The sequence below is a fragment of the Curtobacterium sp. Csp2 genome (assembly GCF_013347165.1).
On sequence record NZ_CP054593.1, the window covers coordinates 3,528,797 to 3,584,765 of the forward strand.

At 72.8% G+C, this 55,969-nt stretch carries 54 protein-coding genes and 4 pseudogenes (1 of these 58 only partly in view); 30 read left to right on the plus strand and 28 right to left on the minus strand.

Annotation, left to right across the window (positions count from 1 at the left end; all coding sequences use genetic code 11):
* The first annotated feature begins 156 nt into the window (after positions 1–156).
* The gene (locus HUN59_RS17100; protein WP_174779046.1) at positions 157–609 is read left to right on the plus strand and encodes a PTS sugar transporter subunit IIA; all 453 of its coding nucleotides are present in this window, start codon (positions 157–159) and stop codon (positions 607–609) included.
* Positions 610–641: 32 nt separating this feature from the next.
* On the opposite strand, the gene HUN59_RS17105 is transcribed toward HUN59_RS17100, so the two are convergent.
* Complete coding sequence (locus HUN59_RS17105) at positions 642–1,376, minus strand: GntR family transcriptional regulator (RefSeq protein WP_174779047.1); 735 nt, start codon at positions 1,374–1,376, stop codon at positions 642–644.
* 115 nt (positions 1,377–1,491) lie between these two features.
* Between HUN59_RS17105 and HUN59_RS19825 the strand changes: the two are divergent.
* A pseudogene (locus HUN59_RS19825) lies at positions 1,492–1,833 on the plus strand (response regulator); the annotation flags it as partial.
* A 236-nt stretch (positions 1,834–2,069) separates the two neighbouring features.
* On the opposite strand, the pseudogene HUN59_RS20120 reads toward HUN59_RS19825, so the two are convergent.
* Positions 2,070–2,579: pseudogene (locus HUN59_RS20120) on the minus strand (response regulator); the annotation flags it as partial.
* On the opposite strand from HUN59_RS20120, the gene HUN59_RS17115 reads away from it, so the two are divergent.
* A complete protein-coding gene (locus tag HUN59_RS17115; RefSeq protein ID WP_174779047.1) occupies positions 2,479–3,213 on the plus strand; it encodes a GntR family transcriptional regulator in 735 nt (244 codons plus the stop codon). The pseudogene HUN59_RS20120 and the gene HUN59_RS17115 sit on opposite strands and share 101 nt — an antisense overlap.
* A gap of 32 nt (positions 3,214–3,245) precedes the next feature.
* Here HUN59_RS17115 and HUN59_RS17120 read toward each other — a convergent pair whose 3' ends face one another.
* On the minus strand, positions 3,246–3,698 hold the full coding sequence (locus tag HUN59_RS17120) for a PTS sugar transporter subunit IIA (RefSeq protein WP_174779046.1): 453 nt from the start codon (positions 3,696–3,698) through the stop codon (positions 3,246–3,248).
* Positions 3,695–3,931: a PTS transporter subunit EIIB gene (locus tag HUN59_RS17125; protein WP_058741885.1), complete on the minus strand. Its 237-nt coding sequence runs from the start codon at positions 3,929–3,931 to the stop codon at positions 3,695–3,697. Before HUN59_RS17125 ends, HUN59_RS17120 begins: the two co-directional genes overlap by 4 nt.
* Positions 3,932–4,103: 172 nt before the next feature.
* Here HUN59_RS17125 and HUN59_RS17130 point away from each other — a divergent pair, with 172 nt between their 5' ends.
* Complete coding sequence (locus HUN59_RS17130; RefSeq protein ID WP_058741886.1) at positions 4,104–5,372, plus strand: PTS transporter subunit EIIC; 1,269 nt, start codon at positions 4,104–4,106, stop codon at positions 5,370–5,372.
* 127 nt (positions 5,373–5,499) lie between these two features.
* Positions 5,500–6,159: pseudogene (locus tag HUN59_RS19835) on the plus strand (metal ABC transporter substrate-binding protein); the annotation flags it as partial.
* A 102-nt stretch (positions 6,160–6,261) separates the two neighbouring features.
* On the opposite strand, the pseudogene HUN59_RS19840 reads toward HUN59_RS19835, so the two are convergent.
* Together HUN59_RS19840 and HUN59_RS17140 are read right to left on the minus strand one after the other, a co-directional pair.
* A pseudogene (locus HUN59_RS19840) lies at positions 6,262–6,741 on the minus strand (metal ABC transporter substrate-binding protein); the annotation flags it as partial.
* A 127-nt stretch (positions 6,742–6,868) separates the two neighbouring features.
* Positions 6,869–8,137, minus strand: a complete 1,269-nt coding sequence (locus HUN59_RS17140) for a PTS transporter subunit EIIC (RefSeq protein WP_058741886.1) — start codon at positions 8,135–8,137, stop codon at positions 6,869–6,871.
* Between the two features lie 172 nt (positions 8,138–8,309).
* Here HUN59_RS17140 and HUN59_RS17145 point away from each other — a divergent pair, with 172 nt between their 5' ends.
* Positions 8,310–8,546 (plus strand): PTS transporter subunit EIIB, encoded by a 237-nt coding sequence (locus HUN59_RS17145; RefSeq protein ID WP_058741885.1) that lies wholly within the window; start codon positions 8,310–8,312, stop codon positions 8,544–8,546.
* The gene (locus tag HUN59_RS17150) at positions 8,543–8,995 is read left to right on the plus strand and encodes a PTS sugar transporter subunit IIA (RefSeq protein WP_174779046.1); all 453 of its coding nucleotides are present in this window, start codon (positions 8,543–8,545) and stop codon (positions 8,993–8,995) included. The genes HUN59_RS17145 and HUN59_RS17150 overlap by 4 nt, the downstream gene beginning before the upstream one ends.
* A gap of 32 nt (positions 8,996–9,027) precedes the next feature.
* Here HUN59_RS17150 and HUN59_RS17155 read toward each other — a convergent pair whose 3' ends face one another.
* A complete protein-coding gene (locus HUN59_RS17155; protein ID WP_174779047.1) occupies positions 9,028–9,762 on the minus strand; it encodes a GntR family transcriptional regulator in 735 nt (244 codons plus the stop codon).
* A gap of 124 nt (positions 9,763–9,886) precedes the next feature.
* Between HUN59_RS17155 and HUN59_RS17160 the strand changes: the two genes are divergently transcribed.
* The 7 genes from HUN59_RS17160 (at position 9,887) to HUN59_RS17190 (ending at position 18,378) form a co-directional block, all read left to right on the plus strand.
* On the plus strand, positions 9,887–10,513 hold the full coding sequence (locus HUN59_RS17160; RefSeq protein WP_206609173.1) for a response regulator: 627 nt from the start codon (positions 9,887–9,889) through the stop codon (positions 10,511–10,513).
* Positions 10,506–11,723: a sensor histidine kinase gene (locus HUN59_RS17165; RefSeq protein WP_174779048.1), complete on the plus strand. Its 1,218-nt coding sequence runs from the start codon at positions 10,506–10,508 to the stop codon at positions 11,721–11,723. The genes HUN59_RS17160 and HUN59_RS17165 overlap by 8 nt, the downstream gene beginning before the upstream one ends.
* A gap of 79 nt (positions 11,724–11,802) precedes the next feature.
* Entirely contained in the window at positions 11,803–13,851 is a 2,049-nt protein-coding gene (locus HUN59_RS17170) for a bifunctional lysylphosphatidylglycerol flippase/synthetase MprF (RefSeq protein ID WP_174779049.1), read from the plus strand.
* Positions 13,848–15,167 carry an alpha/beta hydrolase gene (locus HUN59_RS17175; RefSeq protein ID WP_174779050.1) on the plus strand — a complete coding sequence of 440 codons (1,320 nt, stop codon included), beginning with the start codon at positions 13,848–13,850 and terminating at the stop codon, positions 15,165–15,167. The genes HUN59_RS17170 and HUN59_RS17175 overlap by 4 nt, the downstream gene beginning before the upstream one ends.
* Positions 15,168–15,266: 99 nt before the next feature.
* A complete protein-coding gene (locus HUN59_RS17180) occupies positions 15,267–15,659 on the plus strand; it encodes a lactococcin 972 family bacteriocin (protein WP_174779051.1) in 393 nt (130 codons plus the stop codon).
* Positions 15,660–15,721: 62 nt separating this feature from the next.
* A complete protein-coding gene (locus HUN59_RS17185) occupies positions 15,722–17,746 on the plus strand; it encodes a hypothetical protein (RefSeq protein ID WP_174779052.1) in 2,025 nt (674 codons plus the stop codon).
* On the plus strand, positions 17,743–18,378 hold the full coding sequence (locus HUN59_RS17190) for an ABC transporter ATP-binding protein (RefSeq protein ID WP_174779053.1): 636 nt from the start codon (positions 17,743–17,745) through the stop codon (positions 18,376–18,378). The genes HUN59_RS17185 and HUN59_RS17190 overlap by 4 nt, the downstream gene beginning before the upstream one ends.
* 48 nt (positions 18,379–18,426) lie before the next feature.
* Here HUN59_RS17190 and HUN59_RS17195 read toward each other — a convergent pair whose 3' ends face one another.
* The 5 genes from HUN59_RS17195 to hisC form a co-directional block, all read right to left on the minus strand.
* Positions 18,427–18,999 (minus strand): GNAT family N-acetyltransferase, encoded by a 573-nt coding sequence (locus tag HUN59_RS17195; RefSeq protein ID WP_174779054.1) that lies wholly within the window; start codon positions 18,997–18,999, stop codon positions 18,427–18,429.
* 91 nt (positions 19,000–19,090) lie between these two features.
* A complete protein-coding gene (locus HUN59_RS17200) occupies positions 19,091–20,674 on the minus strand; it encodes a dihydrolipoamide acetyltransferase family protein (RefSeq protein ID WP_174779055.1) in 1,584 nt (527 codons plus the stop codon).
* A 32-nt stretch (positions 20,675–20,706) separates the two neighbouring features.
* Positions 20,707–21,666 (minus strand): alpha-ketoacid dehydrogenase subunit beta, encoded by a 960-nt coding sequence (locus HUN59_RS17205; protein ID WP_058741898.1) that lies wholly within the window; start codon positions 21,664–21,666, stop codon positions 20,707–20,709.
* A gap of 89 nt (positions 21,667–21,755) precedes the next feature.
* Positions 21,756–22,889 carry a thiamine pyrophosphate-dependent enzyme gene (locus HUN59_RS17210; protein ID WP_174779059.1) on the minus strand — a complete coding sequence of 378 codons (1,134 nt, stop codon included), beginning with the start codon at positions 22,887–22,889 and terminating at the stop codon, positions 21,756–21,758.
* 5 nt (positions 22,890–22,894) lie between these two features.
* Entirely contained in the window at positions 22,895–23,992 is a 1,098-nt protein-coding gene (gene hisC, locus HUN59_RS17215; RefSeq protein WP_174779060.1) for a histidinol-phosphate transaminase, read from the minus strand.
* Between the two features lie 87 nt (positions 23,993–24,079).
* On the opposite strand from hisC, the gene HUN59_RS17220 reads away from it, so the two are divergent.
* From HUN59_RS17220 to HUN59_RS17240, 5 genes are all read left to right on the plus strand, one after another.
* Positions 24,080–24,478 carry a phage holin family protein gene (locus HUN59_RS17220; RefSeq protein ID WP_114850392.1) on the plus strand — a complete coding sequence of 133 codons (399 nt, stop codon included), beginning with the start codon at positions 24,080–24,082 and terminating at the stop codon, positions 24,476–24,478.
* Positions 24,479–24,561: 83 nt separating this feature from the next.
* The gene (locus tag HUN59_RS17225) at positions 24,562–25,074 is read left to right on the plus strand and encodes a low molecular weight protein-tyrosine-phosphatase (RefSeq protein ID WP_058741870.1); all 513 of its coding nucleotides are present in this window, start codon (positions 24,562–24,564) and stop codon (positions 25,072–25,074) included.
* Entirely contained in the window at positions 25,071–26,456 is a 1,386-nt protein-coding gene (gene purB / locus HUN59_RS17230; RefSeq protein ID WP_174779061.1) for an adenylosuccinate lyase, read from the plus strand. Before HUN59_RS17225 ends, purB begins: the two co-directional genes overlap by 4 nt.
* Before the next feature lie 119 nt (positions 26,457–26,575).
* Entirely contained in the window at positions 26,576–27,802 is a 1,227-nt protein-coding gene (locus tag HUN59_RS17235) for a hypothetical protein (RefSeq protein WP_174779062.1), read from the plus strand.
* A gap of 8 nt (positions 27,803–27,810) precedes the next feature.
* A complete protein-coding gene (locus HUN59_RS17240; protein ID WP_254629925.1) occupies positions 27,811–28,629 on the plus strand; it encodes a L,D-transpeptidase family protein in 819 nt (272 codons plus the stop codon).
* 50 nt (positions 28,630–28,679) lie between these two features.
* On the opposite strand, the gene HUN59_RS17245 is transcribed toward HUN59_RS17240, so the two are convergent.
* A complete protein-coding gene (locus HUN59_RS17245) occupies positions 28,680–29,603 on the minus strand; it encodes a LysR family transcriptional regulator (protein ID WP_174779063.1) in 924 nt (307 codons plus the stop codon).
* A 72-nt stretch (positions 29,604–29,675) separates the two neighbouring features.
* Between HUN59_RS17245 and HUN59_RS17250 the strand changes: the two genes are divergently transcribed.
* Entirely contained in the window at positions 29,676–30,650 is a 975-nt protein-coding gene (locus tag HUN59_RS17250) for an EamA family transporter (protein WP_174779064.1), read from the plus strand.
* Here HUN59_RS17250 and HUN59_RS17255 read toward each other — a convergent pair.
* Both HUN59_RS17255 and HUN59_RS17260 read right to left on the minus strand, forming a co-directional pair.
* The gene (locus HUN59_RS17255) at positions 30,619–31,596 is read right to left on the minus strand and encodes an epimerase (protein WP_174779065.1); all 978 of its coding nucleotides are present in this window, start codon (positions 31,594–31,596) and stop codon (positions 30,619–30,621) included. The two genes, HUN59_RS17250 and HUN59_RS17255, sit on opposite strands and share 32 nt — an antisense overlap.
* On the minus strand, positions 31,596–32,273 hold the full coding sequence (locus HUN59_RS17260; protein WP_174779066.1) for a DUF4166 domain-containing protein: 678 nt from the start codon (positions 32,271–32,273) through the stop codon (positions 31,596–31,598). Before HUN59_RS17260 ends, HUN59_RS17255 begins: the two co-directional genes overlap by 1 nt.
* 47 nt (positions 32,274–32,320) lie before the next feature.
* On the opposite strand from HUN59_RS17260, the gene HUN59_RS17265 reads away from it, so the two are divergent.
* Positions 32,321–33,235, plus strand: a complete 915-nt coding sequence (locus HUN59_RS17265; protein ID WP_174779067.1) for a cation diffusion facilitator family transporter — start codon at positions 32,321–32,323, stop codon at positions 33,233–33,235.
* 12 nt (positions 33,236–33,247) lie between these two features.
* Here HUN59_RS17265 and HUN59_RS17270 read toward each other — a convergent pair whose 3' ends face one another.
* On the minus strand, positions 33,248–33,853 hold the full coding sequence (locus tag HUN59_RS17270; protein ID WP_174779068.1) for a hypothetical protein: 606 nt from the start codon (positions 33,851–33,853) through the stop codon (positions 33,248–33,250).
* 166 nt (positions 33,854–34,019) lie between these two features.
* Positions 34,020–35,282 carry an MFS transporter gene (locus tag HUN59_RS17275; protein ID WP_174779069.1) on the minus strand — a complete coding sequence of 421 codons (1,263 nt, stop codon included), beginning with the start codon at positions 35,280–35,282 and terminating at the stop codon, positions 34,020–34,022.
* 49 nt (positions 35,283–35,331) lie between these two features.
* Here HUN59_RS17275 and HUN59_RS17280 point away from each other — a divergent pair, with 49 nt between their 5' ends.
* Complete coding sequence (locus HUN59_RS17280) at positions 35,332–36,246, plus strand: LysR family transcriptional regulator (RefSeq protein WP_174779070.1); 915 nt, start codon at positions 35,332–35,334, stop codon at positions 36,244–36,246.
* A gap of 58 nt (positions 36,247–36,304) precedes the next feature.
* Here the strand turns inward: HUN59_RS17280 and HUN59_RS17285 are convergent, their stop codons facing one another.
* The 6 genes from HUN59_RS17285 to HUN59_RS17310 all read right to left on the minus strand — a co-directional run bounded on the left by HUN59_RS17285 (position 36,305) and on the right by HUN59_RS17310 (position 42,529).
* Positions 36,305–37,090 (minus strand): hypothetical protein, encoded by a 786-nt coding sequence (locus HUN59_RS17285; protein WP_174779071.1) that lies wholly within the window; start codon positions 37,088–37,090, stop codon positions 36,305–36,307.
* A complete protein-coding gene (locus HUN59_RS17290) occupies positions 37,080–37,613 on the minus strand; it encodes an RNA polymerase sigma factor (RefSeq protein WP_254629926.1) in 534 nt (177 codons plus the stop codon). Before HUN59_RS17290 ends, HUN59_RS17285 begins: the two co-directional genes overlap by 11 nt.
* 136 nt (positions 37,614–37,749) lie before the next feature.
* A complete protein-coding gene (locus tag HUN59_RS17295) occupies positions 37,750–38,016 on the minus strand; it encodes a hypothetical protein (protein WP_058741858.1) in 267 nt (88 codons plus the stop codon).
* The gene (locus HUN59_RS17300) at positions 38,013–38,654 is read right to left on the minus strand and encodes a DUF308 domain-containing protein (RefSeq protein WP_229666871.1); all 642 of its coding nucleotides are present in this window, start codon (positions 38,652–38,654) and stop codon (positions 38,013–38,015) included. The genes HUN59_RS17295 and HUN59_RS17300 overlap by 4 nt, the downstream gene beginning before the upstream one ends.
* A 132-nt stretch (positions 38,655–38,786) precedes the next feature.
* Positions 38,787–40,787 (minus strand): DUF7507 domain-containing protein, encoded by a 2,001-nt coding sequence (locus tag HUN59_RS17305; protein ID WP_174779073.1) that lies wholly within the window; start codon positions 40,785–40,787, stop codon positions 38,787–38,789.
* A 101-nt stretch (positions 40,788–40,888) separates the two neighbouring features.
* A complete protein-coding gene (locus HUN59_RS17310) occupies positions 40,889–42,529 on the minus strand; it encodes a glycoside hydrolase family 13 protein (protein WP_174779074.1) in 1,641 nt (546 codons plus the stop codon).
* A gap of 100 nt (positions 42,530–42,629) precedes the next feature.
* On the opposite strand from HUN59_RS17310, the gene HUN59_RS17315 reads away from it, so the two are divergent.
* From HUN59_RS17315 to HUN59_RS17335, 5 genes are all read left to right on the plus strand, one after another.
* Positions 42,630–43,187, plus strand: a complete 558-nt coding sequence (locus tag HUN59_RS17315; RefSeq protein ID WP_058741854.1) for an NADPH-dependent FMN reductase — start codon at positions 42,630–42,632, stop codon at positions 43,185–43,187.
* A gap of 147 nt (positions 43,188–43,334) precedes the next feature.
* Positions 43,335–43,847, plus strand: coding sequence for a MarR family winged helix-turn-helix transcriptional regulator (locus HUN59_RS17320; RefSeq protein ID WP_058741853.1), 513 nt, complete (start codon positions 43,335–43,337; stop codon positions 43,845–43,847).
* Positions 43,848–43,944: 97 nt separating this feature from the next.
* Entirely contained in the window at positions 43,945–44,451 is a 507-nt protein-coding gene (locus HUN59_RS17325) for a Dps family protein (RefSeq protein ID WP_058741852.1), read from the plus strand.
* Between the two features lie 2 nt (positions 44,452–44,453).
* Positions 44,454–45,254, plus strand: coding sequence for an SDR family NAD(P)-dependent oxidoreductase (locus tag HUN59_RS17330; protein WP_058741851.1), 801 nt, complete (start codon positions 44,454–44,456; stop codon positions 45,252–45,254).
* 25 nt (positions 45,255–45,279) lie between these two features.
* Positions 45,280–46,479 (plus strand): NAD(P)/FAD-dependent oxidoreductase, encoded by a 1,200-nt coding sequence (locus HUN59_RS17335; RefSeq protein ID WP_174779075.1) that lies wholly within the window; start codon positions 45,280–45,282, stop codon positions 46,477–46,479.
* Positions 46,480–46,590: 111 nt separating this feature from the next.
* Here HUN59_RS17335 and HUN59_RS17340 read toward each other — a convergent pair whose 3' ends face one another.
* The 4 genes from HUN59_RS17340 to HUN59_RS17355 all read right to left on the minus strand — a co-directional run bounded on the left by HUN59_RS17340 (position 46,591) and on the right by HUN59_RS17355 (position 50,849).
* Complete coding sequence (locus HUN59_RS17340; protein ID WP_174779076.1) at positions 46,591–47,745, minus strand: alpha/beta fold hydrolase; 1,155 nt, start codon at positions 47,743–47,745, stop codon at positions 46,591–46,593.
* Positions 47,746–47,789: 44 nt separating this feature from the next.
* Entirely contained in the window at positions 47,790–48,665 is an 876-nt protein-coding gene (locus HUN59_RS17345; RefSeq protein WP_174779077.1) for an SMP-30/gluconolactonase/LRE family protein, read from the minus strand.
* Positions 48,666–48,747: 82 nt separating this feature from the next.
* Positions 48,748–49,578: a DUF1206 domain-containing protein gene (locus tag HUN59_RS17350; RefSeq protein WP_174779078.1), complete on the minus strand. Its 831-nt coding sequence runs from the start codon at positions 49,576–49,578 to the stop codon at positions 48,748–48,750.
* Positions 49,579–49,682: 104 nt separating this feature from the next.
* Positions 49,683–50,849 carry an RtcB family protein gene (locus HUN59_RS17355; protein ID WP_058741846.1) on the minus strand — a complete coding sequence of 389 codons (1,167 nt, stop codon included), beginning with the start codon at positions 50,847–50,849 and terminating at the stop codon, positions 49,683–49,685.
* Positions 50,850–51,372: 523 nt separating this feature from the next.
* On the opposite strand from HUN59_RS17355, the gene HUN59_RS17360 reads away from it, so the two are divergent.
* Both HUN59_RS17360 and HUN59_RS17365 read left to right on the plus strand, forming a co-directional pair.
* Positions 51,373–53,187, plus strand: coding sequence for a glycoside hydrolase family 15 protein (locus tag HUN59_RS17360; protein WP_174779079.1), 1,815 nt, complete (start codon positions 51,373–51,375; stop codon positions 53,185–53,187).
* Positions 53,188–53,248: 61 nt separating this feature from the next.
* Entirely contained in the window at positions 53,249–53,845 is a 597-nt protein-coding gene (locus HUN59_RS17365) for a DnaJ family domain-containing protein (protein ID WP_058741844.1), read from the plus strand.
* Positions 53,846–53,970: 125 nt separating this feature from the next.
* On the opposite strand, the gene HUN59_RS17370 is transcribed toward HUN59_RS17365, so the two are convergent.
* A complete protein-coding gene (locus HUN59_RS17370; RefSeq protein ID WP_058741600.1) occupies positions 53,971–54,648 on the minus strand; it encodes a hypothetical protein in 678 nt (225 codons plus the stop codon).
* Between the two features lie 211 nt (positions 54,649–54,859).
* Between HUN59_RS17370 and HUN59_RS17375 the strand changes: the two genes are divergently transcribed.
* Positions 54,860–55,969, plus strand: partial view of a phosphoketolase family protein gene (locus HUN59_RS17375; RefSeq protein WP_174779080.1) — the beginning only. Its footprint extends 1,362 nt past the window's final position; 1,110 of the gene's 2,472 nt are visible here — the first part of the coding sequence; its start codon is at positions 54,860–54,862; its stop codon lies beyond the right edge, outside the window.

Here is a 55,969-nt window from a genome sequence, read left to right on the forward strand (position 1 = left end):
GGGAGATGTGTATAAGAGACAGGTGCACGAGGACGTCGGTCCCCGCCGCACCCTGCAGGCAGCGGGGGCGCAGGCCGTCGTCGGTGGCGGCACCGGCTGGCAGGTCATCGTCGGACCCATCGCGGACAACCTCGCGCAGGACATCCAGGACGAGCTGTGACGGCGGTCCGGACGCCCTTCGCGGGTCCGGTCGTCGCCCTGGCGGACGTGCCGGACCCGGTCTTCGCCGGGCAGCTCGTCGGAGCCGGGGTCGCGGTCGACCCCACCGGCGTCGAGGGCCCCGTCACCGCTGTGGCCCCGGTCGACGGCTCGATCGTCAAGCTGCACCCGCACGCGTTCGCCCTGCAGGGTGCGGCGGGGACCGACGTCCTCGTGCACGTCGGCATCGACACCGTGAAGCTCGGGGGCGAGGGCTTCGAGCTGCTCGCGGCCGAGGGCGACACCGTCCGCGCGGGCGACCCCGTCGTGCGGTTCACCCCGTCGGTGATCTCCGCCGCCGGCTACTCCCCCGTCTGCCCGGTGGTGGTGCTCGGCAGCGCGCCGGACTCCGTCGAGCAGTCCACCGTGGGCTCGGTGCTCACCGACGGCGCGACGCTCTTCACGGTCTGACACCGCGCGCAGCGCGGGATCGGCGGTGGAGGTCAGGCGGCCGGGCTGGTCGCCGTGACCTCCATCTGCACGCGGTAGCGGTCCGAGCGGTACCAGGAGCGACTGTGCTCCACGGGCCGGTCGCCGGAGTACGACACCCGGTCGAACTCCAGCACGGGCGCACCCGTCCTCGTCCCGAGCAGGGTCGCGACGTCGTCGGCGGCGGGCTTCGCCGCGACGGTCTGCTGCGCGCGGTCGATCGGGGTGTCGTACTCGGTCGCCGCGAGCGAGTACACGGATCCGGACAGGTCGTGCTCGAGCAGCCCGGGGAACGCGTCCGCCGAGAGCCACGCGTCGTCGATCGACACCGGTGCCCCGTCGGCCATCCGCAGGCGCTTGAGGTGGTACGCGGTCGCACCGTCCCCCAGGCGCAGCGCGGCCACGGTGTCGTCGGGGGGCACGGTCTCCTCGCGGACGAGCACGACGGTGGTCGGCACGTGCCCGAGCGCCCGCATCTCCTCGGTGAAGGACGCCAGGTGCAGCGTCGACTGCACGGGCCGGTGGGCGACGAAGGTCCCCTTGCCGCGCACGCGCTCCAGGTAGCCCTCGTTGACGAGCTGCCCGAGCGCCTCGCGCACCGTGATCCGCGAGACCCCGTACTCGGCGATGAGCTGCCGCTCCGACGGGATGGCCGCACCGGGGGCGAGCCGGGTCGTCGCGAGGTCGAGCAGGATCCGCCGCAGCTGCTGGTGCTTCGGTTCGGCACCCTCGGTGATGCGGCTCGTCATGCGGGTCCCTCTGCTCCGTCGCTCGGCGTGCTGGTCGTCCAGGTGGTCATGCGCGGACATGACCAGTGGGCCTCACAGTAGCGATTCGATCGGTGTTCGCCAACGTCGTGACAAGATGACGCCCGTGACCACGGTGGTGATCGTCGACGACGAGACGCTCGTCCGCTACGGCTTCGAGCTCATCCTCGGCGCCGCGGCGGACATCGAGGTGCTCGCCACGAGCGGGGACGTGGACGCGGTGGAGACCGTGCGGCGGCACCGACCCGACGTGGTCCTGCTCGACGTGCGGATGCCCCGGGTCAACGGGCTGCAGGTCCTCGCCCAGCTGCGCGAGCTGCCCGAACCGCCGGCCGTCGCGATGCTCACGACGTTCGACACCGACACGCAGGTCGTCGCCGAGGCGATGGACGCCGGTGCGGCCGGCTTCCTCCTCAAGGACACCGACCCCGAGTCGCTCGCCGAGTACGTCCGGGCGCTGGCCCGCGGGGGCATCGTGCTCGCCCCCGGCGTCGACCGCACCCGCCTGTTCGCGCTCCGCCGGAGCGCCGTCCCGCCGGAGCTGTCCGACCGTGAGCACGCCGTCGTGCGGTCGACGCCGGGGGCGAGCACGATGCCCCCGCGGGCCAGCGCCCGGACGTACTCGGCGAGCGACTCGGGGTCGGTGTCCTTGAGGAGGAAGCCGGCCGCACCGGCGTCCATCGCCTCGGCGACGACCTGCGTGTCGGTGTCGAACGTCGTGAGCATCGCGACGGCCGGCGGTTCGGGCAGCTCGCGCAGCTGGGCGAGGACCTGCAGCCCGTTGACCCGGGGCATCCGCACGTCGAGCAGGACCACGTCGGGTCGGTGCCGCCGCACGGTCTCCACCGCGTCCACGTCCCCGCTCGTGGCGAGCACCTCGATGTCCGCCGCGGCGCCGAGGATGAGCTCGAAGCCGTAGCGGACGAGCGTCTCGTCGTCGACGATCACCACCGTGGTCACGGGCGTCATCTTGTCACGACGTTGGCGAACACCGATCGAATCGCTACTGTGAGGCCCACTGGTCATGTCCGCGCATGACCACCTGGACGACCAGCACGCCGAGCGACGGAGCAGAGGGACCCGCATGACGAGCCGCATCACCGAGGGTGCCGAACCGAAGCACCAGCAGCTGCGGCGGATCCTGCTCGACCTCGCGACGACCCGGCTCGCCCCCGGTGCGGCCATCCCGTCGGAGCGGCAGCTCATCGCCGAGTACGGGGTCTCGCGGATCACGGTGCGCGAGGCGCTCGGGCAGCTCGTCAACGAGGGCTACCTGGAGCGCGTGCGCGGCAAGGGGACCTTCGTCGCCCACCGGCCCGTGCAGTCGACGCTGCACCTGGCGTCCTTCACCGAGGAGATGCGGGCGCTCGGGCACGTGCCGACCACCGTCGTGCTCGTCCGCGAGGAGACCGTGCCCCCCGACGACACCGTGGCCGCGCTGCGCCTGGGGGACGGTGCGACCGCGTACCACCTCAAGCGCCTGCGGATGGCCGACGGGGCACCGGTGTCGATCGACGACGCGTGGCTCTCGGCGGACGCGTTCCCCGGGCTGCTCGAGCACGACCTGTCCGGATCCGTGTACTCGCTCGCGGCGACCGAGTACGACACCCCGATCGACCGCGCGCAGCAGACCGTCGCGGCGAAGCCCGCCGCCGACGACGTCGCGACCCTGCTCGGGACGAGGACGGGTGCGCCCGTGCTGGAGTTCGACCGGGTGTCGTACTCCGGCGACCGGCCCGTGGAGCACAGTCGCTCCTGGTACCGCTCGGACCGCTACCGCGTGCAGATGGAGGTCACGGCGACCAGCCCGGCCGCCTGACCTCCACCGCCGATCCCGCGCTGCGCGCGGTGTCAGACCGTGAAGAGCGTCGCGCCGTCGGTGAGCACCGAGCCCACGGTGGACTGCTCGACGGAGTCCGGCGCGCTGCCGAGCACCACCACCGGGCAGACGGGGGAGTAGCCGGCGGCGGAGATCACCGACGGGGTGAACCGCACGACGGGGTCGCCCGCGCGGACGGTGTCGCCCTCGGCCGCGAGCAGCTCGAAGCCCTCGCCCCCGAGCTTCACGGTGTCGATGCCGACGTGCACGAGGACGTCGGTCCCCGCCGCACCCTGCAGGGCGAACGCGTGCGGGTGCAGCTTGACGATCGAGCCGTCGACCGGGGCCACAGCGGTGACGGGGCCCTCGACGCCGGTGGGGTCGACCGCGACCCCGGCTCCGACGAGCTGCCCGGCGAAGACCGGGTCCGGCACGTCCGCCAGGGCGACGACCGGACCCGCGAAGGGCGTCCGGACCGCCGTCACAGCTCGTCCTGGATGTCCTGCGCGAGGTTGTCCGCGATGGGTCCGACGATGACCTGCCAGCCGGTGCCGCCACCGACGACGGCCTGCGCCCCCGCTGCCTGCAGGGCGGCCTTGTCGACGAGGTCGCCGTCCTCCACCTCGACGCGGAGGCGCGTGATGCAGCCCTCGACCTCGTCGATGTTGTCGGCGCCGCCGAGCGCGGCGATGATGTCGGCTGCCTTGATGTCGGCCATCGTTTCCTCCTCGTTGGGGTTTCCGTACAGGTTGACATGCGTCCGGTCCGGGTTCAGACTCGGGAACTGGTCATGACCGGACAGGACCGGCACGGCGTCACGCCGAGCGTACCGGTGCGGTCCGACCGACTCAACTCCCCGACAGCTCCACCCAACGACGAGAGGACCGCCGATGAGCACCGCTGCTGCCACGGACGTGCCGGAGAAGAAGACCCCGAAGAAGCAGTCGAAGCTCTTCGCGAACGCCCAGCGCCTGGGTCGGAGCCTGCTCCTGCCGATCGCGGTCATGCCGGCCGCGGGCATCCTCAACCGCATCGGCCAGCCGGACCTCCTCGGCGCGATCCCCGGCTTCGAGACCGGCGCGGGGGTCATCTCCGCCGCCGGCCAGGCGATCTTCACGTGGTTGCCGCTGCTCTTCGCGGTCGGCATCGCAATCGGCTGGGCGAAGAAGTCCGACGGCACCACGGCGCTCGCCGCGGTCGTCGGCTACATGGTCATGTACGAGGTGTGGAAGGTCATGTCGCCGATCGTCCTCGCGGGCGTGAAGGACGCGAACGGCGACCAGGCCACGATCAACTTCGGCGTCCTCGGCGGCATCGTGATGGGGCTCGTCGCAGCGAACCTCTGGCAGCGGTTCCACCGCACGAAGATGCCCGACTTCCTCGGCTTCTTCTCGGGCCGCCGGCTCGTCCCGATCCTCACGGCGGCCGCCGGCCTCGTCATCGCGGTCCTCATGTCGTTCGTCTACCGCTACTTCGACATCGCGCTCACCGCCGCCGGCCAGGCCGTGGCGGACAACGCCGTGATCGGCGGCGGGATCTTCGGGTTCGCGAACCGCATGCTCATCCCGGTCGGCCTGCACCAGCTGCTCAACTTCTTCCCGTGGTTCCAGCTCGGCAGCTTCACGAACGCGGCCGGCGACATCGTGCACGGCGACATCCCCCGCTTCCTCGCCGGCGACCCCTCCGCCGGCATCTTCCAGACCGGGTTCTTCCCGATCATGATGTTCGCGCTGCCGGCCGGTGCGCTCGCGATCTGGCGGAACGCCAAGCCGCAGAACCGCAAGCTCGTCGGCGGCATCATGCTGTCCGCCGCGCTGACCTCGTTCGTGACGGGCATCACCGAGCCGCTCGAGTACTCGTTCATGTTCGTGGCGTTCCCGCTCTACGTCATCCACGCGGTGCTCACCGGGACGTCGCTCGCCCTCGTGAACGCCCTTGGCATCCACGACGGGTTCTCGTTCTCGGCGGGGGCGATCGACTACGTGCTGAACTTCGGCAAGGCGGACGGGGCGATCTGGCTCATCCCGATCGGCCTGGCGTACGCGGTCGTCTACTACGTCCTGTTCTCCTTCGTGATCAAGAAGTGGAACCTGCGGACCCCCGGCCGCGAGGACGACACCATCGCCGAGAACACCATCGACGCGGCCACCAAGGCCTGATCGCTCGCGCGCCACGTGACGGACGGGAGGCGCGGTGCCAGCTGGCACCGCGCCTCCCGTCCGTCTGTGGAGGCTCGCATGAGATCGGTTTTGACAATCGTTATCAACTAGGCCTACGGTCGTCAGCATGCAGAACCGCCGCCTCCTCGCCCTGCCGCTCGTCGCCGGCGCCGCCGCGCTCGTCCTGACCGGCTGCGCGACCTCCTCGTCCCCCGGCAGCGCGTCGAGCGACGGCACGGTCCGCGTGGTCGCCTCGACGAACGTCTACGGCTCGATCGTGCAGTCGATCGGTGGGAAGGACGTCGAGGTGACGAGCATCCTCGACGACCCGTCGCAGGACCCGCACTCGTTCGAGTCGAGCGCGAAGACGCAGCTCGCGGTCTCGAAGGCCGACCTGCTCATCGAGAACGGGGGCGGCTACGACGACTTCATGACCACGCTCGCGAAGTCCGCGAACACGAAGGCCCCCACCATCAACGTGGTCGACCTGTCCGGGGTCGAGAAGGACGGGGACAAGGAGTTCAACGAGCACGTGTTCTACAGCTACCCCACCATGGTGAAGCTCGTGGCCGAGGTCGAGCAGCGGCTGGCGAAGCTCGACGCCGGGCAGGCCGACACCTTCGCGGCGAACGCGAAGACGCTCACCACGAAGCTCGAGGACCTCGAGTCGCAGACCGCCGCCGAGAAGCAGAAGGTCGACGGGGACAAGGTCGCCTACACCGAGCCCGTCCCGGGGTACCTGTTCGAGGCGATGGGCCTCGACAACGTCACGCCCGAAGCCTTCTCGGAGGCGATCGAGGAGGGCGACGACGTCCCGCCGGCCGCCCTCAACGACACGCTCGAGCTTCGTGGTGAGCGTCTTCGCGTTCGCCGCGAAGGTGTCGGCCTGCCCGGCGTCGAGCTTCGCCAGCCGCTGCTCGACCTCGGCCACGAGCTTCACCATGGTGGGGTAGCTGTAGAACACGTGCTCGTTGAACTCCTTGTCCCCGTCCTTCTCGACCCCGGACAGGTCGACCACGTTGATGGTGGGGGCCTTCGTGTTCGCGGACTTCGCGAGCGTGGTCATGAAGTCGTCGTAGCCGCCCCCGTTCTCGATGAGCAGGTCGGCCTTCGAGACCGCGAGCTGCGTCTTCGCGCTCGACTCGAACGAGTGCGGGTCCTGCGACGGGTCGTCGAGGATGCTCGTCACCTCGACGTCCTTCCCACCGATCGACTGCACGATCGAGCCGTAGACGTTCGTCGAGGCGACCACGCGGACCGTGCCGTCGCTCGACGCGCTGCCGGGGGACGAGGAGGTCGCGCAGCCGGTCAGGACGAGCGCGGCGGCGCCGGCGACGAGCGGCAGGGCGAGGAGGCGGCGGTTCTGCATGCTGACGACCGTAGGCCTAGTTGATAACGATTGTCAAAACCGATCTCATGCGAGCCTCCACAGACGGACGGGAGGCGCGGTGCCAGCTGGCACCGCGCCTCCCGTCCGTCACGTGGCGCGCGAGCGATCAGGCCTTGGTGGCCGCGTCGATGGTGTTCTCGGCGATGGTGTCGTCCTCGCGGCCGGGGGTCCGCAGGTTCCACTTCTTGATCACGAAGGAGAACAGGACGTAGTAGACGACCGCGTACGCCAGGCCGATCGGGATGAGCCAGATCGCCCCGTCCGCCTTGCCGAAGTTCAGCACGTAGTCGATCGCCCCCGCCGAGAACGAGAACCCGTCGTGGATGCCAAGGGCGTTCACGAGGGCGAGCGACGTCCCGGTGAGCACCGCGTGGATGACGTAGAGCGGGAACGCCACGAACATGAACGAGTACTCGAGCGGCTCGGTGATGCCCGTCACGAACGAGGTCAGCGCGGCGGACAGCATGATGCCGCCGACGAGCTTGCGGTTCTGCGGCTTGGCGTTCCGCCAGATCGCGAGCGCACCGGCCGGCAGCGCGAACATCATGATCGGGAAGAACCCGGTCTGGAAGATGCCGGCGGAGGGGTCGCCGGCGAGGAAGCGGGGGATGTCGCCGTGCACGATGTCGCCGGCCGCGTTCGTGAAGCTGCCGAGCTGGAACCACGGGAAGAAGTTGAGCAGCTGGTGCAGGCCGACCGGGATGAGCATGCGGTTCGCGAACCCGAAGATCCCGCCGCCGATCACGGCGTTGTCCGCCACGGCCTGGCCGGCGGCGGTGAGCGCGATGTCGAAGTAGCGGTAGACGAACGACATGAGGACCGCGATGACGAGGCCGGCGGCCGCCGTGAGGATCGGGACGAGCCGGCGGCCCGAGAAGAAGCCGAGGAAGTCGGGCATCTTCGTGCGGTGGAACCGCTGCCAGAGGTTCGCTGCGACGAGCCCCATCACGATGCCGCCGAGGACGCCGAAGTTGATCGTGGCCTGGTCGCCGTTCGCGTCCTTCACGCCCGCGAGGACGATCGGCGACATGACCTTCCACACCTCGTACATGACCATGTAGCCGACGACCGCGGCGAGCGCCGTGGTGCCGTCGGACTTCTTCGCCCAGCCGATTGCGATGCCGACCGCGAAGAGCAGCGGCAACCACGTGAAGATCGCCTGGCCGGCGGCGGAGATGACCCCCGCGCCGGTCTCGAAGCCGGGGATCGCGCCGAGGAGGTCCGGCTGGCCGATGCGGTTGAGGATGCCCGCGGCCGGCATGACCGCGATCGGCAGGAGCAGGCTCCGACCCAGGCGCTGGGCGTTCGCGAAGAGCTTCGACTGCTTCTTCGGGGTCTTCTTCTCCGGCACGTCCGTGGCAGCAGCGGTGCTCATCGGCGGTCCTCTCGTCGTTGGGTGGAGCTGTCGGGGAGTTGAGTCGGTCGGACCGCACCGGTACGCTCGGCGTGACGCCGTGCCGGTCCTGTCCGGTCATGACCAGTTCCCGAGTCTGAACCCGGACCGGACGCATGTCAACCTGTACGGAAACCCCAACGAGGAGGAAACGATGGCCGACATCAAGGCAGCCGACATCATCGCCGCGCTCGGCGGCGCCGACAACATCGACGAGGTCGAGGGCTGCATCACGCGCCTCCGCGTCGAGGTGGAGGACGGCGACCTCGTCGACAAGGCCGCCCTGCAGGCAGCGGGGGCGCAGGCCGTCGTCGGTGGCGGCACCGGCTGGCAGGTCATCGTCGGACCCATCGCGGACAACCTCGCGCAGGACATCCAGGACGAGCTGTGACGGCGGTCCGGACGCCCTTCGCGGGTCCGGTCGTCGCCCTGGCGGACGTGCCGGACCCGGTCTTCGCCGGGCAGCTCGTCGGAGCCGGGGTCGCGGTCGACCCCACCGGCGTCGAGGGCCCCGTCACCGCTGTGGCCCCGGTCGACGGCTCGATCGTCAAGCTGCACCCGCACGCGTTCGCCCTGCAGGGTGCGGCGGGGACCGACGTCCTCGTGCACGTCGGCATCGACACCGTGAAGCTCGGGGGCGAGGGCTTCGAGCTGCTCGCGGCCGAGGGCGACACCGTCCGCGCGGGCGACCCCGTCGTGCGGTTCACCCCGTCGGTGATCTCCGCCGCCGGCTACTCCCCCGTCTGCCCGGTGGTGGTGCTCGGCAGCGCGCCGGACTCCGTCGAGCAGTCCACCGTGGGCTCGGTGCTCACCGACGGCGCGACGCTCTTCACGGTCTGACACCGCGCGCAGCGCGGGATCGGCGGTGGAGGTCAGGCGGCCGGGCTGGTCGCCGTGACCTCCATCTGCACGCGGTAGCGGTCCGAGCGGTACCAGGAGCGACTGTGCTCCACGGGCCGGTCGCCGGAGTACGACACCCGGTCGAACTCCAGCACGGGCGCACCCGTCCTCGTCCCGAGCAGGGTCGCGACGTCGTCGGCGGCGGGCTTCGCCGCGACGGTCTGCTGCGCGCGGTCGATCGGGGTGTCGTACTCGGTCGCCGCGAGCGAGTACACGGATCCGGACAGGTCGTGCTCGAGCAGCCCGGGGAACGCGTCCGCCGAGAGCCACGCGTCGTCGATCGACACCGGTGCCCCGTCGGCCATCCGCAGGCGCTTGAGGTGGTACGCGGTCGCACCGTCCCCCAGGCGCAGCGCGGCCACGGTGTCGTCGGGGGGCACGGTCTCCTCGCGGACGAGCACGACGGTGGTCGGCACGTGCCCGAGCGCCCGCATCTCCTCGGTGAAGGACGCCAGGTGCAGCGTCGACTGCACGGGCCGGTGGGCGACGAAGGTCCCCTTGCCGCGCACGCGCTCCAGGTAGCCCTCGTTGACGAGCTGCCCGAGCGCCTCGCGCACCGTGATCCGCGAGACCCCGTACTCGGCGATGAGCTGCCGCTCCGACGGGATGGCCGCACCGGGGGCGAGCCGGGTCGTCGCGAGGTCGAGCAGGATCCGCCGCAGCTGCTGGTGCTTCGGTTCGGCACCCTCGGTGATGCGGCTCGTCATGCGGGTCCCTCTGCTCCGTCGCTCGGCGTGCTGGTCGTCCAGGTGGTCATGCGCGGACATGACCAGTGGGCCTCACAGTAGCGATTCGATCGGTGTTCGCCAACGTCGTGACAAGATGACGCCCGTGACCACGGTGGTGATCGTCGACGACGAGACGCTCGTCCGCTACGGCTTCGAGCTCATCCTCGGCGCCGCGGCGGACATCGAGGTGCTCGCCACGAGCGGGGACGTGGACGCGGTGGAGACCGTGCGGCGGCACCGACCCGACGTGGTCCTGCTCGACGTGCGGATGCCCCGGGTCAACGGGCTGCAGGTCCTCGCCCAGCTGCGCGAGCTGCCCGAACCGCCGGCCGTCGCGATGCTCACGACGTTCGACACCGACACGCAGGTCGTCGCCGAGGCGATGGACGCCGGTGCGGCCGGCTTCCTCCTCAAGGACACCGACCCCGAGTCGCTCGCCGAGTACGTCCGGGCGCTGGCCCGCGGGGGCATCGTGCTCGCCCCCGGCGTCGACCGCACCCGCCTGTTCGCGCTCCGCCGGAGCGCCGTCCCGCCGGAGCTGTCCGACCGTGAGCACGCCGTCGTGCGACTCGTCGCCGAGGGCGCGAGCAACCCCGAGATCGGCCAGCGCATCGGCGTCAGCACCGGCACCGTGAAGGAGGACGTGCGCGCCCTGCTCGCCGCCTTCGGCGTCACCACGCGCGTCCAGCTCGCGCTCCGCGCGGCCGAGGCCGGACTGCTGGATGGCTGAGACCGCCGGGCGGGTCCGGGCTGCGCTGTCGGGTCTGGACGGGAGGCTCGAGGGACTCGTCGACGCCGGCCTGCGCAGGGCGCGCACCCGGAAGGCGCCGTGGTGGGTGGTCGACGCCGTGTTCCTGGCGGCTGCGGTCGTCGACGCGGTGCTCGACCTGTCGGGAGCCACGACGACGGAGATCACGCTGTCCCTGGTCGCCGCCGGGGCGCTGGTGCTCCGCCGACGCTTCCCCGTGCTGACCTTCGCGCTCACGATGCCCGGGCTCTTCATCGGCTCCGGGGTCGTCGCGGCGAGCATCGCCCTCTTCACCCTCGGCGAGCGCACGAGTCGACGGTGGCTGATGCTCCTCGCCGCGGTCGTGCAGTTCGTCGGGTTCAGCGGCTTCGTCGTCGGTCCCCCGCAGCAGCTCGACGAGATCGTCGTGTCCACCGTCTACGCGCTCATCTTCGCCCTCGGACCGCTCGCGATCGGCATGCTCGTCCGCACCCGGGCGGTGCTCGTCGACCGCATCGCCGAACTCCGGGCGTCCCGCGCCGAGGAACGTCGTCGGGGCGCCGAGATCGCGCTGTCCCGCGAGCGGGCGCTCCTGGCCCGCGAGATGCACGACGTCGTCTCGCACCAGGTCACGCTCATAGCGGTGCAGGCCGGCGGGATGCAGATGGCCGGACGCGACGACCGGGAGCGCGAGTTCGCACGGACGATCCGGCAGCTCTGCGTCGTGACCCTGCAGGAGCTCCGCGAGATGGTGCAGGTGCTCCGCGCGTCCGGCGGTACCGACCGCGAGATGGCACCGCAGCCCCTGCTCGGCGACCTCGACCGGCTCATCGCGGCGAGCGGCCTGGAGACCTCGGTCGCGGTCGACCTGCCGGACACCCTGTCGCAGCCGGTGCAGCGCGCCGTCTACCGCTTCGTGCAGGAGGGCCTGACGAACGTCCGGAAGCACGCGCCGGGGGCGAGCGTCCGGATCAGCGGCCGGCTGCACCACGAGCAGGTGCTCGTCGACGTCGTGAACGGGCCGGCGCGTGCCGAGCGACTCGAGCTCCCCGGGTCCGGTCTCGGGCTCATCGGGCTGGGTGAACGCGCGTCGCTGCTCGGCGGTCGGCTCGAGTCCGGGCCGCAGCCGGGGGACGGCTTCGCGCTGCACCTGCGCCTGCCCGTCGAGCACGTCCCGCCGGAGGTCGCGGTCGGAGCACCACCGCGCGGGTGACCGGCGATGGCCGATCGGCCACCCGGGTTCACGCCACCGCCCGATGCCGGAGTGACGACACCTCGGCTGTGATGACACCGTGGCACCCAACACCCTCGTCGCAGCACTCCGCCGGCACCCGGTCTCGACCGCGGTCGCCGTGGCCTCCGTCGTCCTCGTCGTCACCGCACGCATCGCGCACGCCGAGCCGGACTTCCCGCACCACCCGCCCGTCGCCTGGGCCGCCCTCGTGGTCGTCGTGCTCGCCACCCTGCTCGCGGAGCGCACGCTCGGGTCGCTCCGCACGGTGGCCATCGGCGTGCTCGCTCCCCTGGCCGCCGCCGGGACGACCCTCCTCGCCGTCACGGTCGGTGCCGCCATGGGCGAGGCGCACGCCGAGACCGCGGCGGGCCAGCCGCTCTTCGCCCCCTCGATGGTCGCGACGGCCCTCGTCGGCGCCGCCTCCGCGACGATGCCCGTCGGCCGTCGTCGCCGGATCCGGGCCGTCCTCTGGACGGTCGTCCTGACGCTCGTGCTGTTCGCCGGGCACGGGTCTGACACCGCGCGTGCCCTGGCGACCCTGTTCGGGACCGCAGCCGGCGCGATCGTGGCGCGCCGTGCCTCCCGGCCGGCCCCGGAGCGCCCGCGGACCGCCGCCCGTCCCGCCGTCCAGCCCCGTTCGGTCGTCGTCGCGACGCTCGCGTCGCTCGGTGCCGGCACGCTCGTGACCCTCGTCGTGCCGCAGCCGGACGGCGTGCTCTCGCCGTTCGCGGACGCGATGAGCGACCGGGCGACCGTCCTGGTCGGCATCCTGCTCCTCGCCGCCGCCTGGCTCGTCCACCGCGGCCGTCGGACCGGTGTCGTCCTGGCCGCCGGGCTGCTCGTCGTGCTGACCGCCGTGCTCGCCGACGTGTTCCTCATCGAACCGATGAGCGAGGGCTTCGTGCAGTGGCGGGGCCTGACGATGGACGAGGTCGAGTGGCAGGTGACGCTGCTCGGCGCCTGGGCCGTGCCCGCCGCCGTGCTGCTGGCCGTCGTGCTCCTGCGCGGCCGACTCGTCCGGGCTCGCTTCGCCGCGGCGACCCTCGGCGACACGGGCTACCGGGAGATGCTCCGCGACGGGGACGCCGGTACCCTCGGCCACATGGGGACGTGGACCGGCAACGCCACCTGGACCCACCCCGACGGGCTGGGCGCGGTGGCCTACCGCGTGCACGGCGACGTCGCCCTGACGGTGTCCGACCCCGCCTGCGCCGCCCGTGACCGCGCCGAGGTCGTCACCGCCTTCGCCCGGGCCTGCGAGCGGAACGGGTGGACCCCCGCGTTCACGAGCGTCCACGAGTCCGTCCGCACGATCCTCGCCGCCGAGGGCTGGGCGTCGTTCCCGGTCGGTGTCGAGTCGGTGCTCGACGTGACGACGTTCGACCTGCGCGGCAAGAAGCGGCAGGACCTCCGGACGGCGTCGAACCGCGCCGACCGCGAGGGCCTGCGCGACGAGTGGACCACCCTGGCCGCGCTCGACCCGGCGATGCGCGCCCAGGTCGAGGCGATCTGCACCCGCTGGGCGGCCGACCGTCGGCTGCCGGAGATGGGCTTCACGCTCGGCGGCTTCCGCGAGCTCGACGACCCCGACGTGCGGCTCCTGCTCGCCGTCACCGCCGACGACCGCGTCACCGCCGTGACCAGCTGGCTGCCCGTGCACGAACACGGCACCCTGACCGGCTACACGCTCGACGTGATGCGCCGCGGCGAGGACGGGATGCCCGGCGTCATGGAGTTCCTCATCGCCCGCACGGCCCTGCGTGCCCGCGAGGCCGGTCTGACCACCATCAGCCTGTCCGGCACGCCGCTCGCGCCGCACACCGACGCCGGCTCCTGGGTCGCCCGCGGGTCCGCGCTGCTCGCCCGGGTGCTCGAGCCGGTGTACGGCTTCCGGTCCCTGCAGCGGTTCAAGGAGAAGTTCGGCGCCCGACACGAGCCGCTCTGGCTGGTCGTGCCGAGTGCGTTCCAGGCACCCCGGGTGGCCCGGGCCCTGACGAGCGCGTACGTGCCGGGACTCCGCCCGAAGCACCTGTGGGCCCTCCGGCAGGCGCACACCGCCACCGCCGAGCCCGTCGCGCCGGCACCCGTCGGCGCGGGCAGCCGGTGAGCCCGACCGAGTGGCTGCTCGCGACGCCGCTGCAGGCGCCGAACAAGCTCGTCCCGATCGACACGGCCTTCGTCGTCCTCGCCCTCGTGGTGCTGCTGCCGGCGGTCCGGCGGTGGCGTGACCGCGCGGCCTGGCGACGGGTGGCCTGGCGAGCAGGGATCGCCCTCGCCGGCGCCGGACTGGTGCTCGTGGCGTGCTGGTTCACGACCTCGGTCGTCGACCTGTTCGGCGTCGCGCTGAGCCCGGTCACGCAGATGTGGAGCGCCTTCGCCGGCGCCGCTCTCGCGCTGGCCGTCACCGGGATCGTGCACGGCGGCGGGTGGCGACGAGCCCTCGCGATCGTGCTCGTCCCCGCGGCGCTCGTCGTGCCCGCGCTCGGGATCAACGTCGAGTTCGCGAAGTACCCGACGCTCGGCACCGTCGTGCAGAGCGACCCGTACCCGACCTACCACGCGGGCGCACGGCCGACTGCACAGCCGACGCCCGGTGGCCCGACGGCCACTGCCTCCGCCACCCCGGCGATGCCCGCGTCCGGGCAGATCGTCTCCGCGGACATCCCGGGCACGCGCTCCGGCTTCCACCCCCGGCCGGCGGCGATGTACCTGCCGCCGGCGGCGCTCGTCCCGGACCCGCAGCCACTCCCGGTCGTGATCGCGTTCTCCGGGCAGCCGGGCGCCCCGAGCGACCTGTTCACCGCCGGACAGCTCGCCACGCCCCTCGACGAGTACGCCCGGGCCCACGGCGGTCGAGCGCCCATCGTCGTGTCGGTCGACCAGCTCTCCTCCCCGGGGCTCAACACGATGTGCGTCGACTCCCGGCTCGGGAACGTCGACACCTACGTCACGCAGGACGTCCCCGCGTGGATCCTCGCGAACACCCCGGCGACGACCGACCGAAAGGCCTGGGGGCTGACCGGGTTCTCGCAGGGGGCGACCTGCACCATGCAGTTCCTGTCCGGGCACCCGGGTGACTTCGGCGCTGCCCTCGCCGTCTCGAGCGAGCTGCAGCCGATCGACCAGAGCCCGCGGCACAGCGCCGACGAAGCCTTCGGCGGCTCGATCGCGCGGTGGCAGGCCGCGGCGCCGATCGCCCTGATGCGGAAGAACGGGCTCGCCGGGCACAGCGTGTGGCTCGTCGCGGGGGCGGTGGACGGGGAGTTCACGGCGAACGCGCGGCAGCTCGGCGCTGCTGCGACGGCAGCCGGGGCCCGGGTGTCGGTGTCGAGCGCGCCGGGGAGCGGGCACGACTGGAACACCGTGCAGTGGGCGTTCCGGACGGACGTGACGCCGTTCTGCGACGCGCTGTTCGCCGAGTAGCGAAGCCACCGACATACAACACGCCAGAAGGCTGGACATCAGTCCTGGTCCCCGCCATCGTGGTCATGCCCGTTCCGGGCACACCACGAAGGGGGAACGATGAACCGAACACACACGCACACGCTGGTCGGCCTCGCGCTGACCGTCGGCCTGGTGGCCGGCACCGCCGCGACGGCGACGGCCGCGCCGCTCGAGCGACTCGGGTCCGGTCCTGACGCCGGCGGTGTCGTCCTGCCCACCGCGGACACAACCACGGTCTCGAGGACGACGGGCGTCGGCGGGACTGCCCGCGGCGGCGACGGCGCGTTCTGGCAGTACGGCGTGAGCGGCGGCGACGTCTGGTCGAACTCCTTCCGCGAACGGAGCTGTCACGGCGCGACGGCGGTGGGGAAGAAGACCAAGCGCGTGACGAACGTGCCGGGCGGCCGGTACGCGTACGCAGCGACCCCGAAGGCCGGGAGCGGCAACCAGGCGTACTACCACAACTGCTGACACGCAGGCAGGGTGGGCACCCCGGCGGCGCCCGCCCTGTTCGGGGATCGAGGGGAACGCACGTGTCGCACCGGATACTGCTGCTCGCGTACGTCGTGCCGGCCGTCCTCGCGGTCGTGCTCGGCTTCGTCGGCCTGCTCCAGGTCGCGGAGTCCGGCGCGGTCGGCAGCACGGGGACGGTGACGGCCAGCGCAGGAGCCGCGACGGGATCCAACGAGCGCGTCGCCGCGGCACTCGAGCGGGTCGCCCGGACCGAACACGTGACCATCGTCCGCTTCGTCGCCGACCGTACCTCGCCCGTCGACCGTCGGGCGGCACTCACGACCGGGGCACCTGGGACGCGTGGCGCGACCTGGCTCCGCGCCGGCTACCCGGACTTCTCCCGCGGCATGTCCACGCGCGTCGAACCGATGGCGGCGCTGGTCGAGTTCGACCCCACCGGGAGCTACGAGCTCGACGGGACCGACCGCGCCCGGAGTGCGACGGTCGACGCGCTGCGCAGCGTCGGGTACGAGGCGTCGTCCGACGCGATCCCGCTCGCACGGCGGCTCGGCATGAGCGACCGGCTCGACGGGACGCTCGGGCTCGTGGGGCTCGTGGTCAACGGCGCGGTCGTCCTGTGCCTGGTCGGGACCGTGGGAGCCCCGCGGCGGTACGCGGTGCAGCAGGCGTTCGGCCGGAGCAGCGGCGCGGTGCTGCTCGGCGAATGCTCCGTCGTGCGAGCGCTGCTCCCCCTGATCGGGGTCGCTGTCCCGACGGGAGCCGCCGCGCTCTGGTGGTACAACCGCCTCGCGGACGTGGGCCCGTTCGTGCTGGCGGTCACGGCGATCGCCGCCGTGCTCCTCCTCCCCGTCATCGCGGCGCACGGCGTCGGCGTCCTGGCCGCGCTCCGCGTGCCGATGGCGGCGGGGGTCCGCGGTGCGCGCCCGACCGCCCCGCTCGTCGCACTCGCCCAGGTTGCGCGGTTCCCGGCGGTGCTCCTGCTCGTCGCCGCGGTGTTCGACCTCGTCGGCGCGACCGCGGTGGCGCGGTCGGGTTCGACGGACCGCGACCTCCGTGCCGCCGGTGCGAGCGTGCAGCTCTGGGTCACGCCGGACCCACGCCCGGTCGACACGCAGGAGTACTGGGACCGCATCGGGGACTTCGCGGCGTCCGCACTCGTGGACGGCGGCGCGATCCTCGCCGCGCCGGTCGAGGTGCCGGTCGGTGGCGCGCGCTCGACCGTCCCGGTGCTGTTCGTGGACGACGGGTACCTCCGCCTCAGGGACGTCCGTGCCTCCGACGGCTCGCGTGTGTCGCCCGGCAGCACCCGACCGTCGAAGTGGCTCCCGGACGGCACGGACCTCGACGGGGCCGAACTCGTCCGGGCGCTCCGCGACTGGGACCTGCGGAACGCCGCAGATCCGGGCGTGCACCTGTCAGCCGTCCGGCTGGCGGACGGTCCGCTGTACACCTACCCGGGCGACGCAACGAGCCCGACGTGGCTGGACGACGCCGCGCTGGTCGTCGTGCCCGACCCGGCCCGAGCCTTCACACCGGATCAGCTCGGGTCGTGGCTGTCGAGCGGCGACGTCGTCTTCCGCACCCGGGCAGACGCCGAGCGCAGCATCACCCGCGCGGGGATCGGACGCGAGTTCAGTGCCGTCGTGGACGTCGGGCAGGCCGCTGCCGAGGAGGCACGACACGCCCGCCTCGCCGTCGGCGTCGGGACGGCAGCGGTGGTGAGCGGCCTCGCCGTCGCGGTGTCGCTCCCGGTCCTCGCCACTGCGGCACACCGACGGCGTTCCGGCCGACGGCGCTTCGTGCTCGCCACGGCCGGGGTGTCCGGGCTCCGCGCGGACCTCGGGCTGTTCGCGGTCGAGTTCGTCCTCGTGGCCTGCGGAGTCGTCGCCGTCGTCGACACCTGGGTCGGCCGACGTCCGGACGGGAGCGGGTTGCACTCCGGGCTGGACCCGGTCGCCCGCGCGGCGGAGCCCGCGGCGCTGCTCGCTGCCGCGGTCGTCGTCACCCTGGCCGCCGTCGGAGCGGTCGTCGTCGGCTCAACGGCCCGGACCGTCGTCCGGGAGCGAGGAGCAGGAGCGCGATGATCGAGGTCCAGGACACGTCGAAGCGCCGCGGCGGTCGGCTGTTGTGGCACGGGTTGTCCTTCCGCGTCGACCCAGGGGAGGTCCTCGCCCTCCGCGGGACGAGCGGTTCGGGCAAGTCGACCCTGCTCGACTGCATCGGCCACCTCGACACGCTCGACGCTGGCCGCATCATCGTCGACGGTCGCACCGCCCGGGGGAATGCCAGGCGCGCACGCCACATCCGGCGGGACCTGCTCGGGTACCTGTTCCAGGACTTCGGGCTGGTTCCCGACCTGTCCGTGACGGCGAACATCGAGCTGGCGCTCCCCGGTCCACGGCACCGGGTCGGTACGGCGCCGTCGGTCACCGCCGCACTCCGGAGCGTCGGCCTGGACGGCCGCGGTCCGGACCGTGCTCACGAGCTGAGCGGCGGGGAACAACAGCGCGTCGCACTCGCGCGACTGCTCGTGAAGCAGCCCCGCATCGTGCTCGCCGACGAGCCGACGAGCGCGCTCGACGACACGAACGCCGAAGTCGTGCTCACGCACCTGGAGGCGATGGCTGCGGCCGGCGCTGCGATCGTGGTCGCCACCCACTCCGATGCGGTCAGCGGCTGGGCAGACAGGAGCCTGACCCTGACGACCGCGGGCTGACCCGACGCGCAGGGGACGGGCGACAGGTGCCGAACCCCGACGCACGCGTCAGGCGTTGCGCACGAGCCAGGCGAACTGGTCGTCCGTGAGTGCCCGGTCGGCCCACACCTGGCGCTCCACCCCGTCCGGCAGCGGCTCGGCCGAGCTGCCCTGCCACACGAGCGCGAGTCCCGCCGCCCGCAGCACCGCCGCGGACGCCGGGTTGTTCGTGAGGACCCGACCCGTCACCGGGACGTGGGCGTCGACCCGGGCCGCCGCGTCGAGGGCCGCTCGGGCGATCTCCTTCGCGTAGCCGTGCCCCCAGGACTCGGGCGCGAGCCGGTAGCCCAGGTTCCACACCTGGCCGGCGGTCATGTCGACGCCACCGACACCGACGAACGCGCCGTCGGTCGTCCGGACGGCCCACGAGCCGAGCCCGTGCCGCGCGCGACCACCGATCTTCCGCTGCACCATGTCGATCGTGGACGCGCGGGTCGTGTGCCGCGCCGTCGGCAGGTGGGTCCACGTGCGCGCGTCGGAGAACAGCGCGTGCACGTCGTCGATGTCCGCCGGGGTGAGCGGCGTCAGCACCAGGCGATCCGTCCGGATCTCCTGCGCCGGGGTCAGGAGCTGGTGGGCCATGCACCGATCATCGCCCGCGCCACCGACAACGCGGTGAACACCACGCGACGTCCGCGTGATCCGGCCCCGGCGTGCGGGAAGCCGCAGGCGCTCAGTCGAGCAGGAGCGCCGGCTCCTCGATGATCGACGCGATGTCGGCCACGAAGCGCGAGGCCACGTCGCCGTCCACCACGCGGTGGTCGAACGAGGCGCCGATCGTGGTCACCATCCGCGCGCGGACCTCGCCGTCGACGACCCACGGCTTCGGCTTGATCGTGCCCATCGCCACGATCGCGACCTCGCCCGGGTTGAGGATCGGCGTCCCGGTGTCCATGCCGAACACCCCGATGTTGGTGATCGTCACGGTGCCGTCGGCCATCTGCTTCGGCGTGGTCTTGCCGTCGCGGGCCGTCAGGGTCAGCTCCTCGAGCGCCTGGGCGAGCTCGAACAGGGACATGTCCTGCGCGTCCTTGATGTTCGGCACGATGAGCCCGCGCGGGGTCGCCGCGGCGATGCCGAGGTTCACGAAGTGGTGGACGATGATCTCCTGGTCGGTCCAGGTCGAGTTCACCGAACGGTTGCGGCGGACGGCCCAGATCACGGCCTTCGCGAAGACGAGGAGCGGCGAGACCTTCACGCCGGCGAACGTCGGCGACGCCTTCAGGCGCTTGACGAACTCCATGGTGCGGGTGGCGTCGACGTCGACGAACAGCGAGACGTGCGGCGCCGTGAACTTCGACGTCGTCATCGCGGTCGCGATCGCCTTGCGGACGCCCTTCACCGGGATCGTCTCGCGGCGGACGTCGCCCCACTCGGGCGTCTCGATGTTCCGGAAGACGCCGGCCTGTTTCGCGTGCCGGATGACGTCGTCGCGCGTGACCTCGCCGGCGAGCCCGGTGGGCACGACCTCGGTCAGCTCGACGTCGAGGTCCTTCGCGAGCTTGCGGATCGGCGGCTTCGCGAGGACGTTCACGGCGGCGAGGGCCTTGCGCGGGCGCGTGCCCTGGGCGGCGACGGCCTGCGCCGTCGAGTCCTCACCCGGGTCCGACGCGGCCTCGGCAGCCGCCTGCGCGTCCGCACTGGAGGCACGGCTCGCCTCGGCCGCGAGGGCTGCGGCCCGGCGGGCACCCGGCTTGCGACGCGACGGGGACGTGGTGGCCGAGCCGTAGCCGACGAGGACGGCCCCGGAGGACTCGTCGGAGCCGACGACCGTGGCGTGGTCGGCGACCTCGGGGGTCGCCGCGGCGTGGCGCGCCGCCGGCGCGGCCGCGGCGGGAGCAGATGCGGCCGGAGCCGCGGGCGGGGTCTGTGCAGCGGGAGCCTGTGCGGCGGGGGCCTGTGCGGCGGGCGCGGGCGCCGGGGTGGACGCGACCACGGGCGAGGTCGGGACGCTGTCGGCGACCGGCGCCGTGCCTCCCGGCTGGACACCGGTGGGTGCACCGGAGGCGACCGACGCGTCGGACTCGACCCGGATGATCGGCTTACCGACCTCGACCGTGTCACCCTCGGACACGAGCAGTCCGGTGACGGTGCCGGCGAACGGCGACGGGAGCTCGACGAGGGACTTCGCGGTCTCGATCTCGACGAGGACCTGGTCCACGGCGATCTCGTCCCCGATCGCCACGCGCCACTGCACGATCTCGGCCTCGGTCAGGCCTTCGCCCACGTCGGGCAGGGGGAATTCGGCGGTGGCCACTACGGCTCCTTCGACGGTCAGGACGGTTCTGGTCAGTACGCGAGTGCGCGGTCGACGGCTTCGAGGACCCGGTCGGCGTCGGGCAGGTGCAGGTGTTCGAGCTTCGAGACCGGGAACGGCACGTCGAAGCCGGACACCCGCAGCGGCGGCGCCTGCATCGTGTAGAAGCAGTGCTCGGCGACGGTCGCGGCGATCTCGCTGCCGACGCTGACGAAGCCGGACGCCTCTTGCGCGATGACGAGGCGGCCGGTCTTCCGCACCGAGGCGAAGAGCGGCTCCCAGTCGATCGGCGAGATCGAGCGGAGGTCGATGACCTCGCAGCTCGTGCCCTCGGACTCGGCGAGCTCGGCGGCCTGCATGAGCGTCGCCACCATCGCGCCGTGGCCGACGAGGGTGACCTCGCTGCCCGTGCGGGCGACGCGCGTCGTGTGCATCGGGACGTGGCCGCCGATCAGGTCGACCTCGCCCTTCGGCCAGTAGCGGGACTTCGGCTCGAGGAAGATCACCGGGTCCTTCGACGCGATGGCCTCCTGGATCATCCAGTACGCGTCGTTCGGCGTGCTCGGGCTCACCACGCGGAGGCCCGCGGTGTGCGCGAAGTACGCCTCCGGGGACTCCTGGTGGTGCTCCACGGCGCCGATGTGCCCGCCGTAGGGGATGCGGATGACGACCGGCAGCGACATGTGCGCCGGCAGTCGGTTCTGCATCTTCGCGAGCTGTGAGGTGATCTGGTCGAACCCCGGCCAGACGAAGCCGTCGAACTGGATCTCGACGACCGGGCGGTAGCCGCGCAGGGCGAGCCCGATCGCGGTGCCGATGATGCCGGACTCCGCGAGCGGGGTGTCCCGGACGCGCTCGGCGCCGAACCGCTCCTGCAGGCCCTCGGTGATGCGGAAGACGCCGCCGAGCTGGCCGATGTCCTCGCCCATCAGCAGGACCTTGTCGTCCGCCTGCATCGCCGCGGCGAGCCCGGCGTTGAGCGCCTTCGCCATCGGCAGGTTCGGGGTGGGGTCGCTCGGGACCTCGCCGGCGCCGGGGTGGGCGCGGAGCGTGTAGTCGAAGAGCTGCTCGGTGGTGCTCATCAGTGGGAGCCCCCTTCGTAACCGGCCTCGTAGCGTTCGAGCCAGGCCTGCTGGTCGGCGACCGTCGGATGCGGCTCGCGGTACACGTTCTGGAACATGACGTCGATCGACGGCGGGGCCAGGGCGACCGTGCGGCGTCGGACGTCGGCGGCGATGTCCTCGCCCTCCTCGTCGAACACGGCGAGCTGCGCGTCGGTGACGCCGAGGCTGCGGAGGTAGGCGGCCGACCGGCTGATCGGGTCGCGGCGGACCCACTCGGCCAGCTCGTCGTCCTCGCGGTAGCGGCTCGGGTCGTCGGAGCTCGTGTGCGCACCGATGCGGTACGTGTCGGCCTCGACGAAGGCGGGACCCTGCCCGCTGCGGGCGTGGTCGGTCGCGACGACGGACGCCGTGTACGAGGCGAGGACGTCGTTGCCGTCGACCCGGACGCTCGGGATGCCGAAGCCGCGGGGGCGGTCGACGAGCGGGCTCGGCGACTGCGTGGTCACCGGGACGGAGATCGCCCAGTGGTTGTTCTGCAGGAAGAAGACCACGGGGGCCTTCGTCGAGGCCGCGAAGACGTAGGCCTCGTTGACGTCGCCCTGGCTGGTCGCACCGTCGCCGAAGTAGACGATCGAGCACGAGTCGACATCGGGGTCACCGGTGCCGACGACGCCGTCGAGCTGCTGGCCGAGCGCGTAGCCCGTCGCGTGCAGCGTCTGCGACCCGATGACGAGGGTCGAGATGTGCGTGTTGCCGCGCTCGTCCGGGTCCCACCCGCCGTGGGTCTGCCCGCGGTACATCGCGATGATCTCCATCGGCTCGACGCCGCGGTGCATCGTGACGGCGTGCTCGCGGTACGACGGGAAGACGTGGTCCTGCGCCCGGAGCGCGAAGACCGAGCCGACCTGCGCGGCCTCCTGTCCGTGGCTCGGCACCCACAGGCCGAGCTGTCCGGTGCGCTGGAGGTTGTGCCCGGCGTGGTCGAACCGCCGGGTGAGGACCATCCGGCGGTGCATCGCCAGCAGGGTCTCCTGCGGGATCGCCCGGGCAGCGGCGGCGTACTCGGCGTTCTCGTCGGTCTCCACGAACCGGCCCTCGGGGTCGAGGAGCCGGACGGTGGTCGACTCGGGTGCCGCGGCGCGGAATGACATGCCGGTCAGCGTAGCGGGCGGTCCGAGGGGGCCATCTGGAGGTCCTCCACAAGCGAGGCCGCTGTTTCGAGGAGCGTTTCCACAGCCTCGTGCTCGCCGATCGAGATGCGGATCCCCTCGTTCCCGAAGGCCCGCACGATGATCCCCGCGCGGTCGAAGGCATCGGCCGCATGTGCGGTGCGTTCCCCGGTCGGCAACCAGACGAAGTTGCCCTGCGCGTCCGGCACGTCCCAGCCCTGGTCGCGGAGCGCGGCGACGATCCGGTCGCGGGACTGCGCGAGCTCGGCGACGCGCTCGAGCAGTTCGTCCTCGCGCTCCAGGCTCGCGAGCGCGGCCGCCTGCCCCTGCGCCGTCACGGACAGCGGGATGGCGCACGCGCGGACGGCGTCGAGCACGTACGTCGGGCCGAGGGCGTACCCGACGCGCAGACCCGCGAGGCCGTACGCCTTCGAGAACGTCCGCAGCACGACGAGGTTCGGGTACCGCTCGAGCAGCGGAGCGCCCCGGACCGCGGTCGGCTCGGTCACGAACTCGGCGTAGGCCTCGTCGAGCACGACGAGCACCGACGACGGCACCCGCGCCATGAAGGCGTCGAACTCGGCGGCGGTCACGACCGGTCCGGTGGGGTTGTTCGGGGAGCAGACGATCACCATGCGCGTGCGCTCGGTCACGGCGGCGGCCATCGCGTCGAGGTCGTGCCCGCCGTCCGGCCGGTTCGGGACCTGCACGCTCGTGGCGCCGGCGACCGTGACGACGCCCGGGTACGCCTCGAACGAGCGCCACGCGTAGACGACCTCGTCGCCGGGGGCGCTCACGGCGCGGGCGAGCTCGTGCAGGATCGCGACGCTCCCCGGGGCGACGTGCACCTGGTCCGGGGTCAGGCCGAACCGGTCCGCGAGCACCGCGCGGACGGCGAGGGCGGTGGCGTCCGGGTAGCGGTTGAACGCCGTCTGGGCCTGCACCGCCTCGACGACGCCGGGCAGCGGTGGGAAGGGGTTCTCGTTGCTCGAGAGCTTGAAGGCGTCCGCGGCGGCCTGCCGACCCTGCTGGTACGCGGGGAGGACCGCGATCTCGGGTCGGATGTGCACGCGCGTGTCAGTCACCCAGTCAGCGTAACCGCGGGTCGGTCACGCAGACAGCGTGACCACCGACTCAGCGGAACCGGCGGTGTCGCCGGGCATCATGGCGGCATGCGATTCCTCGTCCGCCTCGTCGTCAACGCCGTCGCGCTCTGGCTCACGACCCTGATCGTGAGCGGTGTCACGGTCGTCCCGTTCGGCACCGGCGACACCACCGCCGTCGTGCTGACGTTCCTGCTCGTGGCGTTCGTGTTCGGCCTCGTGAACGCCGTCGTCGGCACGATCATCCGGGTCGTCGCCTTCCCGCTCTACGTCCTGACGCTCGGGCTCATCTCGCTCGTCGTGAACGCGGTCCTGCTGCTCATCGTCGCCGGGATCTCCGACGCGATGGGCTTCGGGCTGCAGGTCGAGTCGTTCGGCTGGGGCATCGTGGGGGCCTTCGTCCTCGCCGTGTTCTCGTGGCTGATCGGCCTGTTCGTGCGCCCCGCGCTCGACCGGCGCCGTCGGTGACGCGGGCCGGGCGACCGACCGGCACCGTGCCTCCAGGCCGGTGACCGTCGCGCGCACCCGCCGCGACCCGTCATGATGAGCACATGACCGAGGACGGCCCAGCACCCTTCCGCGTGTCGTTCGTCTGCAGCGGGAACATCTGCCGATCGCCGATGGCGGGCATCGTCTTCGCGCAGATCGCGGCGGACGCGGGGATGTCCGACCGGTTCCAGGTGGAGTCGGCCGGCACCGGGGACTGGCACGTCGGGGAGCCCGCGGACGAGCGCACGATCGCTGCGCTCGCAGCGCGCGGATACGATGGCAGCAGGCATCGCGCCCGCCAGTTCGACCCGGACCGGTTCCCGGACCTCGACCTGGTGGTCGCACTCGACCGATCCCACGAACGCGTCCTGCGCTCGTGGGCACCGACCATGGACGACGCCGCCAAGGTGACGCTCCTGTTGCGGTACGACGACGCCTGGCCCCAGCAGACCGACGTACCGGATCCGTACTACGCGGACCGGCACGAGTTCGACCGAGTGCTCTCGACCGTCGAGCGGGCCTGCCGGGCGCTCTTCCGACAACTCGAACCGGCAGTCCGTCAGGGAGCCCCATGACCCCCCTTCCCCCGCAGCCGATCAGCCCGCTCGACGGGCGGTACTACCCGGTCGTGCACACGGTGGGCGAGCACCTCTCCGAAGCCGGCCTCAACCGTGCGCGCGTCGTGGTCGAGGTCGAGTGGCTCGTGTTCCTGACCGACCACGCCATGTTCACGACCTCGCCGCTGAGCGTCGACGACAAGGCCGCGCTCCGTCGGGTCGTCGAGACCTTCGGGCAGCAGGAGATCGCCGAGCTCGCCGAGATCGAGGCGACGACCCGCCACGACGTCAAGGCGGTCGAGTACTTCGTGCGCCGTCGCCTGTCCGACCTCGGGCTCGACGCCATCGCCGAACTGACGCACTTCGCGTGCACGAGCGAGGACGTCAACAACCTGTCCTACGCGCTCACCGTCCGGGACACCGTCGAGCAGGTGTGGCTGCCGGCCTACCGCTCCGTGATCGCGACGCTGCGCACGATGGCCGAGGAGCTCAAGGCCGTCCCCATGCTGTCCCACACGCACGGGCAGCCGGCCACCCCGACCACGCTCGGCAAGGAGCTCGCGGTCGTCGTCTACCGGCTCGAGCGCGTCCTCGCCCAGATCGAGGGCGGCGAGTACCTCGGCAAGTTCTCCGGCGCGACCGGCACGTTCTCGGCACACCTGGCCGCCGACCCCGAGGCCGACTGGCCCGCACTGTCGAAGGAGTTCGTCGAGGGCCTCGGTCTGACGTGGAACCCGCTCACGACGCAGATCGAGTCGCACGACTGGCAGGCCGAGCTGTACGACCGGGTCCGGCACGCGAACCGCATCCTGCACAACCTGGCGACGGACGTGTGGACCTACATCTCGATGGGGTACTTCACGCAGATCCCGGTCGCGGGCGCCACGGGGTCGTCGACCATGCCGCACAAGATCAACCCGATCCGCTTCGAGAACGCCGAGGCGAACCTCGAGATCTCATCGGCGCTGTTCTCCACGCTGTCCGAGACCCTCGTCACGAGCCGCCTGCAGCGCGACCTCACCGACTCCACCACGCAGCGGAACATCGGCGTCGCGTTCGGACACTCGCTGCTCGCGCTCGACAACCTGCGCCGCGGCCTCGGCGAGATCGCCGTGAACCAGGTGCGGCTGGCCGAGGACCTCGACCACAACTGGGAGGTGCTGGGCGAGGCGGTCCAGACGGTCATCCGGGCCGAGGTCACCGCGGGGCAGTCGAACATCGAGGACCCCTACGCGATGCTCAAGGAGCTCACCCGGGGCAAGCGGATCGGCCAGGACGAGCTCGTGGCCTTCGTGAACGGCCTCGACATCTCGTCCGGCGCCAAGGCGCGGCTGACGGCCCTGACGCCGGCGACGTACACGGGCCTGGCGGACGAGATGGTCGACCACCTCGAGGTCTGAGGCCCGGGCCCGGGCACCTGTGCGGCCCCTCAGCGAAACGGGTCCCAGCTCGTTGCTAGGTTGAGCTGCCAGTCATCCGGGGGCGTCGTCCCCGTGGCTCACCCGAACGGAAACACCACGTGCCTCGCTCCCGCATCGTCGCGGCCGGAGTCGGCGTCGCCGCACTCGGCATCGCCACCGTCCTCGTCCCCACCGTCTCATCCGCCGACCAGTCCACCACCGCGGCGCCCGCCGGGACCGTGGAGTGGGTCGACTCGCAGTCCGACGTCGCCCTGCTCCCCGCGGCCCCCGACAGCTCGCTCGGCGACCGCTGGTACGGCGCGACCTTCGGGGCCGGGTCCGGCGACGGGTCGCTCGCCACGAAGCCGCTGACCGCAGGGTCCGCGTTCGGGCCGAACGGGCTGACGCTCACCGGCTCGGAGCCGGTCGTCCTCGCCCGCGGCTTCGCGGAGCCGATGCCCGCGGCAGACCTGCCGGCGGCGTTCGAGGGCGCCTCGGTCACTGCCCAGGGCAGCACGAACTTCTCGATCCTCGTGCACTTCCCGGACGGGACCACGCAGGCCGAGTTCCCGTCGAGCAACACCACGTCGAACGTCGACGGCGCGCAGACCACCTGGGGCCCGGACGGGGCGCAGGTCGGCACGCAGGAGTTCGCCGACGAGCTCGCGGCCGAGGGTGCGACCGTCGTCGGGTACGCCGAGTACCTCGGTCTCGCGATCGAGGGCAGCCAGGCCCCGAACGACGCCGCCACCGACGCGCCGGTCGCCCCGATGATCGCGGACACCGCCCCCGAGGCCACGGCCACCGGCCCTGCGACCCCGGCCGCCGCTCCCGCCGCCGCGCCGGACACCACCACTCCGGACACCACCACGCAGGCAGCGACCCCGCAGGCCGACGTGGCCCCGGCCGCCCCCACGGTCCTGCGCAGCATCACCTTCGACGACGTCACGACGGACTTCACCCCGCAGCCCGTCGCGCAGGCGAGCGTGCCGGACACCACCCTGACGCGCGCGGACGCCACGACCACGGGCACCCCCGTCGCAGGGACCGGGTTCGTGCCGGGCGAGACCGTCCGGGTCGGCGTGGTGCAGGGCGGACGCGCCGAGGGCATCGACGGCACGACGTTCACGGCGGACGCCGGCGGCGCGGTCATCGGCCGTGTGGTGCTCCCCGCCGACTTCGTGACCGGCGCCGGCTCCTACGACCTCGTGCTCGTCGGCGACTCCTCGTCGCAGCGCGCCGCGGTGACGCTGACCATCACGGACCCGGGCGCGGCCGCCGGCGGCACGACGCCGACCGCCGTGCCGGCGACCCCGGTCCGCGCGAAGGCGACCTTCACCGGCTGACGGGACCCGTGCAGTCACCCCTGACCGGTCCACGGCGGCGCGCGACCCTGGTCGCCGCCGCCGTGGCCGTCGTCGCTGCCCTCCTGGTCGCGCTCGTCGCGTTCGGGCCGTGGTCGGACGCCGATCACGACGGACCGCGCGCGGCCGCTCCCTCGCCGACGGCGAGCACGACAGCGGCACCCGCGCCGAGCCCGGCCGCGAGCGCGTCGACCACACCCCCCGCCGCGGTCCACGCGCCCGCGACGTCGACGGTCGCCGCCGTCCGGGGCGCCTCGGTCCGGGTCGCCGCGCGTCCGGGCGGCGACACGACGACCACCCTGTCGAACCCGCAGCCGTCCGGAGCGCCCCTGGTCTTCCTCGTGGTCGCGCAGCAGGGCGACTGGGTGCAGGTCCAGCTCGCACAGCGGCCCAACGGCAGCACCGGGTGGGTGCCCACGAGCGCGGTGGCGCTGTCGGCGGACCCCTACGCGCTGGTGGTCACGACCGCGACGAACACCCTCGACCTGTACCGGGCGGGGAAGGTCGTGCACTCGTACCCGGTCGCGACGGGGACCGGTGGCACGCCCACGCCGACCGGGCGGTTCGCCCTGACGGAGCTGCTGGCACCGACGAACGCCGGGTACGGCCCGTACGCGTACGGCACCACCGCGTTCTCGGACGTGCTCAACTCCTTCGGCGGCGGACCCGGACAGATCGGCCTGCACGGCACCGACGACGCGTCGAGCATCGGACGGGACACCTCGCACGGCTGCATCCGCATGCGCAACGCCGACATCAGCACGCTCGCCGACCTCCTGCCCCTCGGCACACCACTGCAGGTGCGCTGACGGGACCGCCACGACCGGACTGGAGGCACGGTGCCGGTCCGGTGCGCGCGTCAGCCGCCCGGGGTGGTGACGTCGCGCGCCTCCGCGACCAGCGCCTCCAGGACGGTCCGGACCGCGGGACGGACCGCGCGGTCCGGACGCACGAGCGCCTCGATGCGCCGCCCGGCGCGGACCGCGCCGAGCTCCGCCAGGTGGAATCGACCGGCCGCCCGGGTGCCCGACGTGTACCGCGGGACCAGGGCGACGCCGTGCCCGGCCGCGACGAGGTTCTCGATGACCGGCAGGTGGATCGTGCGGAAGCCGACGTCGGGTGGGGTGTCGGTCGCGGCGGCCATGGCAGTCAGGACGCGGTCGATCGGGTAGCCCTCGGGGACGCCGATCCAGGGTTCGCCGACGACCTCGTCGATCCGTACCCGGTCGCGGTCGGCGAGCCGGTGCCCGAGCGGCAGCGCCACGTCGAGCGGCTCGCGCAGCAGCGGGACCGTCTCGAGTCGTTCGCGCCCGGCGGGCGGCGCACCGTCCGGCCGGTGCCCGATGACGACGTCGTGGTCGGCGGTGAGCGGCCCGAAGGCGTCCTCGTCGACGTCGACGTCCGCCAGGACCAGGTCGATCGCGGGGTGGTCCCGCATGCGCGTGAGCAGTCCGGGCAGCAGGAGCTCCGCGGCCGAGGGGAACACCGCGAGGTCGACGCTGCCGACCGTGCCGCCGAGGTGTTCCTGCCACGCGGCGTCGAGCTCCGCGACGGCCGTGGCCACGCCGTCCGCCAGTCGAGCGAGCACCCGGCCGTGCTCCGTCAGCCGGACACCCCGGCCGACGCGCTCGACCAGCGGCACGCCGACCTGCCGCTCGAGGGTGCGGAGCTGTTGCGAGACCGCGCTCGGGGACCGGTGCGTGGCCGTGGCGACCGCCGTCACGCTCCCCCGCCCGGCGAGTTCGCGGAGCACGGCGAGGAGCTGCACGTCGAAGCCGACCATGAAGTGAGGCTACAACGTCGATGCGGAACTCTGCGCTGGTGCTGCACGGTCGACACGCGCCACGATCAGGAGGTGCGCTCTCGTGACCGACTCCTCGCCGTCCTGGTCGCCGTCGTCTGGGGACTGAACTTCCCCGCGACGGCGCTCGCCCTCGAGCACTTCCCGCCGTTCCTGCTCGCCGTCGTCCGGTTCACGCTGCTGGCCGTGCCGACGGTGCTCTTCGTGCCGCGGCCGCGGATGCCGTTCGGGCGGCTGCTGCTCGTCGGCGCCGGCCTCGGGGTGCTCCAGTTCGCGTTCCTGTACCTCGGCATGGCGGCCGGGCTGCCGTCCGGGCTGGCCTCGCTCGTGCTGCAGGCGTCGGCGCCGTTCACGGTCGTGCTCGCCGGGGTGTTCCTGCGCGAGCGGCTGACCGGACGACAGGTGGTCGGGGTGACGATCGCGGTCGCGGCACTCGCGGCGATCGCGGTCCACCGTGCCCAGGCCGCGGCGCTCCTGCCGGTCGTGCTCGCGCTGTGCGGTGCGCTCGGCTGGGCGATCGGCAACGTGGCCACCCGCCGCGCCGGTCCGGTCAACCCGCTGCACCTGACGCTCTGGTGGTCGATCGTGCCGCCGGTGCCGATGGCCGTCCTCGCGCTCGTCGTCGAGGGGCCCGAGCGCGTCGGCACGGCCCTCGGCACGGCGTTCACCGCCGCGGCGCTCCCTGCGGACCTCGGGCTGCTCTACATCGTGATCGTCGCTTCGCTGGTCGGGTACGGCATCTGGTCGCGCCTTCTGGGTACGTACCCGTCGAGCACGGTCGCGCCGTTCTCGATGCTCGTCCCCGTGGTCGGCGTGCTCGCTTCCTGGGTGGCCTTCGGTGAGGTCCCCGACGTGGTCGAGGTGGTCGCCGGCGCGGTGGTGGTCGCGGCGGTGCTCTGGTCGTCCCGGACGCCCCGGGTCGTGCCGACGGTCGCGCCCCCGGCCGGGGCCACCGGTCCGGGTCCCGCGGCGGTCGCCGTGCCCGACCCGCTCCCGGTCAGCCCCGGTGCTGGCGGCGCTCCGCGATGATCCCGGCGAGCGCACCGCGCAGGTCGGGGTGGCGGAACTCGTAGCCCGCCGCGAGCAGCCGGGTCGGCACCACCCACCGGCTCTTCAGGACGAGTTCGGTCTCGGTCCGGATCGCGAACGACCCGAGCTCGAGCATCCAACGCCAGGTCGGGATGCCGATGCGGCGCCCGACGGCCTCGCGGATGGTCGCCATCACGGTGCGGTTGTCCGACGGCTCGGGGCTCGACACGTTCACCGGACCCTCGATCTCCGGGTGGTCGCGGACGAACCGGACGACCCCGACGACGTCGGCGACGTGCACCCAGCTGAAGCGCTGCCGCCCGTGGGTGTGCCGGTCGTGGTGGTACGTCCCGGCGCGCAGTCGGGATCGTGTCGGGAACCACGGGCCGTCGTACTGCGGTCCGCCGAGGCCGGCCTGCGCGAGTCGGAGGAGCGGGACCAGGGCGCTGCCGTCGCCGAACACGATGGCCATGCGCAGTGCGACCCGACGGGTGGCGGGCAGGTCGGCGTCGAAGAACGCGCGCTCCCACGCCCGAGCCACCGAGACCGAGAAGCCCTCGCCGAGCTCGCCCGTGTCCTCGTCCTGCGGTCGGTCGTCGGCGTGCCGGTAGATCGTGGCGGTGGATGCGTTCAGCCAGAGCGGCGGCGGGTGTTCGGCGGTCCGGATCGCCTCGGCCAGTTCGAGCGTCGTCTCGACCCGGGACCGCAGGATCTCCGCGCGGTTGCGGCGGCCGTAGCGGCAGTCGACGCTCTTCCCCGCCATGTTCACGACGAGCGCGGCGCCGTCCACGAGCTCGCGGATGCGCATGGTGTTGCCCCACACGGCGTCGCCGGAGCGTCCGACCGTGACGACCTCGTAGCCCTCGTCGCGGAAGGCGTCCTGCAGGTACCGCCCCACGAAGCCGCTCGCCCCCGCGATGACCACCCTCGGCTGCTCCGGTGCCATCAGCCATCCCCTCGTCGACCGGTGTCGGGCACGACCGCGTAGCGGAAGGTCCCCTCGTACCGGTACAGCGTGCCGAGCACCGGCGCGCGGAGCACCAGGGACACGCGCTGCACGTCGGCATCGTCATCGAATCGTTCCACGAGCGTCACACGCGGCGCGACGCGGGCCGGGACGACCAGGTCGCGCCCGAGCGCCCGGAACGACACCCGGGTGGAGACCAGCCGGAGCGCGCCCGCCTCCGGCCCGGTCGCGTCGACCTCGGCGCGCAGCAGCGCGCTGAGGCGCCCGCGGCGCCCGAGGTGGTCGACCAGCCCGTCCGGTCCGGCGGCGATGGCGTCCACCATCGTGCGGGACCCGGAGCGGAACCGGAAGGTGCGACGCGCGACCACGGCGATCTGAGCCTCCCGGCCGTCCGCCGCCCCGCGACCGACGCGAGCCGGACGGTTCTCGACGGTGAACGGGACGTCCCGTTCCCAGACCGGGAACAGCACCCCCTCGTGGGCGAGGCACGCGAGGACCGGCCACAGCCAGCGTCGCGGTGTGCCGACCACGGCGAAGACGCCCTCGCCCCGGCCGACGTGACCGGCCGGGACCGGACCGAAGTACGTGCGGAGCCGCGGGTGCAGGCGGGCCAGCACGTGGGGCGGGATCGTCAGCTGCCACGGCGACACGGTCACGTGCCGAGCCTGGCACGTCGTCGGTGCGACTGCCTACGATCGAGGGCATGGGTCACGACCACGGGCACGCGCACGGACACGCCTCCGAGCGGGCGCTCCTGGTCGCGTTCTGCATCTCGGCGGGCATCCTGCTGGCCGAGGTCGTCGGGGCGGTGCTGACCGGGTCGCTCGCGCTGCTCGTCGACGCCGGGCACATGGTCGTCGACACGGGTGGACTCGGCATCGGGCTCGTCGCGACGCGGCTCGCCCGACGCTCGCCCACCGCCCAGCGGACCTGGGGGTACCAGCGGGCCGAGGTGCTCGGGGCCACGGCGCAGGCGGCGATCCTGCTCGCGGTCGGCGTCTACGTGGTGATCTCCGCGGTCCAACGGCTGTTCGTCCCGGCCGACGTGCACGCCGGACCGCTCCTGGTGTTCGGCGTCGTCGGGCTCGTCGGGAACGTGGTGGCGTACGCGGTGCTGCTCCGGGCCTCCGGCGAGGGCTTCACGTCCCGTGCCGCGCGGCTCGAGGTCCTGAACGACACCCTCGGCTCGGTCGCGGTCATCGCCGCGGCCGTCGTCCTCGGGCTGACGGGGTGGCAACGGGCGGACTCCGTCGCCGCGATCCTGATCGGGCTGCTCATCCTGCCGCGCGCGGTCCGGCTGCTGCGGGAGACCGCGAACGTCCTGCTCGAGTCGACGCCTCCAGGGCTCGACCTGGACGACGTGCGCGCGCACATCCTGGAGCTCGACCACGTCATCGCGGTGCACGACTTGCACGCGACGCTCGTCGCGACCGGGGTGCCGAACCTGACGGCGCACGTCGTCGTGGACGACCACTGCTTCTCGACGGCGCACGCACCGCGGATCCTCGACGCGTTGCAGCAGTGCGTCGCGGAGCACTTCGACGTGCCGGTCGAGCACTCGACGTTCCAGCTCGAACCGGTGTCGCACCGGCGGCACGAGCACGAGGTGCACGCGTAGGACCTGCCGGCGTCAGCAGCCGTCTTCTCGCGTCGGGTAGGCGGTGATCACCCGGTCCGTCGTCGCCGAGACGATGACCTTGACGAAGGGCTCGTCGTCGGGCCGGGAGCCGTCGTCGAAGCGCACCGGCGCGGCGAAGCACACCTTGCCGTCGCCGGCGTCGGCCGGGTAGCCGTCCCGCGGGGAACCGAGAGCGGTCTGCACCGCGGTGAGCATCGCGTCGTCCCAGTCACGGCTGCCGTGCCCGGCGACGACGTCCTGCCAGTCGCGGGTGTGCCGGACGCGGATGTGCTCGTAGCCCTGGGCCGACGTCCCGCACTGCAGGACGACCTCGCCGAGCGCGGCCGTGTCGTAGCGGGCGACGACCTGGCGGCTGCTCGACCGGCACTGGTCGAGCACGTCGGCGCCGGGCAGGTCGGGGCCCTCGCGCGGGATCGTGACCGTGACCTCACCGGGGACCTGCGCCGCGTCGGTGGCCGTCGTCGCGGTGGATCCGCTCCCCGGGTCCGGGTCGTCCCCGCTCCGCTCGGTCGTCAGCACGACCCCGGCGGCGACCAGGCCGGCGGCGATGACCGCGGCGAGGCCGGCGAGGGCTGGTCGTGTGCGCTTCCGGGCCATGCCACCCAGTATGCCGGGCGGACCCGCACGGGACGGGCCCGCCCGGCGTCGACCGGGCTCGCCTGGTCGGGCCGGGCTCGCCTGGTCGGGCCGGGCCGGGCCGGGCCGGAGCGGACCGGGCCGGACCGGACCGGGCCGGGCCTGGCCGGACCGGTGCTGCTGCGTCCTACTCGGCGTTGGCCGCCAGCCGGACGCCCGCCACCACGGCGAGCACGACCACGAAGACCACGTACCCGAGCAGCACCGGCAGCGTCGGGACCACGAGGAGCGCCGCGCCGACCGCCACCACCGGGACCGTGAGCCCCGCGTAGGCGATCAGGAAGGTCGCCGCCAGCACACCGCCGCGCTGCTCGGGGCCGACGAGGGACCCGGCGCGGGCGATCGACGCGCGGAACAGCAGCCCCACGCCCGCTCCGGCGACGACCCCGCCACCGATGAACCCGGCGACCTGCAGCACGACGGCGGCGACCGCGAGGACCGCGAGCCCGACGACCAGGAGCACCAGCCCGAGCTGGACCTGCCGACGCTGCGCGAGCCGGGCGAAGACGATCTGCGACACCGCACTCGCCGCGAACACGCCGAACGTGGTCGCCCCGGCCGCGAGCCGGTCGGTCACGTGGAACGTCGTCGCGAGGAACGTCGGCGCCACCGAGGTGAAGAGCCCCTGCACCGCGAGCGCCGCGAACGCCGCGGTCCCGGCGGCCCAGAACGCCCCGGCCTGCCCGGCGGGCGCCTGCATCCGCTGCGGTCGGTACGGCATCGGCTGCTCCGGACGGTCGACGGTCTCGGGCGCCGCGAGCACCACGACGAACGCGACGACCAGCGCCACCACGAACACGACGTACGGCACGACGAGCGGCTGACCGACGAACTCGGCGAGCGCCCCGCCGACGAGCGCCCCGAGCGACAGCCCGCCGAGGTTCACCGCCCCCGCCGCCACGCTCGCGCCCTTCGCGGACGCGTCCGACCCGGTGGCCCGGACGCGGAGCTCGCCGAGGTGCGCGGTGGCCGTCGCGGTGAGGAGCCCCACCCCGAGGCCGGTCACGAGCCGGGCCACGACCAGCCCGGTCACGTCGTCCCACAGCAGGAACAGCACCGCGGCGACGAGTTCGAGGGCCACGGAAACCAGCACGAGGGGGCGGCGTCCGTGCACGTCGCTGAGGTGCCCGGCGAGGAACAGCGACGCCACCACCCCGACGCCGTAGGCCGCGAAGACCACGGTGGTGGTGAAGGTCGGGAAGCCGTCCCGCGCCTGGTAGATCACGTAGAGCGGGGCCGGGACGGTGGCGAAGGCCATGACCGCCAGGAACGCGAACGCGACGGCCCAGAAGCCGAAGCCGTGCCGGCGCCGGGTGTGCGCGCGGCGGCCCCGAGGGGCCGGGACCCGGTCGGCAGCGGCGGTGGGGGCGGGAGCGGTGGTCGAGGACATGCCTCGATGGTCGTCCCGCAGGTGGCATCGAGTCCAACGGTTCTCCTTGATGGCCACCATCGACCTGGTCGATACTCGTCGGGTGGAGACCCGCCTGCTCGAACAGTTCGTCGCCGTGGCCGCCGAGGGCAGCGTGACCCGTGCCGCCGAGCGCCTGTGGGCCGCGCAGTCGACCGTCTCGGCGGGCATCGCGTCGCTCGAACGCTCGCTCGGCGTCCGGCTGTTCGACCGGACGGGCCGCCGGATCACCCTCACCGCCGCGGGCGAGGACCTGCTCCCCCACGCCCGCGCTGTCCTCGACGCCCTCGACCGGATGCGCGACCTCGCCACCGTGGACGACGCCGACCTGCGCGGACGGGTCCGGCTCGGGATCTTCACGAGCATGGACATCGTCGACCTCACCGGGGTCCTCCGTCGGTTCCGGCAGCGCCACCCCCTCGTCGCGGTGGAGCTCATGACGTCACCGACCGGGACGACCGGGCTCGTCCACGACCTGGTGGCCGGACGACTCGACCTCGCCTACACGGGGTTGCTCGCGGTGCCGCCGGGCATCACGGTCGAGCCGCTGCGGGAGATGCCGTTCCGCGTGTTCGTGGCGTCCGACCACCCGCTCGCGGGACGGACGTCGGTCGGGCTCGCCGAGCTCGCCGGTGAGCCGTTCATCGACACGGCGCACGGGTTCGGCAACCGGATCATCCTGGACGCGGCCCTCGACCGGCTCGGGATCCGGCGCCGCATCGTCGCGGAGATGAACGACATGCCCGCCGTGGTGCGGTTCGCGACCGCCGGGCTCGGTGTCGGGGTCGTGCCGGACTCCGGCGTGCAGCACGACGGCGCCGTCCTGGAGCTCGAGGACGACGTCGCGCCGCTGCGGATCGGGCTGGCGATGCGGACCGACCCGGAACCCAACCGCGCGACGCAGGCGCTGGCCCGCGACGTCGTCGCGGCGCGGCGGGCGGTCTGACGGGACCCACCGACGGACTGGAGGCACGGGGCGGGGCCCGCCACGCGCCTCCAGGCCGTCAGTCCCCCCAGACCTCCCCGACGATCGCGGGCAGGAGCCCGTTCGTCGGGAAGTTCGACTGGTCGATGACCAACCAGGTGTCCCCGCGGACGTACGTCGTGCGCGCCCAGTCCGTGCCGTACTGGGGGTCGCTCCGCACGGCGCGACACGTCCGGATGCCGTCGCGCTCGTCGCAGGTCGGCGACCAGCCCTGGAACGTCGTCCGCTCCAGCTCGGCCATCTGCTCGGGCGTTCCCGTGCCGAGCGTCACGGCCAGCCCTGTGATGTCCGCCTGGGAGTCACGCCAGAGGCAGTACAGGGTGGTCGGCCCGGCGAGCGGATCCCGCCTCGTCGAATCCTGCTCCGCCTGGATCTGGTTCGCGGCGGGACTCCCCGGGTCGGGGAACACCTGCATCAAAGGCGCGTCGCCGAACAGGCGGTCGTAGTCCGACGCCGGCACGATCGCCCGGCAGTCGGTCGGGACGGACGCCACCGTGTCCGGGGTCGACGTCGGCCGGGGTGTCGGCCGGCCGGTGATCGGCGCCGAGCTCGGAGTCGTCGCGGACGGCGCCGGCTCGGGCTGCTGCGTCTGCGCGGGCGCTGCCGCCGGACGGTCCTGTTGCGTGAGCGTCAACGCGACCGCACCGGTCGCCGTGCCGAGCGCGAGCAGCGCCACGACGCCGACGACGATGCCGGACCGTCCGCGTCGCCGGGCCGGCCGCGGGGTGGCGCGTTCGAGGACGTGCTGCTTCATCGCGACGAGCATGCGCTGCAGGTCGTCTCCCTCAGGGGGTTCAGTGTTCATCGTGCATCACCACCTTCTTGAGTCGACGACGGTTGCGGGAGACGCGTTGGGTGACCGCGCCGACGGACAGACCGAGGAGTTCCGCGGCCTCGGCGTACGAGTGCCCCTCGAGCAGGCACAGCTCGCAGATGCGCCGGTCGAGTTCGGGCAACGCCGCGATCTCGGCGCGCACCCAGCGGAGCGTCTCGACGGCCTCCCGGTGGTCGGACGGGGTCGCCAGGGTCTCGGGCAGCTCGTCCGCGCGGTGCTTGGTGCGCTTCCGTCCCGCGTTGAACGCCAGGTTGCGGCACACCACGAGCAGCCACGGCAGCACCGTGTCCGCCGGGAGTTCGAGCGTCGCCGAGCGCTGCCAGAGCGTCAGGAAGGCGTCCTGCACGACCTCCTCGACGTCCTGCCGGTCATCCGCGAGCGCCCAGGTGTACCGGGTGAGGGTCGCGGCGTAGCGGTCGAACGCGCGGGCGAGCGCGCCACGGTCGCCCGTGGCCATCGCCCGGACGAGCATCGCGTCCGTCTCCGTGGTCACGTCCACACCCCACCTCCCTCACCCTGGAGATGTCGGCAGGACCCGCGGTCCTGACAGGACCGTTCACGATTCGTGACCTCGGGCGTGTCGTGCCTGCGTCAGCCGCGGGCCCCGGGCCGGGCGGGCTGGGTGGACGTCAGTGGAAGTCGTCGCCCTCGACGCGTTCACCGGGGGCCTTGTGCCCACCGAGCATGTCGTTGTCGTCCTGGTCGCTCGACGACGCGAGCTGCAGCATCGCGAGGACCACCACGACGACGATGAAGGCGATGCCGAGGAAGACCAGGGCGAGCACGAACTCCCGCGTCGAGAACAGCACGACGAGGCCGATGAACACGGCGACGATCGCGGAGATCACGAGGAGCTCCGCCGGACGGAGACGGTCGCGACGGCTGGGGGCGTTCATGCGTGGGGTGCTCCGTCCGGGGCTGCGGTCGGCGCCGCCGTTCCCCACTTGTGCGAGAGTCCGGCGATCACGTGGAAGACCGCCGCGATGGCGAGGTAGGCGCCGAGCAGGCCGACGAGGACGATCGAGGCGTCGAGGGTGCCCGACACCTTCTCGATGCCGCCGAGCCGCTGCGAGTAGTCCGGCGGGGTGAGCAGGAAGGCGACGGCCAGCAGCAGGGTCAGGCCGCCGATGGTCGTCCAGTCGCGGGCGAACGGGGACCGACTGCGTGCTCGCAGTCCCTGGGTGAGCTCGAGTGCCCCGGACAGGATCGCCCAGGCCACGACGACCGCGATGAACGCCGGCAGACCGAGGCTGCTCGTCGCGAAGGCCGCGACCGCCGCGACGACGTCGATGCCCGCGTGCACCAGTGTCGTCCGCCGCGACCGTGGGTCGTCCGTCAGCCGGCGGGTACCCGCGACCGCCAGGACGACGGCGTCGACGAGGGCGACGGCGCCGAACAGCACGAGCCCGTAGCCGGCGGCGTGGTTGGCGGAGAAGGTGATGACGACGGCGACGACCGCGGCTGGGACGGCCCGGAGGACGGGGATCGGCCAGTACCGCGCGCGCTCGTCGGCGTCGTCGACGGAGTCGGACACGAGACCTCTTTCGGGCATGCGGGTGGTGGCCCAATCGTACCGCCGTGCCCGCTGCGAGCCGACCGGACGGCGGCGGCCGGCGCTGAGGGAGCACCGAGCCGCCGCACTCCGGCCACCAGCCGGTCAGCCCCGTCAGCCGCCGGCCGGGTCCGTCGTGTCCGTGCGCGCCCTGCGGCGTCGGACCGCCCACCAGCCCGTACCGCCGAGCGTCGTCACCGCCGCACCGGCGAGCGCGAGCAGACCGAGGCCGGACGAACCGGTGTAGGCGAGGGACCCGCCACGTCCTGGTCCGGATCCGGGGCCGCGTCCGCCGGCGCCAGGTCCTGCTGTGTCCGTGGCCGGTCCGGGCGAGGCGCTCGTCCCGCCGCCGTCGCCGTCAGTACCCCCGTCTCCGTCGCCGGGGTCGACCACCCCGACCGCGACGCCGGGTGACGGGTCGCCCCCGTCCGGGTCGGACGGCGAGGTCGCCGTCGCGACGTTGACCACGTCGGAACCGTCCCCGCGGTAGGTCTCGTCGAGGACCGTCCGGATCGTGAAGGTACGACGCTCCCCCGGCGCGAGGGTGTCCGCTGACCGGCACGTCACGAGCTGTCCGTCCGCCGTGCAGTCGTCGTCGGACCCGGTGAAGCGCACGGCGGCGGGCAGCTCGTCCGTGACGCCCACGCGCTCGGCGTCGACGGTCCCGTCGTTCCGGGCGGTGAGCGCGTAGGTGAGCTCGTCGCCCGGGTGGACGTCGGTCGCGGGCTCGACGGACTTCTCGGTGCCGAGCCGCGCGACGGGTCCCGGTCCGGGTCCGTCGTCGTCCCGGACACGCGTCTCGGCCACCGAGACGTTGTCGTCGACGAAGGTGTCGGCGAGCCCCGACGCCGGTTCGAGCACCGCACGGCTCGTCAGGGTGCCGGTCGCGTCGTCCGGGACCGTACCGGTCACGGTGACCACCGCACCGGCACCCCGTGGGAGACCGAGGTCGGTGGACACCGCACCCGTCCCGCTGCCGGCGCCGCACGTGCCGCCGTCGACCCCACGACACGTCCAGGAGACGTCCCGCAGCCCTGCCGGCACGTCGACCGTCAGGCGGCTCGGGTCCGATGCACTCGGCCCGGCATCGCGCGCGACGACGTCCCAGCGGACCTGCTCGCCCGCGGTGACCTCCGGTGCCAGGTCCTGGTCGACGGCGAGGTCGACCGGCACCTGCACCCGGAGCTCGTCGATCTCGTGCACGTCGACGTAGCTGCCGGTCGACGCCGCGAACCCGAGCCGCAGCGTCGGTGGCAGCGGCGCCTGGCCGTCGCCGTGGAGCGGCACCTGGTCGAGGACGGTCCGGAGCGCACCGGCCTCGGTCTCGAGCCGGACCGTGAGCGCGAGGCCGCCGTCGTCCTGCGGCAGCAGCGTCACCCGTACGGTCCGGGGTTCGGGTCCGTCGGTCTGGACGCCGCGCGGGACGTCGGTGCCGGCGACGTACCGGTAGCCGTCGAGTCCGTCGCCCGATCCGCGGACCACCACCGAGTCCGGTGCGGCGCCGGGGCCGGACAGGTTGAGCGGCAGCGAGAAGTTGCCGTACCGGTCGATGGCGATGCCGGCGAAGGCCCCGGGCAGTCCGGGCAGGTCGCAGGGGTGGTCCCCGCCCTGGGTCTCGTGGAAGCGGCAAGCGTACCCGAGGCCGGCACCGGACTGGCCGACGCCTTGCGGTGCGGCGCCGTCGGCGAGGAACAGCAGCAGTCCGTCCGCCCCCGCACGCGTGCCCTCGTGGTACATCGCGTAGTCGAACTCGATGTCGAGCCCGAGGTCGGACGAGAACGTGTCGTCCGTGGACCACGCCCCCGCCTGGCTGAGCTCGTCGTCGGTCAGCCGGAGCCGTCCGTCGACGATCGCGGCGTCCCCGCTCAGTGTGCCACCGGCGACGTCCGAGAAGTCGGCGACGTAGGGGAAGGGCAGCGAGCCGGCGGACGACGGCGCGACGAGCACCGCGGGTCCGCCGAGCAGGCCGAGCGCCGTGGCCACGCCGGCGGCGACGAGTCCGGGCCGTCGGCGCCACCAGCGCCTCGAGCAGTCCGTCGCGGGTCGGACAGGACGGTCAGCGGGCGCGGCGGATGCGGCGGGTGCGCCGCCGGGTGGGGATGTGTGTCGGTTCATGCCCCGATCGTCGCGATCGGGGAGCACCCGCCGACGGCGCACTCCTCACACTGTGGAGAGCCGCCCGCCGCCGACGGCTTGGGGAGGAGGGAGCCTGTCGGTCAGCTGAGCCAGACCGTCGTCTCACCAGGCAGCGTGTGCTCGTCGTCGAGGGGCCCGGAAGCGACGACGACCGCACCCGCGGGCATCGGCACCGGCGTCGTCCCGAAGTTCGTCACGGACCGCCAGCCGTCGTGCCGCGCGAACGCCACGACGCCGTCGCCCGCCTCGACCCAGTGCAGCTCCTCGCCGCGCTGCAGCCGACGCCGGGCCGCCGTCGCCGCGCGGTACAGCTCGAGGGTCGACCCCGCGACGCCGTCCTCGGCCTCCACCGACCACGCGCCGAAGTCCTCGGGCTGCGGCAGGTGCGGCGCGGTGTCGCCGAAGCCGAACGACGGCCCGGAGCGCGTCCACGGGATCGGCACGCGGCAGCCGTCCCGACCCTTGACCGTGTGCCCGGTGCGCAGCCACTTCGGGTCCTGCAGCTGCGCGTGCGGGATGGCCGCGGCCTCCTGCAGGCCGAGCTCCTCGCCCTGGTAGACGTACGACGAGCCCGGCAGTGCGAGCACGAGCAGCGTCGCCGCCCGCGCACGCCGGAGCCCGCGCTCCCGATCGAGCACCGGGTCGGTGCCGTCGGTCATCAGCCAGGCGTCCGTGTCGGTGCCGTCGGGCAGCCCGTACCGGGTCGCGTGCCGGACGACGTCGTGGTTCGAGAGCACCCACGTGCTCGACGCTCCGGACTCGGCGGACGCGGCGAGGTTCCGTTCGACGATCGAGCGGAAGGAGTCGGCGTCGAACGGTGACTCGAGCAGGTCGAAGTTGAACGCCTGCCCGAGCTCGGTCGGCCTGGCGTAGAGCACGCGACGCGGCGCCGGCGCCCAGGCCTCGGCGACGGCGGCGCGGGGCGGGTCGTACTCGTCGAGCACGGTCCGCCAGGTCGCGAAGATCTCGTGCACCTCGTCGCGGTCGTACAGCGGGTCCGAGCCGTCGAGCGGCAGCGCCTGCTCGTCCGAGTGCCGGTACGGCGTCGACAGGTCCTTCGCGAGCCCGTGCGCGACGTCCACGCGGAAGCCGTCGACCCCGCGGTCGGACCAGAACCGCAGCGTCTCCTCGAAGTCGGCGCGGACCTCGGGGTTCGACCAGTCCAGGTCGGGCTGCTCCGGCGCGAACAGGTGCAGGTACCACTGCCCGTCCGGCACCCGGGTCCAGGCGCTCCCGCCGAAGTTCGAGACCCAGTCACTCGGCGGCAGCGACCCGTCGGGGCCGGAGCCCTCGCGGAACACGTACCGCGCACGCTCCGGCGACCCCGGTTCCGCGGCGAGCGCCGCCCGGAACCACTCGTGCTGGTCGGAGGTGTGGTTCGGCACGATGTCGACGATCACCCTCAGGTCGTGCTCGTGCGCGACGGCGAGCAGGTCGTCGGCGTCGGCGAGCGTCCCGAGCCGCGGGTCGACGTCGCGGTAGTCCGCCACGTCGTACCCGCCGTCGGCCAGCGGCGACGGGAAGAACGGGGACAGCCAGATCGCGTCGACGCCGAGCGCGGCGAGGTAGGGCACGCGGCTCGTCACCCCGGCGAGGTCGCCGAGGCCGTCGGCGTCCGTGTCCGCGAAGCTCCGCGGGTACACCTGGTAGACGACGGCCTGCCGCCACCAGTCCGGGTCGGTCGTGCGAGGTGTGCTGGCGGGCGTCCGAGGGGTGCTCACCCGGTCAACCTACCGAGCCGGGGCCGTGTCGGGAATGGGCGACCCAGCCGACTCATTGGTTGTTGCTGACACCATTCGTGTCCCGAGAGAAAGGATCTCCATGACGAACGTCCTCGTCCTCGTCGGCAGCCTCCGCGCCGGCTCGATCAACCGCCAGCTCGCCGAGGCGGCCGACCAGCACGCTCCGGAGGGCATCACGCTCTCGACCTTCGACGGCATCGTCGACCTGCCCTTCTACAACGAGGACATCGACGGCGACACCCCGCCGGCCGCCGCCGTCGCGTTCCGCCAGGCGGTCGCCGACGCGGACGCCGTGCTGCTCGTCACGCCCGAGTACAACGGCACGATCCCGGCCGTGCTGAAGAACGCGCTCGACTGGGGTTCGCGTCCGTTCGGCGCCTCGCCGCTGTCCGGCAAGCCGCTCGCCGTCATCGGGTCCGCCTTCGGCCAGTACGGCGGCGTCTGGGCACACGACGACGCGCGCAAGGCCGCCGGCATCGCGGGCGCCCGTGTCCTCGAGGACGTCAAGGTCGCCATCCCGCAGTCCGTCGTCCGCTTCGCCGAGACGCACCCCCGTGAGGACGCCGAGGTCGTCGAGCTCGTCCAGGGCGCGCTGCGCGCGCTCGCCGAGGCCGCCGCGGAGCCCGTCGCGGCCTGAGTCCGCAGCCGCCACCTGGTCGCGACCGAGCGCGGCCACGAGGCGGACGGGAGGCGCGGTGCCAGCTGGCACCGCGCCTCCCGTTCGTCCACCGGTACCGCCGGACCGCTAGACAGGCGAGATACCAGAGGGGCTACCCTGAACGCCATGTCGACGCAGGAGATCACGGAGGCGTCGGGGTACTGGTTCCCCGACGACGACGCCACCCAGCGCGGTGTCGCCGTGCTCAACGCGCTCCGTCGCTACCGCGCTGCCGAGACCGCCATGCGCCGCCGCACCCGCGACTCGATGGGCATGGGCGAGACCGACCTGCTGGCGGTCCGGTACCTGCTGCAGGCGCAGCGCGCCGGCCGCATCGTGAAGCCCAAGGACCTGGCGGCGTACCTGAAGATCTCGTCCGCGTCGACGACGATCCTGATCGACCGGCTCGTGAAGTCGAACCACGTGCGCCGCGACCCGCACCCGACCGACCGCCGCGCGCTCGTCATCACCCCGACGACCGAGACCGACGACGAGGTCCGCGCCACCCTCGGGGTCATGCACCGCCGGATGATGTCCATCGCCGAGGGCCTGACCGCCGACGAGGCCCGCGTGGTCGCGACGTTCCTGGAGCGCATGCGCGGTGCCGTCGACCAGGTCGACGCGGCACCGGCCCACTGAGCCCCGCGGGGGACACCTCCGTCCACGGGCTCTGGGAACCGTGCGGGCCGGACCGCGTAGACCGGAAGGGTCAGTACCGATCCGGAAGGAGCCGATCATGCACGCATCGGACACGCTCGCCAAGAACCTCCAGGCCGTCCTCGTCGACCTCATCGACCTGCACCTCCAGGGCAAGCAGGCCCACTGGAACATCCTCGGGACCAACTTCCGCGACCTGCACCTGCAGCTCGACGAGATCGTCGACGCCGCACGTGAGTTCGCCGACGACACCGCCGAGCGCATGCGCGCCCTGTACGCCGTGCCGGACGGCCGCTCGGCCACCGTCGCCGCGACCAGCCACCTCGACGCCTTCCCCGAGGGCGAGGTCACCACGCACGACGCGATCGACCTCGTGACCCTGCGCCTGTACCAGGCCACCGGCACCATGCGCGACGTGCACGACGAGGTCGACGACGAGGACCCGACGACCGCCGACCTGCTGCACGGGTTCATCGAGCGCCTCGAGCAGCTCGCCTGGATGGTCTCCGCCGAGAACCGTGCCCCGCGCACGCCGCTCGCGTCGGCCACGAGCCCGGCGACCGCCGAGGCATCGACGCACGCCTGATCGTGGACCTCGGGATCCAGGGCAGGACCGCCCTGGTCTTCGGCGGCGACTCCGGCATCGGCTGGAACACGGCGCGCATCCTCCTCGCGGAGGGGGCGACCGTGGTCGTCACCGACCTCGACCAGGGCCGTCTCGACACCAGCGCGGACCAGCTGGAGGCGCCTCCGGGCAAGCTCTTCGCCTTCGCCGCGGACGTGACCGACGCCGGGAGCCTCGCGGCACTGCACGACCGGGTGCGCGACGCCGTCGGCGAGATCGACATCCTCGTGCAGTCCTCGGGCATCACCGGCGCACAGGGCCTGTTCCACGAGGTCGACGAACAGGGATGGCTCGACACCATCGACGTCGACCTGATGGGCCCGGTCCGCATCACCCGCGAGTTCATCGCGGACCTGCGGAACGGCGGCTGGGGCCGGATCGTGTACCTCGTGTCCGAGGACGCGTCCCAGCCGTACGACGACGAGCTGCCGTACTGCGCCGCGAAGGCGGGCGTACTGTCGTTCGCGAAGGGACTCTCCCGCTCGTACGCGTCCGAGGGGCTGCTCGTGAACACCGTCAGCCCCGCCTTCATCCACACGCCGATGACCGACGCGATGATGGACAAGCGGGCGAAGGAGCGGGGCACGTCCTTCGACGAGGCGATCACGAGCTTCCTCGACGAGCAGCGCCCGTACATGGAGCTCGGCCGCCGCGGTGAGCCCGAGGAGGTCGCGAACGTCGTCGCCTTCCTGTGCTCCGACCTCGCGAGCTTCGTCAACGGGTCGAACTACCGGGTCGACTCCGGCTCGGTCGCCACCATCTAGACACCCACCCACACGAGGGACGCACATGACCGACTTCCGGTACCTCATCGTCGGCGGCGGCATGGTCGCCGACGCCGCAGCCCGCGGGATCCGCGAGATCGACCAGGACGGCTCGATCGGGATCCTCAGCGAGGAGCACGACCGCCCGTACGCCCGCCCGGCCCTGTCGAAGAAGCTCTGGACCGACCCGGAGTTCGACTGGGACGAGAAGGTCGACCTGCACACCGAGGAGACCGGCGCGACCTTCGTGCTCGGGTCCGCGGTGACCGCGATCGACCGCGCGGCGAAGACCGTCACGACCGCCGACGGCCAGAACCACGGCTACGAGCGACTCCTGCTCGCCACCGGTGGCAAGCCCCGCGGCCTGCGCGGACTCGAGCCGTCGGACCGCGTCCTCGACTACCGGAGCGCGGCGGACTACCGGAAGCTCCGGGCCTTCGCGGACGCCGGGGCGCACGTCGCCGTCGTCGGCGGCGGGTACATCGGCACCGAGATCGCGGCGGGCGTCGTGCAGAACGGGGCGAAGGTCACGCTCGTGGACCCCGACGAGACCGTGGGCGCGCGGATGTTCCCCGAGGGGCTCGCGCACGCGTTCCAGCAGCGCTTCGTCGACCACGGGGTCGAGCTGCGCCTCGGCCGCCGGGTCGAGTCCGGCACGCAGACGGCGGACGGCGTCACCCTGACGCTGGACGACGGCTCCGTGCTCGAGGCGGACGCGGTCGTCGTCGGTCTCGGCATCGAGCCGCAGACGCAGCTCGCCGCCGACGCGGGCCTGACGGTGGACGACGGCATCGTGGTGTCCTCGACGCTGGTCACCGACGACGAGTCGGTGTTCGCGGCGGGTGACGTCGCCGAGTACCCGGACCGGATCCTCGGCACGCGCCGGGTCGAGCACGTCGACAACGCGCAGCAGCAGGGGCGCCAGGCCGGCCGGAACCTCGCCGACGCGGACGAGACCTACGACCACACGCCGATGTTCTACTCGGACGTCTTCGACATGGGCTACGAGGCCGTCGGGCAGGTCTCGACGAAGCTGCACACCGTCGAGGACTGGCAGGAGCCGAACGTCACCGGCGTCGTCTACTACCTGGACGACGACGACACGGTCCGCGGTGTCCTGCTCTGGAACGTCTGGGACAAGACCGACGACGCCCGCAAGGTGCTCGCCGAGGCGCACGCGCTGACGCGCGACATGCTCCCCGGACGCATCACCGCGGACGCGTAGTCTCCCGCACCAGGGCGACCGACTGGAGGCCCGGTGCCGGTCCGACGGACCGGCACCGGGCCTCCGGTCCGTGCGTCCGGCAGCACCTTCCAGCTCGTCAGCGGGACGCGGCTACCGGCCCCGCACCTCGGGCGCGACCTCGTCGACGACCTCGCGGCGGTCCTCGGGGTCGACCGGGATGCCGTCACCGTCCGCCATGGCGACCGCGTGCGCCGACTTCGCCTGCTCGAGTGCCCCGTCGTCCCCGCGGGCCATCCCGGCGAGCTCGATGAAGCGGGACTTCAGGACCAGCCACGCCTCCTTCGGGCTGAGCCGCGCCAGGTCGGACGACGTCGTGGTGTCCCGGACCCGCTGCAGCGACCCGACGCCGCGGTCGGTGATCCGACCCGCGACGTGGTCGACCGCGAGCCGCGCGACGGCGTCCGCCTGCGCGTGCATGACGGAGTGCGCACCGTCGACGACCTCGCGGAGGACCGCGTGCGGGAAGACCCGCGCCAGGCTCCGCACCCAGTCCCGCGGGACGAGCGCGTCGTGCTCACCGCGCACGATGAGCGTCCGCGCCTGCACCTCGGCCGCGCGGTCCTCGATCGGGAAGGCGATCATCCGCGGCAGGACCTTCCGGAACCAGTGCCAGCCGCACAGCGCGTACGCCGTGATGCCGTGCCAGCGGACCGCCGCCGGCTCGTGCAGCGACGAGCGCAGGAACCGTCCGGCGGACTGCCGGATCGTCCGGGCGCGACGGTCGACCACCGGGCTGATGAGGACGAGGTCGCGCAGCTCCGGTCGGCGCGCGGCGACCTCGGTGACGACCTGCGTGCCCATCGAGTGCCCGACGAGCACCGGGTCCTCGAGCCCCAGGTCGTCGAGGACCCGCTCGACCGCGTCGGCGTACCGCTCGATCGACACCGCACCCCGGAAGCGCGGGACGCCCGCGAAGCCCGGCAGGTCGAGCGCGTGCACGGGGCCGTTCTCGTTGAGGTGCGGGGCGAGCCGCTCGTAGTAGGTCGCGGCGATGCCGAGCCCGGCGACGAGCACGAACGCCCGCGCGCCGGGGTGACCGATCGAACTGACCCGGACGTAGGTGCCGTCGACGGCGATCCGGTCGACCTCCACCGTGACGTCGGCGTCCTCGGCGTCCGCGAGCCGTCCGGCCGGGTTCGGTGCCGGCGCGGCCGTGCCGCCGTCGGGCGCGGTTCCCTCGCTCGGCGCGCTCCCCTCGCCGGGCGCGGTCCCGTGGCTGTGCGGGGTGGTGTCGTCCTCGTGCACGTGGGCCTCCCGTGTTGCTGGCGACCGCCCACGATACCCGCGGTTCAGCCGCCGAACGCGGACGCCGGGCTGCCGTGCACGCGAGTCCGCACAGCGAACACGGCGCCGGAGTGCGGCGCGCGCTCGAGCTGCTCCTCGGTCGCGTTCTCCCGCGCGGTGCCGATGAACAGCGTCGACAGGTCGGGTCCACCGAAGGCCACCGAGGTGACGTTCGGCGCCGGCACCTCGACGGTCTCCAGGTGCTCGCCGTCGGAACTCCAGCGCTCGACCCGGCCGCCGCCGTACACCGCGGTCCAGAGACACCCCTCGTCGTCGCGGACCAGGCCGTCGTGCGCGGCACCGCTGACGAACGGCTCGAGGTCGCCGAGCTCCCCGTCCGGCCCGTAGCGCCCCCGGTAGATCGTCTGCGTGCTGGTGTCGGTGACGTACATCACGGAGCCGTCCGCCGACCACTCGATGCCGTTCGTGACGCCGAAGCCACCGCGGAGCACCCGGACCGACCCGTCCGGCTCCACCGAGTACAGCGCACCGGCCGGGTCGCGGTCGGTGAGGTCCATGCTGCCGACGAGGAACCGGCCGAACGGGTCGCACTTGCCCTCGTTGAACCGCATGTCCGGCGTCGCGTGCCGGACCCGGGCGACTTCCCGTTCGACGGTCCCGCGCGCGTCGGTGAGCACGACGGCGTCCCCGAGGGCGGCGACGAACCCGCCGGTGGCCCGCGGCTGGAAGCTCGCGAGGGGCGGCGGCAGCGCGACGCTCGACTCGACCGTGCCGTCGGCGCGGGCGGTCGTGAGCAGGCCGAGCGTGATGTCCGTCCAGCGGAGTCGCTCGTGCTCGGGGTCCCACACGATGCTCTCGACGAGGACGGCCTGCTCGTCGCAGAAGACGGTCACGGGTCCGGTGGCGGCGTCGGTGTGCATGCTCCGTCCCTACCGGTGGACGCCTCCGCACGCGTCCAACATGTTCAGCGTCCGCGACCCCCGCAGGGCGTCGTGGCGGCGGTCAGAGGCGGGCGTACTTCGCGCGGAAGAAGCTGTAGACCCCGTAGGCGAGGAACCCGACGCCCACCAGGACGAGCACGACCCCACCGCCCGGCATGCCGTGGATCGCCTGGAACGCCCCGTCGAGCCCGGTCGCCTGGCTCGGGTCGCTCCGGAACGCCGCCACGACGATGAGCACGCCGACGACCACGACCGCGATGCCCTTGCCGACGTAACCGACGATCGCGAGCACCGTGACGGGTCGGTCGATGGTGCTCGGCAGCGGCACGAGCTGCTTCCGGAAGGAGCGACGGACCCCGGTCACGACGAGTCCGACGCCGATCGCGATCGCCGCGACGCCGGCCGCGACGAGGACGAACACCCCGCCGGGCGTCGCGAGGGCCTGCGCGGCGGCACCCCGGCTCGAGCCGCTCGAGCTCTTGCCGGCACCGAGCGCGAAGGTCACCGCCGTGTACGACACGACGCCGTAGACCACGGCCTTGCCGGCGTCCTTCGCGCGCGCGGCCCAGGCGCGGGTGCTGTCCGACCGGCCGCCGACGACCGCCTCGACCACCAGGCGCAGGGCGAGGGCCGCGGTGCCGACCGCGACGACCCACAGCAGCACGATCCCGCCGGGGACCGCGGCGAGCTGCTGGAGCGCACCGGACTGGTCGGTCTCCTCGCCGGAGGCGCTGCCGATGCCGAGCAGCACCACGAGGTACCCGACGAGCAGGTGCACGATGCCGCTGCCGACGAACCCGGCGCGGGCGGTGGTCTCGAACCACCGGCTGTCGGCGATGCGCCGCGCCTGTCGTCCGGTCTCGCGCGCTGCCCGTTCCGCCTGGTCGCTCATCCTGACCAGCGTGCCCGCTCCGCGGCACGCTGTCCGTGACGCGCCGCTGCGCGCACCGGACGGGAGGATCGTGGCGGCGTCCCCACGATCCTCCCGTCCGTCGGTCAGTCGCCCTTGACGTTGACGACCTGCCGCAGCGTGTGCCGGATCGCGACCAGCTCGGTCGCGTCCGCCATCACCTGGTCGATCGGCTTGTACGCGGCCGGGATCTCGTCGAGGAACGCGTCGGTGTCCCGGTACTCGATCCCGACCATCGCCTCGCGGAGCTGGTCGTGCGTGAACGTCCGCCGCGCCGCGGACCGCGAGAACAGCCGACCGGCGCCGTGCGGGGACGACTCGAGCGACGGCTTGTTCCCGAGGCCCTCGACGACGTACGAGGCGGTCCCCATCGACCCGGGGATGAGCCCGGGCTGGCCGGCCTTGGCCTGGATCGCACCCTTCCGGGAGACCCACACGCTCTTGCCCCAGTGCGTCTCCCGCTGCGTGAAGTTGTGGTGGCAGTTGATCCGCTCCTGCTCGTCGACCGCGGTCCCGAGCACCTCGGACAGCTGCCGGACGACCCGGTCCATCATCTCCTCGCGGTTGAGCAGGGCGAAGTGCTGCGCCCACCCGAGCTCGGCGACGTACCGCGTGAACTCCGGGGTGCCCTCGACCAGGTACGCCAGGTCGGGGTCCGCGAGCTGGATCCACCAGCGCTGCATCAGCCGCTTGGCGACCGTGATGTGCCGCTGCGCGATCTTGTTGCCGACGCCCCGCGACCCGGAGTGCAGGAACAACCAGACGCGGTCCTGCTCGTCGAGCGAGACCTCGATGAAGTGGTTCCCGGACCCGAGGGTCCCGAGCTGGTTCCGCCAGCCGCCGTGCACGCCCGCCGGGTCGAACCCGGCCCGCTCGGCGAGTGCCTCGAGCTCGGCGATCCGCGGCTCGGCGGTCGCGACGATCTTCCGGTTCGACGCGCCGGCGGACAGCGGGACCGCCCGCTCGATCTGCTCGCGGAGGGGCTGCAGGTCGTCCGGCAGGTCACCGGCGGTGAACTGCGTCCGGACCGCGATCATGCCGCAGCCGATGTCCACGCCGACGGCCGCGGGCATGACGGCCCCGAGGGTCGGGATGACCGACCCGACGGTCGCGCCGAGCCCGAGGTGGGCGTCCGGCATGAGCGCCAGGTGCGGGAACACGAACGGCATCCGTGCCGTCGTGCGCGCCTGCTGCTCGGTGTTCTCCTCGAGCAGCGAGGCCCAGCTCAGGAGCTTGTCGTCGATCTTCTTCATGGGGGTGCCTTTCCGTCGTGACGGTTCGACGACGGCCGGGTGGCCGTCGGTGGTGACGGTCCGGGGCGAGCTGGACCCGCGTCTCCTGGTCGGTGCCGAGCACCGGTGGAGGAACGACGGGAAGGACGCCCCGGGCCGGGTGGGCACGGGACGTCGGGAGACGGGCCGTGCCTACGCGGGGTCGCGGAGGGACTGGTTCGCGTACTGCGTCGGGGGCAGCACGACGAGCGCTTCGAGCTGGCGCTCGACGCTGCGTTCGTGGTGCTGCACGGTGTGCACGGCGGTCCTTCCGAGGTGCCCGGGGCGGGCGGTGGTGCCCGGCGGGTGTCCGGTCGGGCGGTGGTGCCCGGCGGCTGTCCGGTCGGGCGGTCCTGCCCGTCGGGCAGGAGGACCGACAGTAGTGCGACACGCCCGGGGTGCACAAGGCGTCCGGGCGTGTCGCGGTCGGGAGGGCCGGTTCGGCCGTCCGGGGCGGGGTACGCCCGGCTGATGGTCGCCTCCACGCCGCGGGCAGGCTGGCGGCATGACGGAACGCACCCGCGACACCCCCGACGCGCACGACAACGAGGAGCGCACCGACGGCTACGTGCCGCTGCGGTCCTACGGTGCGATCGGCGACGGTCGCACGGTGGCGCTCATCGCGCTGGACGGTCGCATCGACTGGCTGCCGATCCCCTCGATGGACTCCCCGCCCGTGTTCGCGAGCATCCTCGACGCCGAGCACGGTGGTCACGTCGCACTGCGGCCGACCGGTGACGCGACGGTGGAACGCCGGTACCTGCCCGGGACGAACGTGCTCGTCACCACGTGGACGACCGACTCCGGGTCGTGCACCGTCACGGACGCGATGGTCACCGGCGTGGCCGGACGCCTGCCGTGGGCGGAGATCGGCCGGTGCGTGCAGGGCGTCACGGGCAGCGTCGAGATGGAGTGGGCCGTGGTGCCGGGCACGCTGCTGAACACCGCGGAACCGAAGCGCCTCGACACCGCGAACGGGACCGTCATCGGCATCGACGGCGTCACGATCGGCATCGTGCAGCACGGGTTCGAGCCGGTCCACGACGACGGCCCGCGCTTCTCGGGTCGCTTCACCACGAGCGAGGGGTCGAAGTCGATCCTGACCATCGTGGGCACCGAGAACGAACCGATCTTCCTGCCGGAACCGGAGCGCACCCTCGACGCGGTCGACCGCACGATCGCGAACTGGTCGACGTGGTCGGAGACGTTCTCGTACGACGGCCCCTGGGCCGACGCCGTGCAGCGGAGCGCCCTCGCCCTCAAGCTGCTCATCTACTCGCCCACCGGTGCGATCGCGGCCGCGCCGACGACGAGCCTGCCCGAGGACCGGACCGGCGGCAAGAACTGGGACTACCGGTTCGCCTGGGTCCGCGACCTGTCGTACACGGTGCACGCCCTGACCCGGTTCGGGCTCCGCGAGGAGACGCACGCCGCCGTGTCGTGGGTGATGCGCACCATCGCCGAGCACGACGAGACCATGCCGATCTTCTACGACCTGAACGGCGAGAAGACCGACGGGGTCGAGGAACGCGACGTCCCGGGCTGGAAGGGCATCGGCCCGGTGACGATCGGCAACCGCGCCGGCGACCAGCTCCAGCTCGGCGTGTGGGGCGACGTGTTCGAGATCCTGCGGCAGTACGTCCGGGCCGGGAACGTGCTCGACCGGCAGACGGCCGGCGTGCTCGAGCGGCTCGCCGACGACGCGTGCCACCGCTGGCCCGAGGCGGATTCGGGCATGTGGGAGCTGCAGGACACGCAGCACTACGTGTCGAGCAAGATCGGCTGCTGGCAGGCGCTCGACGCGGCGGTCGAGCTCCACGACGCCGGGATGATCGACGGCCCGCGCGACAAGTGGATCGAGAACCGCGAGCTCATCGAGCAGTGGGTCGCCGACAACGGCTGGGACGAGGAGCGCGGGTACTACGTGATGTACCCGGGCAGCGACGCCCTGGACACGTCGATCCTGCTCCACGCGATGTCGTCGTTCGACCGCGGACCGCGCATGGAGTCGACGATCCGGGCGGTGGAGGAGCAGCTGCAGCGCGGCCCGCTCGTCTACCGGTACTCCGGGATGGACGCCGAGGAGTCGCCGTTCGTCGCGTGCTCGTTCTGGCTCGCCGCCGCGATGGCCTGCGTCGGCCGGGTCGACGACGCCCGCGAGCTCATGGACGCGATGGTCGAGCAGGCCAACGACGTCGGGCTGTTCAGCGAGATGCTCAGCGAGGACGGCGACTTCATGGGGAACATCCCGCAGGGGCTGTCCCACCTCGCCCTGATCCAGGCGGCGCTGACCATCGAGGAGGTCGCGGCGGAGTCCTGAGTGGACTCCTGAACGGACTCCTGGGTGCGCTGTCGCCCGTGCGTTGCATCATGGGACGACCATGAACGACGTCGATGCCCGGATGGACCGGCTGCGACGAGCCGCGCGGTACCGGTACCAGCAGCTCGTCGACAGCGAGGTGGAGCGTGGCTCGCTGGACCCGGACGAGGTCCGCGAGGAACGCCGACTGCTGCGGGCGCAGGACGTCGGCCAGCACGCGCGGATGCTCGTCGAGCAGGCGGAGCGCCGCGGGGTCTTCGACGGCAACCCGTACCACGGCAAGCCGCTGCCCGGGAACGACGGCCGCCACGACCCGGACTGGTGGATCAAGGCGAAGATCGAGCGCGAGGACATCCGTGGCATCGCCCCGCCCGCCTTCGCCCTGCGCACCGAGGACGCCGAGCTCGACGGGCACCTCGATGCCCTCGCGACCGAGGACGACGTCCGCGCGGTGCTCGTGGACTTCAACGCCCGGGTGAAGGAGGCCAGACGGCAGCTGCTCGGCGGCCCGCCGGTGGTGACCCCGATGCGGGACGTCGACGCCGAGGTCGAGGCCTGGGCCGCCCGGCGACGCGACCGGCTGGCTGCGGCGGCCGAGGTGGCGGAGGCGGCCGAGCGGGCGGCGCGACCGCGCCGGTGGTGGCGCCGCCGCGACTGAGCACGCGCGACCGAGCGCGCCACCGGCCCGGCGCGACCGGGCCGCCACCCGCCTCCCGGTCCTGCACACACGAACGACGGCCGGTCCCTTCCGGGGCCGGCCGTCGTTCGTGTGGTGCGGGGGTGTTACTTGATCTGTGCGGTGATGGTCGCGGTCCCGACGAGGAGCCCACCCTTGACCGCGTCGGTCTTGAAGGTGCTGTTGAGCAGCTTCGCGGCGTCGTCGGAGACGTGGACCGTGGTGCCGGTCAGGATCGCGTTGTCACCCTCGAGCTGCAGCGGCTTGAGCGTGCCACCGTGCAGCGAGAACAGGTACGCGTTCGACGCTGCGACCTGGCCGTTGACCAGCACGTCGCCGTAGAGCTTGGACGAACCCGGGTTCACCACGAAGTTCTCCAGCGTCACCGTCGTGTCACCGGCCTTGAGCGTCAGGCCCGAGTCGTCGTGGTTCAGCAGACCCTGCACGTACGGACGGTAGTTGCCGTCCGGCGACCAATACGTCACCGAACCGGCCGTGATCGGGAACGACACCGACCCGTTCTCCAGCTTCGCGTTGCCCGACACGCCCGGGGTCAGGCCCAGCGAGGTCAGCGCGTCGGTGAAGCCCTTGTCCAGCGCGACGGCGGTGTTGCCGCCCTTGACCTCCGGCACCGACGCGACCGGGCCGGGGATCTTCGACGAGGACGAGGAGACGGTGTGGACGGTGCCGTCGGCCTGCGCGGCGGACACACCGAACGCGGCGCCACCGAGCACCAGGGCGCCCGTGGTGGCGAGGGTGATCGAGGTCTTCAGGCTCTTGCGCATGAGTTCGTTCCTTTCGTGGTCGCGCTCGGCGCGCGATTTTCGCAGTGTGCGCGCCGAACACACCCCGGACAGGGGTGGAGAACCAGCTATCTGCGGCTGGTGAGCGCTCCGGGTGTCTCCCGGGTTGTACTGGTGGTTCGACACCCCCCCACCGAACGGATTGGACCGATTTCCTGGGCGGTTCCTGTCCCCCGTTCCGTAGCGTGGGGGCATGGCCCCCGCACACATCGCGACCACGGACCGGATCCGGGCGATCGACGCCTGGTGGCGCGCCGCGAACTACCTCACGGTCGGACAGATCTACCTGCTCGACAACCCACTGCTGACGCGCCCGATCGACCCTGACGACGTCAAGCCCCGGCTCCTCGGGCACTGGGGCACCTCCCCCGCACTGAACCTCGTGTACGCGCACCTGAACGCGCTCATCACCGAGACCGACCGCGACGTGCTCTACGTCTGCGGCCCCGGGCACGGCGGACCGGCGATGAACGCGAACGCCTGGCTCGAGGGGACCTGGGGCGAGTTGTACCCCGACATCACCCCGGATCCCGACGGCCTGCGGAAGTTCTTCCGGCAGTTCTCGTTCCCCGGCGGGATCCCCTCGCACGCGGCCCCGGAGACGCCGGGCTCGATCAACGAGGGCGGTGAGCTCGGCTACTCCCTCGCCCACGCGTACGGCGCGGCGCTCGACAACCCGGACCTCGTCGTCGCGTGCGTGGTCGGCGACGGCGAGGCCGAGACCGGCCCGCTCTCCGGCTCCTGGCAGGCCCACACGTTCCTCGACCCGGTGTCCGACGGCGCGGTCCTGCCGATCCTCAACCTGAACGGGTGGAAGATCGCGAACCCGACGGTGCTCGCCCGGATCCCGGACGAGGACCTCACCGCGTACTTCCGCGGCCTCGGGTACGAACCGATCGTCGTCGACTCCGCCCGGGTCGGCGACGACCCCTACGCCGTGCACGCCCTGTTCGACGGCGCGCTCCGCCGGGCCCTCGCCGCCATCGACGACGTCCAGGCCGCCGCACGGGCCCAGGCCGAGCGCGCGGCGGCCGGGCAGTCGGCCGGCGCCGCGGACCTCCGCCCACGCTGGCCGATGATCGTGCTCCGCACGCCGAAGGGCTGGACCGGCCCGCAGGAGGTCGACGGCGAGCGCGTCGAGGGCACCTTCCGTGCGCACCAGGTGCCGCTGCCCGCGGTCCGCGAGGACGCCGGACACCGTGAGCAGCTCGAGGAGTGGATGCGCTCCTACCGCCCGGACGAGCTCTTCGACGCGGACGGTCGTCCGATCGGCATCCTCACGACGATCCGTCCCGCGGGCGAC

What these genes read in the sequence shown, in the direction of transcription:
- HUN59_RS17295 (WP_058741858.1), bottom strand. Translation starts at nt 38,016, where the DNA reads ATGAACGCCCCCAGCCGTCGCGACCGTCTCCGTCCGGCGGAGCTCCTC.
- HUN59_RS17145 (WP_058741885.1), top strand. Translation starts at nt 8,310, where the DNA reads ATGGCCGACATCAAGGCAGCCGACATCATCGCCGCGCTCGGCGGCGCC.
- HUN59_RS17285 (WP_174779071.1), bottom strand. Translation starts at nt 37,090, where the DNA reads ATGAACACTGAACCCCCTGAGGGAGACGACCTGCAGCGCATGCTCGTC.
- HUN59_RS17360 (WP_174779079.1), top strand. Translation starts at nt 51,373, where the DNA reads ATGACGGAACGCACCCGCGACACCCCCGACGCGCACGACAACGAGGAG.
- HUN59_RS17315 (WP_058741854.1), top strand. Translation starts at nt 42,630, where the DNA reads ATGACGAACGTCCTCGTCCTCGTCGGCAGCCTCCGCGCCGGCTCGATC.
- HUN59_RS17280 (WP_174779070.1), top strand. Translation starts at nt 35,332, where the DNA reads ATGGCCACCATCGACCTGGTCGATACTCGTCGGGTGGAGACCCGCCTG.
- HUN59_RS17220 (WP_114850392.1), top strand. Translation starts at nt 24,080, where the DNA reads ATGCGATTCCTCGTCCGCCTCGTCGTCAACGCCGTCGCGCTCTGGCTC.
- HUN59_RS17210 (WP_174779059.1), bottom strand. Translation starts at nt 22,889, where the DNA reads ATGTCATTCCGCGCCGCGGCACCCGAGTCGACCACCGTCCGGCTCCTC.
- HUN59_RS17335 (WP_174779075.1), top strand. Translation starts at nt 45,280, where the DNA reads ATGACCGACTTCCGGTACCTCATCGTCGGCGGCGGCATGGTCGCCGAC.
- purB (WP_174779061.1), top strand. Translation starts at nt 25,071, where the DNA reads ATGACCCCCCTTCCCCCGCAGCCGATCAGCCCGCTCGACGGGCGGTAC.
- HUN59_RS17105 (WP_174779047.1), bottom strand. Translation starts at nt 1,376, where the DNA reads ATGACGAGCCGCATCACCGAGGGTGCCGAACCGAAGCACCAGCAGCTG.
- HUN59_RS17115 (WP_174779047.1), top strand. Translation starts at nt 2,479, where the DNA reads ATGACGAGCCGCATCACCGAGGGTGCCGAACCGAAGCACCAGCAGCTG.
- HUN59_RS17130 (WP_058741886.1), top strand. Translation starts at nt 4,104, where the DNA reads ATGAGCACCGCTGCTGCCACGGACGTGCCGGAGAAGAAGACCCCGAAG.
- HUN59_RS17245 (WP_174779063.1), bottom strand. Translation starts at nt 29,603, where the DNA reads ATGGTCGGCTTCGACGTGCAGCTCCTCGCCGTGCTCCGCGAACTCGCC.
- HUN59_RS17270 (WP_174779068.1), bottom strand. Translation starts at nt 33,853, where the DNA reads ATGGCCCGGAAGCGCACACGACCAGCCCTCGCCGGCCTCGCCGCGGTC.
- HUN59_RS17365 (WP_058741844.1), top strand. Translation starts at nt 53,249, where the DNA reads ATGAACGACGTCGATGCCCGGATGGACCGGCTGCGACGAGCCGCGCGG.
- HUN59_RS17205 (WP_058741898.1), bottom strand. Translation starts at nt 21,666, where the DNA reads ATGGCGAAGGCGCTCAACGCCGGGCTCGCCGCGGCGATGCAGGCGGAC.
- HUN59_RS17125 (WP_058741885.1), bottom strand. Translation starts at nt 3,931, where the DNA reads ATGGCCGACATCAAGGCAGCCGACATCATCGCCGCGCTCGGCGGCGCC.
- HUN59_RS17350 (WP_174779078.1), bottom strand. Translation starts at nt 49,578, where the DNA reads ATGAGCGACCAGGCGGAACGGGCAGCGCGCGAGACCGGACGACAGGCG.
- HUN59_RS17325 (WP_058741852.1), top strand. Translation starts at nt 43,945, where the DNA reads ATGCACGCATCGGACACGCTCGCCAAGAACCTCCAGGCCGTCCTCGTC.
- HUN59_RS17155 (WP_174779047.1), bottom strand. Translation starts at nt 9,762, where the DNA reads ATGACGAGCCGCATCACCGAGGGTGCCGAACCGAAGCACCAGCAGCTG.
- HUN59_RS17225 (WP_058741870.1), top strand. Translation starts at nt 24,562, where the DNA reads ATGACCGAGGACGGCCCAGCACCCTTCCGCGTGTCGTTCGTCTGCAGC.
- HUN59_RS17275 (WP_174779069.1), bottom strand. Translation starts at nt 35,282, where the DNA reads ATGTCCTCGACCACCGCTCCCGCCCCCACCGCCGCTGCCGACCGGGTC.
- HUN59_RS17255 (WP_174779065.1), bottom strand. Translation starts at nt 31,596, where the DNA reads ATGGCACCGGAGCAGCCGAGGGTGGTCATCGCGGGGGCGAGCGGCTTC.
- HUN59_RS17345 (WP_174779077.1), bottom strand. Translation starts at nt 48,665, where the DNA reads ATGCACACCGACGCCGCCACCGGACCCGTGACCGTCTTCTGCGACGAG.
- HUN59_RS17305 (WP_174779073.1), bottom strand. Translation starts at nt 40,787, where the DNA reads ATGAACCGACACACATCCCCACCCGGCGGCGCACCCGCCGCATCCGCC.
- HUN59_RS17355 (WP_058741846.1), bottom strand. Translation starts at nt 50,849, where the DNA reads ATGAAGAAGATCGACGACAAGCTCCTGAGCTGGGCCTCGCTGCTCGAG.
- HUN59_RS17370 (WP_058741600.1), bottom strand. Translation starts at nt 54,648, where the DNA reads ATGCGCAAGAGCCTGAAGACCTCGATCACCCTCGCCACCACGGGCGCC.
- HUN59_RS17265 (WP_174779067.1), top strand. Translation starts at nt 32,321, where the DNA reads ATGGGTCACGACCACGGGCACGCGCACGGACACGCCTCCGAGCGGGCG.
- HUN59_RS17195 (WP_174779054.1), bottom strand. Translation starts at nt 18,999, where the DNA reads ATGGCCCACCAGCTCCTGACCCCGGCGCAGGAGATCCGGACGGATCGC.
- HUN59_RS17180 (WP_174779051.1), top strand. Translation starts at nt 15,267, where the DNA reads ATGAACCGAACACACACGCACACGCTGGTCGGCCTCGCGCTGACCGTC.
- HUN59_RS17140 (WP_058741886.1), bottom strand. Translation starts at nt 8,137, where the DNA reads ATGAGCACCGCTGCTGCCACGGACGTGCCGGAGAAGAAGACCCCGAAG.
- HUN59_RS17190 (WP_174779053.1), top strand. Translation starts at nt 17,743, where the DNA reads ATGATCGAGGTCCAGGACACGTCGAAGCGCCGCGGCGGTCGGCTGTTG.
- HUN59_RS17165 (WP_174779048.1), top strand. Translation starts at nt 10,506, where the DNA reads ATGGCTGAGACCGCCGGGCGGGTCCGGGCTGCGCTGTCGGGTCTGGAC.
- HUN59_RS17320 (WP_058741853.1), top strand. Translation starts at nt 43,335, where the DNA reads ATGTCGACGCAGGAGATCACGGAGGCGTCGGGGTACTGGTTCCCCGAC.